Here is a 57671-nt window from a genome sequence, read left to right as displayed (position 1 = left end):
AATCGGGTAAAAATGTCGGCATTTACAATAATGAAGGCATGGTTGACAAAGAATTTCTTCGTGATTGCGAAAAAACGATTAACAGACAGATGAGACAAAATCTTATATGGGAAGCTCCGCAAAGTAAACAACAGATCGAATTAATTCACTTTTGGGGCAGGAACGTAAATATGGGGAATATCCAATTTGAAGATGCTTATAATCTAGAATGCCTCAGAAGGGGGCTAAGGTTCGATACATTTGCAAAAAAACAATCAACGCCTATTTTGCACTTTGAATAAATAAATGGAGAAAACTTTGTTTTTTCTTAATGGTTTCGGAACCCAGCCGTGAGCTAACATCTTCTTCCCGTGTTCTCATTCTCCCTTTATTAAAATATTAACTATGATCATCTCCCACCTCAATGTGTAGACTAGGTGGGATTTTTTAGATGGTGTAGACTCTCTATCTAATTCCAGCTGTTTTTGGCTTGCTGAAACGTACTTACTGAAATTGGTGGTATCGATTTGAATTAAATAGTCAACTAAGGGAAATGGTAAACAGAGAACAAATTAAACACGGGAGGAAGGAAAAAATGGAGGCAAAGCAAGGAACAATAAGTATGGTTGCGATCTCCCTTATCCCTTTAGTTATGGTACTAGGAAATTCAATGTTGGTACCTGTACTTCCAACCATGAAATCAAAATTGGACTTATCGCAATTTCAAGTCAGTCTTTTCATCACAATGTTTTCACTCGCGGCAGGCTTGATTATTCCTATAGTTGGTTATTTATCCGATCGTTTTGGACGTAAGTGGATTATTATTGTTTCATTAGTGATCTATGGGGTCGGAGGAATCATTTCAGGGTTAGCAGCTTGGTTAATGGAAAATTCTTATTTGATCATCATAATAGGAAGAGTCATACAAGGGATTGGAGCTGCAGGCACCTCTCCGATCGCGATGGCTTTAATCGGTGATATTTATTCAGGGGCAGAAGAGAGTAAGGCACTTGGGATTAATGAATCTTCGAATGGAATAGGCAAAATCATCTCGCCAATTGTTGGATCTATTATTGCTCTTATTACTTGGTATGCTGTGTTTTTTACCTTTCCAATTCTCTGCTTTGCAACAGCTGTTTTTATATGGTTCGGGGTAAAGGAAAAGAAAAAAATGGAAGGGAAGCCTCTGCCTGAATATCTCAGTGCCTTAAAGAAAATATTTAAACAGCAAGGGAAATGGCTGATTCCTTCGTTTTTTGTAGGAGCAGTCGGCTTATTTATCCTTTTTGGCATCTTATTTTATTTATCTAATGTTTTTGAAGAAACGTTTAAAATTGACGGGATTATTAAAGGGAGTATTCTAGCCATACCATTATTAGGGATGGTAGTTACAGCTTATATTACTGGTGCAAAAATTAAGCAAAACAAACCATTGATTCAAAGAATCATGGTTATCGGACTTGTCCTTTTAACAGTTGCCATGTTTACCGTCTCTTTCTTTCAAAAATTATACTTCTTGATTAGTCTTATAACGCTTGGCAGCATCGGAACAGGGCTATTGCTGCCGTGTTTGAATACATTAATTACAGGATCTGTTGAAAAAGCAGAAAGAGGCATGATTACTTCTTTATATGGCAGTGTTCGTTTTCTTGGTGTCGCATTTGGTCCGCCTCTTTTTAGCTGGTTGATGAAAATTTCTCATAAGACCGTTTTTTTCAGTATGGCTGGTTTAAGCTTGTTAACCTTACTGATTGCTATTTTTTTCATCAAACCGGGCAAACATAAAAAAGGAGAAACAGGAAGTCCGCAACAATTGGCTACTCTTTTTAAAAAAAGGACGAAAGTACCAACCACCTAACCTAGAAAATTTTTGATACTAAATAGATGATTTTCATAAGTAAAGCAGCGATTGCCGCTGCCATAAGAGGGCCGACTGGAATCCCGCGCAAAAAAACGATTCCGATAATGGAACCAACAACTAGGCCGATGATCATATGCGGCTCGACACGAAGCATTTCCAATCCTTTTCCATTCATATACGTAGCAAGTGCACCTCCTGCCAAGGCAACCGCTCCAGAAAGGGTTGTAAGGAGGAGTAAAAGATCTTTCCCGGTAATTTTTCCGCTGGCGAATGGAACTAAAACTGATATCGTTAAAAACAGAAGCCCAAGTTCCAAACCACGCCGTTCGATCATTGGAAATAAACGGTCCAATGAAGACAATTTCAACACTAATAAGAGGCTGGCAGCAGTAGCAATAATTGGAGAGCGACCGATCAAGCCGATTAAGATAAGAATGACGAGTGCGAATTCACTTGAAGAAATATTCAAAGATTTCAACCCCTGTCCCATTTCTACTATCAGTTTTATGTGTCTGAACAAGAAAGTATTCTATTTTCCTTTTCAATTGGGACAATTTGTAATAGATCGATTTGACTGCAATAGTCAATATCTTCTGTATACTGGTGTTTAACAAGCCGTTTTCCTGTAGTCGTCGTATAAAGAAGGTTAGGAAGTCGGTGCGCTAGTTGAAGATAGCAGGATTCCATTGCTTCTGAGAAATCACAGATCTCAATGGAGGGGGTTTGTTTCTTTGCTAAATGGACCATAAATCCTGCTGCAAGGCCGTCTTCTAAAGCAAATTCATTCCTAGTTCCTGCACAATAGATGGTTATATCTCGATGTTGTTTCATAGCTTGATTCATACAAGCTGAGGCGTTAAGAAAACAACCAATGAAGAGGCTGTCTGCTTTTCGTGCTTTTTCAATCGCTCTAGTCCCATTTGTGGTAGTTAAAATAAGGTGTTTGCCTGTATGATCTTTTTTTCGAATCGAAACAGGTGAATTATTGTACTCAAAACCTTCTCTTTTTTTGCAATGCCATTCTCCTGCTAGGACGTTATTGAATGAGTGTAAAGCAAATGCTTCATCAGCTGATTGAACTGGAATAACGGACGTAAAACCTGAAGCTAAGGCTGTTACAATTGTGCTTGAAGCTCTCAGCACATCAATAACGATAACTGTTTTATCGATTACTTGTTTAAGGCTAATCTCTTCAACTTTTGCGACCGTTTGAATATGCATTTTTTTCTCTCCTTTTAGCTATCCCAATTACGATAATGATATTCCATGAGTTGAGATTCATTCCTTTATCTGTATAGTTTTGAAAAAAGAATAGAAAAAAGTAAAATTCCGCATAGTCGAAGCAAGTTTTTTTCTTGACTAATCCAACTGTACATATTAAAATTACAGTAATCATCTTGAGGAGGAGCATGAAATTGAACAGTGATTTTACCATAGCCGTGCATAGTTTAGTCTATTTAGCTTATATTCCAGATCATATGGCAAGTAGTGAGATGATCGCAGCAAATGTTTCAACAAACCCTGCTAGAATTCGAAAGATGATGAGCTGCTTACGCAAGAAAGGTTTTGTAAAGACTAAAGAGGGAATCGGCGGAGGGTATATTCTTGACTGTAATCCTCAAGAGGTAACGCTAGCGCAAATTTATCGAGTGGTCTCACCTGGAAAGTTAAAGCCAAATTGGTGTACGGGAGATCCAGATCAAGCATGCCCGATTTCATCGAATACCCAAGTTGTTATGGATCAAATTTTTAATGAAGCTGAAGTGTATTTTGAACAATATTTAGAAAAAATTACCATTCATTCTGTTTTAGAAAAGATTAAGCAATGTACGTAAAGGTTTATTAATCTGCATTAAGTTATTGGCGAAAAAAAGGGTGAAAACGTCTACATTTAAGTTAAAAGCGCCTACATCGAAGAGTAATCTGTCCAAATTAATAGGAAAACAGTCCAGAACATAACAAAATCCGTCCATACACATGTTTTAATGTGGGTTTTGCTCGAAGATGAAGCTCATTTTCCTTATTGCAGATTAAATCAACATAGGTAAACTGTAACTTTTTTATAAACATTTAAAGGGGTGTGAAAAATGACAGAAAAATATGAATTGGTCACTGGTGATTGGATTAATGGAAGCTCTAATTACGGAGAATTGGTCTATGGTTATATTCAAGCAATCAATGAGGTGCACAGTAAATTTAGAGTTTACGTTGTGAAAAGTGATAACGAGAAAATTATTGGAAAATCAATTTGGATTGAAAGCAGAGGAGTGAAAAAGCTTCCAGTGTTAACAACCGTTAATGAGCAGCAGCTGTTAGCCTTAATTGATCTTGCACTGCTTACAAAGGATGAACAGTGGTTTTTAGAATTGTCTTCTGAATTAGCATCTATTCGTCAAAAATCAAAAGATCGTAAAAGTAAAATTGAAACTATATCTAATGAAAACGGAATTGGAAACTCTTTGAAATAAAAAAATAATGGAGGAATGTAAAATGGCTATTTCACATATAAGCGATCAAAATTTTCAATCAGAAACAAAAGAAGGATTAGTGCTAGCAGATTTTTGGGCACCATGGTGCGGTCCATGTAAAATGATTGCCCCTATTTTAGAGGAAATTGATCATGAAATGGGAGATCAAGTGAAAATCACTAAGCTGAATGTAGATGAAAACCCGCAAACAACAGGTGCATTTGGCGTGATGAGCATCCCGACTTTGATCATTTTTAAAGATGGAGAAGTAGTCGATAAAGTGATTGGCTACAAACCAAAAGAAGCATTAATTGAAACCATTTCAAAATATGCTTAATGCATGTGGAAATGTAGAAATTGGAATACAATAGTGGGTTGTGAAAATTCAAACTTCTTTACGTAAAAGAGTCTTGGAATTGGGGTGCAGTTCAAATACCAAGGCTCTTTTACTTTATATTTAAAAAAGTAGTTTTATTGATTTCAGTCGGAATCAGCTAAAAGTCTATCTATTTCAACTGCCGCATGGTCCAAACCATCCTTCACAGACATTTCCTCAGCAAAAATTTTATTCATGTACTCAGTGTACACTTCATCGATTTTAGTCCAGTTTTTCACAGGGGGTAACAGCAGGGTATTCTTTGAATCTTCTACATATGGGTAGAGGAATGAATCCCTCGGAACTTTAAAAGCCTTAACTGCCTCAATATTGGTTGGCATTAATCCGACACGTGCCATCGTAAGTTGTGATTCTTTTCTTGTCATCCATTTTATAAACGTCCAAGCCTCATCCTTCCTTTTGCTTCCATTCATAATGACCAGATTTTCGCCGCTTATAATTGAAGCTGGACGCGTGCTATGTGGAAATGATACTGGAATCGTTAACTTTAGGGCTTTTTTCTTTTCTGTCTCGCTTACTAAAGCGTAAAACCAAGGGCCATCATCCGTCATAAGAATATTTCCTGCTTTTACCCGATCCCAATTTTCTACGGCTCCTAGTTTATTGTCTGGGAGATCAAGAAGATTTTCCTTGTAAAGAGATGTCAATTGCTCAACAGCTTTAATGGTATTTTCACTGTTTAAGTATCCCGTAGCCCTTTTGTAACTTCTGTCGGTTAAAGCGCCGCCGAGACTGTATAGGTAAGGGATCGTCTCCCACGAACTTAACCCTCTGAGACCGATGGTAAAGCGATGCTGATGCGCAATCTTTAGTATTTCTTCTATTGTTTGCGGAGGCTTGGAATAACCTATGGATTTCAGAAGATCCTTGTTAAAGATTGCAGCATTCGAGTATGTGTTTAGAGGTAAGGAATAATAATTGTTGTTATAGAAGCCTACATTCATTAACTTAGGATTAAACCTGCTGCGGATTTCCTCAAAATCGTAGAACTTGTTTAAAGGTTCAAGTACTCCTTTCGTTGAAAACTCTGGAACCCAGGCGAGATTGAGCCGTACCACATCAGGACCTCGGTTAGAAGACGCTAGTGCTATTAAGTTGTTCTTTAATTCATTATTGAAAGATAAGTCTATAGATTCTACCTGAATGTGCGGGTTCTCCCGCTCAAAAGCTGGAATTAACACTTGCTCTAATAGCTCTGTTTCTTTGTCGTTGTATGTATTTAAATAAGTAATGACGATTTTATCCCGATTATGAAGTGATCGAACCTTACCTGGATCGGTAATCATGGAAGGACCTCTACATGCTGCCAACAAAACAAGAATCAATATAAAGGAAACCCATCGCCAACCCATGTTGTAAACCATTCCTTTCTTAAAAAATAGACATTCTTGTAGAATGATGTTTTTCTCTGTACTCATTAGGAGTTAAACCACTTATTTTCTTAAACACTTTGCTAAAATATTTTACGTCATTAAAGCCAGAAGCTGTGGCTACATCATAAATTCGGCTTTCGTCTTGTGTTAAAAGCCGCTTCGCTTCCCGAATACGTAGATCGATTAAATAATCAACAAAGTTTCGGCCAGTTTTCTTTTTAAAAAAGAGGCTGAAATAACTTTTACTTAGATGAACGATGTCTGCTACACATTGAAGCGTTAAATTTTCGGTATAATGAGCGGCTATAAAATCTAAAGCCTTCGTGATCAACTCCTCATCGTAATCATTTTCAGCCAGCTTCGGAGTAAAGGCTGTTCCGATTTCTTCTAATTGACTAGTTAGATGAGATGACATTTCTTCCATTGTCTCTGCGCGATACAGCAGATCCTGCCACTCAGGGGGCGGTGATCCTGTATCTATTTGTAAATGGTAAGCTTCTGTGAGTATGGTGCAAGCCTCTTGCTTTATTTGTTCTGGATTCAGGGATCCGTCATCCCAGCGAACAAGCGCAAATTCAATTGCGGATGAAACCGGATCTCCATTGCGGATCATTTCGTAGAAAGGAGCCCAATCATGATTTTCTTCTCTGTCCGATCGCTTTTTAATCATATTAGTTTCCGAACTTATGATGGAATAAAAGCCCCCCAGTCCTTCGAAAAAACGTCTTTGGCAAGCCGTATGGCTGTTGGCAAAACCCTTAAGAAGGTTGTCTATTCCATGTTCTGTCACAAATCCGGCTGAAGTGGAAATTCCCCATTGCTTTTCTAATAGATGCTTCCATTCAAGGAATCGTTGTTTCGCTTCCCCGTTGCAATCTGGCAAAATGATAAATAGGCCATTTTCGGCAACAATTAATGAGGTTCCTTCCTCCATCTGCACATAAAACATTTCCTGCCATTCTTCCAATAGAAGCTGTACATACAGATAGCCATGATTTTCTTTCCATTCCTCCGCTCCATCAAGCATAAGGTAGGCACAGGCATATTGATCTTCCAACCATGCTGGGGCCCAATTGGTTGCCCCTGGGATCTGCTTTTGTACGATTAATCTTTTTATTTTCTGTTCAACACGTTTTCGTTCAAGATAGACAGCCTCCTGTTGAAAGTGGTTCAGTTCGAAATCCCTTTTCCGTTCTTCCTCTAGCATGGCGATACATCGTCGAAGGACGGCGAGAAGGTCATCTTTTTTCAGCGTTAGTTTTAACAAGTAATCAACAGCACCTAACTTAAGCCCTTCTTTTACGAATTCAAAGTCATTGTAGTTGCTGACCAAGATAACCTTCAGCCATGGACAAATCTCTAGTGCTTGCTTCATAAGCTCAATGCCGCCCATCAAAGGCATTTTGATATCCGTAATGAGAATATCATAGGAACGCTCTTTAAGAGCAGCCAGTGCTTCTGCACCGTTGGCGTATTGATCTTCAACCATTACGCCTTCTTTTTCCCAATCAATAAAAGCAGTTATTCCTTTGCGAATGACAGGTTCGTCATCTACGATGAGAATTCTATACATGATCTTCCTCCTGATTCACTAGTTGTTATTGGAAAAGTTGACTATTTTTAATGAAAATTCGCACCGTGGTACCTTCCTCAACCTCACTTGAGATAGACCAATCCCAATTTTGAGCGTAATACAGTCGCAGTGTGTCAAAAATGTGGCGTAGACCAATCCCGATATTTCCATTTTTGATGGCAGCTTCTGGATTGTTCAATTCTTTCACTTGATTATTTGTAATGCCGAGTCCATCATTGTGTATGAGAAATACTAGATTGTCATCGCAAGAACATATCTTGATTGAGATTCTACCGTTTGTATTTTTAGGTACAATGCCATGGAATATGGCGTTTTCCACAATAGGCTGCAGGAGCATACGCGGAATGGGAATGTTTTCAGTACCCGGTTCAATGTCTAGTTCCAAATGGAATGTTTTTTCATAGCGAAGCTCCAAAATAACTAAATACTTCCGGATAATATCTAGTTCTTCTCCGACTGTTATTATGTTCCCGCTTTTCCCCATATTAGCTTCCAATAAATGGGTCAGTGCTGATAATACTTGAGATGCTTGGTTGTTCTGATTCGAATCAATAAGCCACCGAAGGGTACTAAGTGTGTTAAATAGAAAATGTGGTTGAATCCGATGAACAACAGCGCGAAGCTCCGCATGGTATTTTTCACTCTGTTCACTTTCCACCTGCTGCATCAAATTCTCGATTTCATGAACCATTTTATTAAATTGTTTGCTTAAAAAACCAATCTCATCTAAGGAACTAACAGATGTTCTTACTTTTAAGTCTCCTTTTTGAACGCGTATCATGCTCTGGGTTAGTTGTTTAACAGGCTTGGTAACCCGTCCGGCAAAGATAAGTCCGATCAAGATCGCAAGAAAGGAGAATAGGACAGATGAATAAAAGATCCAAGATTCCAGACGTTCTAACTGTCCACTGATTTCATGAATTGGGACGGTACCTACCAGTAACCAGCCATTACTCAGTGGTTGCTTAACACCGTAGTAAGGTATTCCTTTTTCAGTAAACTCAAATTCCTCTTTGTCTTCTCTTACAATATACGTGTACAAGTCAGGATTTACGACCTTCTTGTTAATCATGTCAAGATTAGAATGGATCATGATTCTTCCTTCTGGATCAACAACGAAAAACTTTCCAGTCTTCCCGAGCTTTAATTGCTCAATCGTGTTAAGAATAGATCGGCCATCTAAGTGAACCTGAACGAACCCAATATTGGCCATCGTGTCAAAATCTTTTAAGACCCTGCTCACTGGAAGCACTAGGTCAGTATTGATCCCTCCACCGTTAAAAACATCATAATGAATCCCTTGCCACAGTAATGCTCCGTCTTTTTGTTTGGCTTCTTTTACCCATTCTTGGTTAGAAAGCTGTACTTTTTTTAAGTTTATTTCCGCAAAGGTACCACTGCCCCAACCACTTCCCTCCTCTTTTAAAACATAAACAATCTTAACGAAGGAATTGGAATAAACTAAATTATTCAACAAGGTATTGATATATTGAGAGTTATTTCTCTGTTCAAACACTGGTGTGGTATTCAATTGTAATACAGCTCGTTGAATCGTGAGATCACTGCTAATAAAATCAGAGGTATCGACTCCAACTTCCAATATGTAGGAAAGTGATTCTGCCGTCTGCTTAGCAATCTGAACGGTAGACTCTCTTACGTTTTTTTTCAATATATTATTAGATTCCCAGTAGAAGGACAATGAAATTAAAAGAGTAGGGATTAAAATTAAAAGTAAAAAGGCTATCGTAATTTTGGATGAAAAATTTTTATGGAATAATATTTTTTGAACCATAACACCTTGCCTTCTTTGAATAGTATTTAAATCATTGTACAGTTTAAGGAGTGCTTTTTACCAATGTAGGTTTTGGAAATTCAATAGCTATCTAATCTTTAACATATTAGCTATTTCTTCTGCAATAGGAAAGGTGTTTTATTTTTAATGAAGAGCGTAAAATTTTACCCCTTAAAATTATTCATACAAAAGTATTGATAGATATCCATTATTTTCAATAAAATCGTTTAAAAGGAAATTAATGCTTTTTTTGGTGTTGTATTTTCATTGAAAAACGATAAAAAAAAGGTTGACAATATAATGAAGTGGTCAGTTAAGACCCAAAGTCCTTTAGTTCTCTAGGGCTATATTTTCCAAAATTTTTTCTATGTCCTAGATAAATCGGGGATGGATTCATCGTTGAAATGTGAATAGGAACTACGAGTTAAAATCAGTATCCACGCTAGTTTACCTCTACTACAAACTTAATTAATATGTACATTTTTAGCATATTTTGAAAACATATATAAATTTACATAGGAGATTTTCCCGATTGTTCTAACTACCTTGAATTGTTAAATTTTGAAATAAGCGAAGGAAAACCGGTTCCCTTTGGAAGAAAAGATCAGAAAGGAGAAGATGTCAACAAAAGATGAAGTCTTAAGTTTGGGACTTGCCAGTTTTTTAAAATTGGTTAAGAGAGAACCTATGAATTTCAAAAGTTCGACTGATAGTAAAAAGGATTATCAAAATTCAAATTCGTTGGAGGTATCTGCCTTGTCATTTTTAAAACCAAAAATTAAAGCTATCGTATCTGTTTTATTTGCTTTAATCATCGGGTTAACGACTGTACTATCACCAGCTTTCGCTGCACAGCCGGAGCCTGATACACCTTTAAATAAAGAAAACTTACAGAAGCTTTCTGTAAATAGTGCAGAAAAAATAAAGGACGGAGTAAAATTTGATCTAGGGAACTACGATGGCTATATTCACATGCTATCTGAAGATATGATCAAAGTTTCTATTCTTCCTGAAGGCACAGATGAAAAAGATTCTCCAGCCATTCATAAAAAAGAGTGGGATACTCCTAAGTTCGCAGCTGCAGAAAAGGACGGTTTATATACCCTAAAGTCAAGCAAAATCACAGTGGTTGTAAACGAAAAGCCTTTTGGCATTAAGGTCCTTGATGAAAAGGGACAAGTCATTAATGAAGACTACTTAAACAACGGTACAACATCCGGCTACGAAAACGGAAAGCCTTATATTTTCAAAAAAACATCTAAAGATGAAAACTTTTATGGATTTGGGGAGCAAACAGGCAGTACGTTTAATAAGCGTGGGAAGAGCTTGGGAATGTGGAACTCGGATTCATATGGTTATAACAATAGTACGAAGTATGTTTATACATCAATCCCATTCTTTATTGGCTTAAAAGAAGGTAAAGCTTACGGTATTTTGTTCGATAATTCTTACCGTTCTTACTACGAAATGGCAAGCGAATCTGATGATTACTACTATTTCTACGCAAATGGCGGTCCATTAACTTACTACTTTATGAACGGGCCTGACATTTCTCACGTATTAGATCAATACACAGAATTAACAGGTAAAATCAATCTTCCTCCGGAATGGTCTTTAGGTCTTCAGCAAAGTGCATGGGCTTATACACCTGAACAGCTTACTGACATTGCTAAAACATATCGTGAGAAAAAAATTCCGCTTGATACACTGAACTTTGACATTGATTATATGAATGGCTACAGAGTCTTTACATGGAGCGATCCGTACAAAAACGCTTTTGACCAAATAGAAAATATGGGTGGCTTTCACACTGTAGCGATCAATGACCCAGGTGTGAAACAAGATGATCAATATTCTATTTACAATGAAGGAACAGCTAAAGATTTTTGGGTTAAAAAAGCCGATGGCACACCTTATATTGGTCCTGTTTGGCCAGGAAATTCAGCATTTCCTAACTTTTTGAAAAGCGATACTCGAAACTGGTGGGCTGGACATATTGCTTCCTCTCTTCTAGACAAAGGTGTAGATGGAATTTGGAATGATATGAATGAACCTGCTGTATTCAATGATGGGGATGGATTCTTCCATACGTTGCCGCTTGATTCTTATGGTGAAGATGATCAAGGTAACAAAGTGCTTCATACGGAATTCCATAATTTATATGGACACTTGGAAAACGAAGCAACATATAATGCGTGGAAGCTTAGCAAGCCAAATGAAAGACCGTTTATCCTGACACGCGATATGTTTGCCGGAACTCAGCGCTATGCTGCTGTATGGACAGGGGATAGTTTAAGTACTTGGGAACATTTGCAAATGTCTCTGCCGATGAATATGAATCTTGGTCTTTCCGGAGCAGCATTTGTCGGAAATGATATTGGTGGGTTTGGAAACAAGGCGAACCCTGAACTATTCGCACGCTGGATTGAGCTTGGTTCATTCTTGCCATTTGCTCGTATTCACTACGATCAATGGAGTGATCGAAGCTATCATCAGGATCCATGGTCATTTGGTCCAGAAGTTGAAAAGATCAGCAAAAAGTATATTGAAATGCGCTATCAATTGTTACCTTATCTGTACAATGCCTTTAATGACGCTGCAAAGACTGGGAAACCTGTTCAACAGCCACTTGTTTATCAGTTCCAAAATGACAAAGGTACGTACAACATCGATGATCAGTTTATGTTTGGAGATTCACTGATGCTTGCTCCTGTTGTTACTGAGGGTAAAACGTCTCGTGATGTATATTTGCCTCAAGGTGAAACTTGGGTGAACTTCTGGGATCATAAAGAGTACGTCGGTGGACAAACAATCAACATCAACGCACCTTTAGATTACATGCCTATTTTTGTGAAAAAGAACTCGATTATTCCGACTCGTGAAGTGCAGCAGTACACTGGTGAGAACAAGTTAACAAATCTTACTCTAGACACTTATTTAGACAATGAAGCAACTTACAGCTTCTATGAAGACGATGGTAAAACGCTTGACAAAAATAACGGAGAGTTCAATGTGACTGACTTCTATGTAGCCAAGAAAGGAAATCACATCGAATTTAAACAAAACAAAAAGGTTCAAAATTACGATTCAGCACTTCAATCGTATACATTGAAACTATATCAAGCAGAAGAACCGAAGAAAGTTAAAACTGCTGGGCAGGACTATGCTAAAGCAGACAGCCTAGATTCACTAAATGAAAACAGCTACTATTTCGACCGTGACGCTTCTGTACTTTATGTGAAAATACCAGCTGATTTGGCAGGAAAACTACAAATTCAATAAGATTAGAGGAATAAGAATATGAGAAAACCGCTCTCTCTACTATTGACAGCGAGTTTATTATTCAGCGCTTCACCTGCTGTGCTGGCAAAAGATCAGCTATCTGCTGGTGCAAACGATAATCTTGGTGTCTATTATGAGGTATTTGTTAACTCTTTCTATGATTCAAACAAAGATAGCCATGGCGATTTGAATGGGATAACTCATAAGTTGGATTATTTGAACGATGGAAACAGTCACACAAACAAAGATTTAGGTGTTAACACTCTCTGGCTAATGCCTATCTATCCATCGCCAACTTACCATAAGTATGATACGACAGATTTCTACAATGTTGATCCGCAATATGGAACGCTTGAAGACTTCCGACGTATGACAGATGAAGCCCATCAACGCGGACTTAAGATCATTCTGGATTTTGCTCTAAATCATTCAAGTAATAAACACCCTTGGTTTCAGGCTGCGATGAAAGACAAGAATAGCCCATATCGAAATTATTATATTTGGGCGGACAATGATACGGATTTAAACGAAAAAGGACCTTGGGGCCAGAAGCTCTGGTATGAAAGCTATCCTGGTTCAGGCGACTATTATTATGCCGTATTTGATAAGGCAATGCCTGACCTAAACTACGATAATCCAAAAGTTCGTGAAGAAGCCATTAATATCGGTCAGTTTTGGCTGAAACAAGGTGCTGATGGTTTCCGTCTCGATGCAGCGATGCATATCTATACAGGCGAAACGGATAAGAACGTCGACTTATTAAAAGAATTCAGCCAAGGTTTAAAACAAGTGAAACCGGATGCGTACTTAGTCGGTGAAGTTTGGGACCGTCCGAATAACATCGCACCTTATTATCAGACACTGGACTCTAATTTCAATTTTGACCTAGCTGGAAAAATTGTAGATTCTGTTAAATCCGGCCAAGATAATGGACTGGTCTCTTTTGAAATGGACACACTTGATCTCTATCAAAGCTTTAGTACAACGGCGATTGATGCACCATTTTTAACTAACCATGACCAAGCACGGACTATGTCGGTGCTGAACGGAGACGTAGATAAAGCGAAAATGGCAGCTTCGATACTTCTGACGATGCCAGGTAATCCGTTCATTTACTATGGTGAAGAAATCGGTATGCTTGGTGAGGGACCGGATGAGTATAAACGCGAACCGTTCCGCTGGTATCAAGGAGATGGCGAAGGACAAACAACTTGGGAAGCTCCACGTTATAATGTAGGCACCTCTGCTGTTTCTGTTGATACACAAGATAAAGACAAGAATTCCTTACTAAATCATTACCGTGATCTGATTCATGTTCGCGAATCCTCCCCAGCTTTAATGAGAGGGGATCTTAACGAGGTGCAGACCGGCGATAGCAGGGTTTTAGGCTATACCCGAAATTATCAGGAAGACTCAGTGCTCATTCTGCACAATCTTTCGAAGGAAGCAGTTACAGTAACTTTGACCGAACAAGAAGCCAAACGCAACAAACAGTTATTTTCTAGCAGTAACGAAACGAAGATGAAGTATAGAGACGGGAATGTTCAAGTTACTCTCCCAGCTTCATCGACAATTATCGTACAGTAATTTTTTTAGATTTCTTCTACGATTCACAAGCTCCCTCGGCTGATAAGTAGAAATAAATTTAAATGATTTAATACGATATATGAAGAAGGGACTAGCTGAAATGTTAGTTCCTTTTTCATTTGGTTTAACTAGCCTTCAGAAGGGATATTGGACAGATATAGGCACGACATTCGGTACGTTACCACCGATGTTGTAAGTGTACTTTAACATATTTCTATTTTTTTGTAATTGGGAAGGTGTTTTATTTTGAATGAAGTGCGAAAAATTTTCCCCCTTAAAAGGATCTATACGAAAGTATTGATAGATTACCGTTATTTATAACTAATACCTTAATAAGGTAAAAATGATTTTTTAGGTGTCATATTTCAACTAATTAACGATAAATAGAAGGTTGACTATGTATGAAAGAATTCAGCAAAGAACAAAGTCCTTTAGTTCTCTAGGGCTAGATTTTCTAGAATTTTTTCATTATTCTAGCTAAAACTTAAAATGAGCAAGCATATGAAAAAAGACAAGTAATTAGAGTTTAACTTCAATAGCCATGCTATTTCACCTCTATTTCAGAATTTTTAAGTAAGCATTTTCAAGATTCGTTGAAAGCGCATCCGAAGATCCATAGGAATTTTTTCCGATTGTTCCAAGCATCTTAAGTTGTTAATTTGAAAATAAGCGAAGGAAAACCGGTTCCCTTTGAATGAAAAAAATATGAGCAAAAAATAAAAACTCAAATTTTTTTGTATTCTAAGTTTTAAATGCTTGCCAGTTTTTAATTCATAAACAGGAGTGAAACTATGAAATTAAAAAAGAAAAAACTAAAAAAGAAATATGCTTCAATGCTACTTGCAGCTACTGTAGTGGCTAGCGGAACTGTTACGCCTTTAATTCCTAAAGCTAGTGCGGCTGTCGAGTGGGTGCATGAGCCAGGGGCTCAAATGTGGGAAGGCAAAATGATTGATGAGAATGGCAATGTGCAGCATGTCCATCCGGAAAGACCTCTGGATAAAAACAATCTGCAAAAACCGATGTCAGTACAAGGAATCGAAAAGCTGGACAACGGCGTTAAATTAAACTTAGGGGAAATGGAAGCTTACATCCGTTTAATGTCTTCCGATCTTTCCAAAGTATCGATCCTTAAAAAAGGCGAGAAAGAATTTACTTCCGTGGGTATCGCAAAAGCTGATTGGGAAGCTCCTAAATTCCAGGTTATAGAAAACGATAAGAAAATTATCTTGAAATCCGACAGCTTGACTATAGATATCAACAAGAGCCCGTTCGGTATCAAATACTTGGATAGAGACGGCAACGTCATCAACGAAGATGCTGAGCAAGGCGTTGGATACGAGAATGGTAAGCCATACGTGTTCAAGAAAACGGATAAAAACGAGGATTTTTATGGATTCGGACAGAAAACAACTGGTTTGAACCATCGTGGTAAGGAAATCGGAGTTTGGAACCGCGAGAATCTTCCACAACCTGTTTCGAAATATACTTTCTCTTCCGTTCCGTTCTTTATCGGTTTAAAAGGAACAAATGCTTACGGTATTTTATTCGATAACACCTACCGTTCCTACTACAACATGGCAGCTGAAAGTGACGATTACTATTACTTCCACGCCGATGGCGGAAAACTTACGTATTATTTCATTAACGGACCACTAATCAAAGACGTTGTTGATCGTTATACCGACCTGACAGGCAAGATGCAAATGCCACCGGAATGGGCGATGGGTTTCCATCAAGCCGCTTGGGGTTACCATCAGAAGGATCTTGAGCAAGTATCCAAAACTTATCGTGAAAAGAAAATTCCTGCGGATGGTATGTTTTACGATATCGAATGGATGGATGACTATAAAACATTCTTCTTCGGTGATAAATTCCCTGATCCGGTCGGCTTGAACAAAATGCTCGAAGATCAGAATTTCCATACGGTTGCAATTGTCGATCCGGCAATGCGCGTACCGGACCCGGGTCAACCGGATTATCCGCTTTATACAGAAGGGACACAGAAAGATCTGTGGGCAAAAAATCCGGACGGTACCAACTATCTAGGTAAAGTTTGGCCTTGGGGCGTTCCATCCCTATCCGTGTTCCCGAACTTCTTGAAGCAAGAAACTCGCGATTGGTGGGCAGGTTGGCATAAAACGATGTTTGACAAAGGCATCGACGGCATTTGGAACGATATGAATGAACCGGCTAACTTTAGTACGAAAGACTACTGGTCTTTACCGCTCGATACTGTTTTTGAAACGGACGAAGGTGGAAAAATGTTGCATGAAGAAGCTCACAATATCTACGCTCACCTTGAGAACCAAGCGACAGATCAAGCATTCAAAACTCTGAAACCGAACGAGCGTCCGTTTATTTTGACGCGTGCTTCGTTTACAGGTACTCAGCGTTACGCAACTGCAACATGGACAGGCGATAACTGGAGCGAATGGGAAATGCTCAGAATCTCCCTTTCCCAAAATGCGAATGTCGGTTTGACAGGTTTCGCGATGGTCGGAAACGACATCGGGGGCTTTGCGAAAAAACCTTATGAAGGCGTTGTAGCTACACCGGAATTGTTTGCGCGTTGGGTTGAGGTCGGTGCTTTCTATCCGTTCTCCCGTGACCATTACAATAATGACGGCAAGAGCCCGATGGAGACTGACGCTGGCAAACTCCTAAAATGGGGCAGACAAGAACCATGGCAGTTCGGCAAGGAAGTCGAGGACATCAGCCGCAAGTATATTTCCTTGCGTTATGAATTGATGCCTTACCTGTACAACGCCTTTAAAGATACGACTGAAAACGGAAAGCTCATCCAGCAGCCGCTCGTGTACCAATTCCAAGAGGATGAGAAAACACATAATATCCAAGATCAATTTATGTTCGGCGATTCGCTTATGATGGCACCGATTGTTTATGAGGGTGAAACGTCCCGTGACGTATACTTGCCAGCAGGCGTAAAATGGGTAGACTACTGGACAGGCCAGGAGTTTGAAGGCGGACAAACGATTAAAAAAGAAGCCGATCTTGCAACTCTTCCGATCTACGTGAAGAAAGACTCGATTATTCCGCGCCGGGAAGTCCAGCAGCACACTGGTGAAAAACCTCTAACAAACTTGACGCTTGACACGTATCTTGAAAATGAAGCAACTTATAGCTTCTATGAGGACGATGCGAAAACAAAGGATTACACTAGAGGCGAATACAATGTAACAAATTTTGAGGTAGAACATAAACCAAACAAGATTACATTTAAACAAAAACAAGAAGTAAAGAACTACAAAGATTCTAAAATTGAGCAATATACTTTGAAATTAAATAATGCAGAAAAACCATCTAGAATTCAGGCTGGAAACAACAAGTATCAAGAAGTTGGCACACTTGCTGAAACAGAAGGAAAAACAAACACCTTCTTCTATGATGCGAATAAGAAAGTACTTTATGTAAGCATCCCAGCTGATGAAATGAAAGAAGTACAAATTCGTTAAGAATAAACTTGAAATAGGGTTAAGAAGGGACTAATCGCAATGTTAGTTCCTTCTTCATTGAATCTATAAAACAATTAGTCTGACGACAAAGGTTCATGAACTAAAAAGATAGGATTGAGGGAGTACTTTGAATAAAATCCATAAAATCACAGCAGGTTTATTTACAGCAGCATTGCTGGCCGTTCCATTTATACAGCCTGACCATGCAACTTTGGCTGCTCCATTAAAAATGGAACAAGCTGATAAAACAAAGCAACAAGTATCTCCGAAAAAATCAGCTTGGGATCGAAGCTCATTATCATTTATCGGTGCAAATCCAACGGATACAGGCATTTCCGCTACAATCAAAAACGGTCAGGATTCTCTTGCTATGCAGGGAGAAGTAACGTATGAGTTATTCTGGTCGGAGCAAGGAAACCCTAAAGATGGAAAGATCGTTGCCACTGGAGTTGTGAATGCTTTAACTCCTGGTGAAACTCAGGTATTAACATATTCATCAGACGATCTGCCAGCAGGAAATTATATGTTTAAAGCTTACCAGCGTCCAGATCATCCTGGAAAAGGCGAATTGTGGAGCGAGTCTATTACGCTAAAAGAAGAGATCAAATTAGACAATAATGTTGAACCTAAGCGTCCGTTCGACCAGTTTTTCAACTCAAGCTTAAACGGTGGGACAGCAACGTTTACTATACCTGAAGGTGTAGAGCCAGTCGAGATTAGCTTTACGAGCTATACATATCCTGATGGAATAGTCCCTCAAGACTTAAGCAATCCGTATGAGCTTCAGACTGTCTACGATAATGTCACCAATGTCTACGGTCCAGGCACCTACTCAATTGAAGTTGATTTACCGAATGGTTACTTTCAAACAGATCTTTATTTAGGACCTGTTATTGAAAAATTGACTGAAACTGGGCATCCAATTGATAAAATTATTGATGCAGATTCTGGTTTTAATCCAATAATTGATGTCATTTTAAATAATTGAAGTACATGCAGTACGTTACTAAAGGATAAATTCATCGTTAGCCACCGTCAACGAATGAATCGTCTCCTGAACCAAAAAAAGGCTCATTTCATTTTACATGAAATGAGCCGATCGCTATAAGGAGTTAGAGTTATATGTTTTTAAATAAGAAATCGAAATCCATCTTCTTATTTTCTATTTTGGGGCTGTTCTTACTTACAGCGGTTGTTATGAAGTCATTCTTTTTTGAAAAAAAACCATTCATAAAAAAAGAAACTCAAATTATTCAAAGCATAACCACTGATAAAGCTTCGTATCAACCCGATGAAACAATCCAATTTACGACTAAATTACCAAAAAAGTATACAGATGGAACATTAAGAATCACCTATTATCACTTAAATGATATCATTTCTTATCAAAAGGTGAAGGTAGCAAAAAATGAAGTACATTGGTCATGGAAGCCTTCTAAGGAAGATTTCAAAGGATATTTAGTACGTGTACATTATGAGTCTCAAACAGAAAAAGATCATCAAACAATCGCAGTTGATGTTTCGAGTGATTGGTCTAAATTTCCACGTTATGGATTTTTGTCAAACTTTCATGAAATGTCAAACGAAGAAATGGACTCAGTTATTTCGAAACTGAATCGTTATCATATTAACGGCTTGCAATTTTATGATTGGCATTTTAAACATCACCAACCGATTCAATTAGATCATAAAAAGCCAGCAGATCATTGGGAGGACATTGCCAATCGGTCGACTTCCTTAAAAACCATTCAAACATATATCGATTTAGCCCACGGACGAAACATGAAAACGATGGCGTATAATCTTTTATACGGCGCTTTTGCAGAGGCTGAGAAAGATGGTGTCAAAACAGAATGGCGCTTATTTAAAGATCAGCAAAAAAATGAACATGATTACCATCCCTTGCCTAAGGAATGGAAAAGTGATGTTTTTTTAGTTAATCCCGGCAACAGAGAATGGCAAACATATCTATTTAATCAACAACAAAAAGTGTACAAAGCGCTTCCTTTTGATGGCTGGCATATTGACCAGCTAGGTCCTAGAGGAAAGGTATTTGACTATAGCGGCAATTCTGTTGCATTAGACGAGTCTTTCCAAGGATTTTTAGAAAATGCAAAAAAAGAAATGCCGAAAAAAAGCTTAGTTATGAATGCCGTAAGCCAATATGGACAAAAACAAATTGGTCAATCGCCTGTTGATTTCTTATATACGGAAGTATGGGATCAAGACAAATATTATCGCGATTTAAAGAGGATAATTGATGAAAACGGACAATATTCACAAGGGAAAATGAATACAGTGTTAGCGGCCTATATGAACTATGAGTTTTCCAATCAACCAGGAACATTTAATACATCAGGAATTTTATTGGCAAATAGCGTCATCTTTGCATCAGGGGGTTCTCACTTAGAGCTGGGTGAACATATGCTGTCAAAAGAATATTTCCCGCATGAGAATTTAAAGATGAGTCAATCTTTGCAAACCAAGCTCTTACATTATTATGATTTTCTTGTTGCCTACGAAAACGTCCTTCGTGAAGACGTAAAAGAGGTGCCCATTTCGATTCAATCTGATTGGGTCCATTTTTCCTCTGAACCTAAGTTAGGGAAGATCTGGAGCTTTGCCAAACAAAAAGGAAATCAAAAAGTGATTCATTTTATTAACTTTTTCGATGCTAAAACGCTAGAATGGCGTGATACATATGCAATTCAACCTGAGCCAAAAAATCGCAAGCATTTACCCGTCCAGCTTGAAGAGGATCGACCGATTAAAAAAGTGTGGATGGCTTCGCCAGATAAGCAAAATGGTATTCCTATTTCAATTCCGTTCAAACAAGAAAATAATAAGGTTACATTTACACTTCCAAGCCTTAAGTATTGGGATATGGTTGTGATTGAGTTTGAAAAATAATCAATATTTTTTATACAGATGACCTGTAGGGTTGTTCTAATGAGAATATTTTTTAAAAATACAATTAGGAGTGTTTTTGATGAAAAAATGGATGATTCATCTTGGATTAGCAGCAGGAGTTTTTTCTCTTTCCGCATGTAGTGTAATGACTTCAGATACAATTGTTCAATCTAAGGCAGGAGAGATTACACAGGACGAATTTTACAATGAATTAAAGGCTCAAGCCGGCGATAAAATACTAAAACAAATGATCGAAACGATGCTTCTTGAAAAAGAATATAAAGTGACAGATCAGGAAATCGATTCAAAAATCAATGAATATAAAAAGCAATCCGGCGGTGAAGATGGGTTTAAGCAAGTTCTCCTGCAAAATGGGATTAATGGAGAAAGTGAGTTAAAAAAGCTTGTTAAGCATGATTTATTAGCTGAAAAAGCAGCCACTGACGGAGTAAAGGTTACTGAGGATGAAGTGAAAAAGGCATTCGAGGAAAAATATAAAGAAGAGGTAAAAGCAAGTCATATCCTTGTCAAAGATGAACAAACAGCAAATGAAGTAAAAGCTAGGCTGGATAAGGGAGAAGACTTTGCGTCTCTCGCAAACGAATATTCAATCGATCCAGGTTCGAAAGGAAAAGGAGGCGACCTTGGCTACTTTATGAAGGGTAACATGGTTCCTGAATTTGATCAGGCTGTATTTTCTATCGAAGTAAATAAAATCAGTGATCCAGTAAAATCACAATATGGATATCACATCATTAAAGTAGCCGATAAGAAAATAAACACATTAGAAGACAAGAAGGATGAAATTGAAAAAGAACTAAAATTTGCAAAAGCACAGCCAATTGACACAGTGATTGCCAAGCTTCAAAAAGAAGCAGACATTACTATTAAAGATAAAAAGTTGGAAGATATATTGAAGTAACAAAACGGAATCGAATGAAAGAAAATGGCATTGTAAATAGACTTGAAAAAAGAAGAGATGGCCAATGTGTTTTTTATTCTACGTTCAAGAAACTTTAACTTTAACTAAAAAATTGTTGATTTAAAATAAAGTTCGATAATCTATAAAGAAGTTTGATCAAAAATCCTGTTTGATAATGCAGGATTTTTTCTTATTTAGCAAACGGGACAAATAATGGAGTAACGCAGTTGGATAATTATGCTAAAATTAGGTTGGGGGATGTGAAGAAATGTTCTTAAACTTTAGGGGCAGAAGGTTGAACAAGAAAATAGGTGTGTTAGTTGATTTATAGGCATCTCAAAAGAGGTGCCTTTTTTTGGATACAGAACATTCCTGTGATTATTTCTAACTTATCACAGCAAGATTTGGAAAGTCTAACTAATCCTACTATGGTATCTTATTATCATCAAAATAACTTAACTAAATAGAAAGGAGTATACATGAGCGTGAGAATACTTTAAGGCAAAATTAAAAATTTGAATCAATAGGTAGTTTTTTGATAGGTGTATAGATGTGGTAGGCTGAATCAAGATTGTGAATGTTATCAAAAACTTGAATGAGTTCGATATGCGAATTCTCAGTTTCCTGCTTTGAGATTTTTAAAAATCTTGCAAAATCAGTTATGAAGATATCTCCTATGTCAAGTAAATCACCAAAATATTTGAATTTGGCACAAAAGAGTTGTGGTATATCAACGGTAAAATAATAGGGTTTATCTATCTGTATATCATGTGGAATCCCGAAAAGAACTTTGAAACGGGTTGAATTTGGTTGACAATCTGAATAGATGACATAACATGCACCATTTATTGTTTCATCAATGCTATTTAATAGCATTTTTGAATGAGAGCGGATCTTCGCCTTGTAATCATCAGTTGCAAGATCAACTTCAAAGGCTATGCCACTCACCTTAAATGTTTCGAGTTCCGTTAGGGTGAAATCGGTGACAATATCACCATTGATGTTTTTAATGGGTCTTTTAACCACTGAAGGTATTGGCACTTGAGATATGGTCTTATCTTTAACTCTAAGAGAGCTTGGTGCTAAGCCATATTGGCGTTTGAAAGCACGGGTGAATGATGATTGAGTTCCAAAGTTTAGATGATAAGCAATATCTGTTAGAGATAAGCTATTGTTTTGAATTAATTTTAGTGAAGCATTCAATCTTCTGGATAGTATGTAATTGTTTAATGAACAACCCATCATGGCAGAAAAAAGTCTATGAAAATAGTATTTTGACATGTTGAAGTTATTAGCAACAGACTCCAATGATAAAGGTTGTTGTATATTGTTTTCAATATATATCAAAGCATTCTCAATTACATAATAATGGTCCATAATAACTCCTTATATCAGTGTTTTTATGATATTCGCAACTAGTATAACATAGGTAATTAAATATGTAATTATTTCAAGGAGGTAAAGATAATGACACAAGATAGAATGAATGGGATTATACTAGGTATTTTATATATAGCAGCTGCTGTTACTTCAGTTTTAGCTGTTGTCTTTTATCAGCCGGTATTGTCTGAACAATGGTATATGTCCGTGGCAAATGGATTTCAAACGAAGGTTTTGATCGGTGTATTAAATGATTTTTTTCTTGTAGTGACAGCTATTGGGACAGCGGTAATGCTGTTTCCTTATATTCGTCGTTGGAATGAACATATTGCATTAGGGTATCTTTGCTTTCGATTTATGGAAGCTGTTTTTATTTCAATAGGTTTAGTAAGTATATTAGGTTTATTGCATCTTAGTATATATTATGAAGCTGACAGTTTAGCAAGTGAAGAAAATCTTCTCACTATAGGTTTAATGTTGCAAGCTTTTCATCGTTGGACTTCTATGTTAGGTCCAAATCTCATGTTAGGCTTAAATACAATCATGTATAGTTATTTACTTTTTAGAACAGGTTTAGTGCCCAAACCGTTAGCACTATTTGGCATGCTTACAGCTGTTTCGGTATTCATAGCCGGTTTGTTAGAAATGTTTGGTGTAGTAGAACCTTTCTCTACAGCAAAAGGACTCATTGCTCTACCTTTGGGCGTTTATGAGATGAGTTTGGCAGTCTGGGTAATTGTGAAGGGGTTTCATAAGCAAAAGCTTGATAAACTAAAAGCGAATTAGTGTTTTTAAACATTAATTCTAATGGAGGTTAATTTAAAGGGGACGTTTTTGTAAATTCTTAGAAGGACAGTTGTTTTAGAACGATCTTCAAGAATCGGGCGCAATCTTCAATAAGCATTGTGATCTTTTTTATGTTTAGGGCGCGTTACTTTAAGAACCAGTTGCCAAATTAGGCAGTTGTTTTTATTAAATTAACGGCGGTTATTTAAATAGGTAAAGGGGTTAGGATCATGTTACAATTGGTTTCATAGTAGTATTTAAGGTTATATAGAATTGAAACGGAGAAAAATAATAATAACAGGTGTAGCTTCTGGAATTGGAAAAGAAATTGTTAAACAGTGCTTAAGTGAAGGTGCTTCAGTAATTGCATGCGATATTAATGAGCATTCCTTAAATGATTTAAAATTTTACCCGAAGAAGAGACAATGGTGCATTTTGCCGATGAAATCGCCCAAGCTGACTACAGCGCTTCTTCACGCTTGTTCCGAATTCAATGGATTGAACCAGTTAATTACGAATTGCTAGAGAAGATAATTGAATTTAATATCAAGGATAAGGCTAAGAATTCGAATTTTTGGCGGCAATAGCATAATATCGAAGGAGGAAGACATGGAAGTCTTTGTAAAATATTTAGCGGGTATCGATAACCCCGACCACCGCGACCGAACAGAGGAAATTTTGGCGTGGGTTGCTAATAAATTCCCAAATTTGGAACCGCAAATCAAGTGGAATACGCCAATGTTTTCCGATCACGGCACATTTATCGTCGGCTTTTCCACAGCAAAGCATCATTTGAGCGTTTCACCCGAAGAAGTAGGCATTGCGCACTTTGCCGATGACATTGCACAAGCTGGCTACAGCGCTACCAAAGGCTTGTTTCGAATTCCGTGGAATGAGCCGGTAAATTACGAATTGCTTGAGAAAATGATTGAATTTAATATTCAGGATAAAGCAGAATATACGAATTTTTGGCGGAAATAATACATTACGCCTTATCAAAAAACGCATGACACGAAAAAATGTCATGCGTTTTTGCAACTCAATTAAGGCGCCAACAGCTCAATAGTAGCCGTATGCGAACGCCCGTCAAAATACTTCCCCAGCACAGGTCAATGGATGATGAAAGCTTTCTACATACATATCAATTAGATGTTAGCGAGTATGAAGAGGTTTCTAACTTTTTTTCATATATAGAGACAAAACATTTTGATGTTGATAGCTTAGTTAATAATGCTGGGATTTATTTGGCAAAAAATATAATGGAATATCAGGAAGCTGATATTGATAAAATTCTAGGAATAATGTTAAGGGATTCATTTTTTTCTCCCAAATGTTCGGCAAGAAACTCATCCAGGGACAACGTAGAGGAGTTATTGTTAATATGTCTTCAGTATCTGGCATAGAGAGCAGTTCAGATGCAATCTATGTACTATTAAAAGTGCTGTATTGGGTTTAACAAAAAGCTGTGCTATGATTTTTTCACCATATATCCGAGTTAATGCTGTAGCACCTACAATAGTAAGTACTCCGATGATGGATACTATACCTGATTGGAGAAAAGAGGAGTATTTAAGTCATCAATTCATTGACTCGCCTGTAATGCCTGAAGATGTTGCAGAAACTGTTATCTTTTTATTAACTGATAGGTTTGGAACAACGATACAAATTGTTATTCCCATCGTTTAGCAGGATACGCTGATTTTTAATTATGGCCATATTCTGGTGTAAGGCTAATTGAACTAACGGTTCAGGTTAGTTGCACAAGTTATAAATTGAATAGTTTAAAGTTATAGAGCATTTCCCTGTACAGAGGAATGCTTTTTATCTTGTCTCAAATTAAAAGGATAATTCTATAACAATAATAATATAATTAAAATCAATAATATTTTATTTTAAAACGATAAATTATGTGTTAAAGTCAAATTGACAATAAATAAGTGAGGTGCTTTTTATGAAACGGAAACAAGGTTCAACAATTTTCTTAAAAGTAGTTATTTTTCTTATTGGCATTGCAGTACTTGCTGTGTGTATATTTGGGTTGCCTGGGATAGCCAGTAGTGATGCAGCAGCACATCCCGAGACTGCTTTGCAATATCCTTTTTTAGTATATGCGTATGTACTGTGTATTCCATTTTATGTTGCCTTGTATCAAGCATTTAAACTTTTAACCTACATCGATAAGAACAAGGCTTTCTCGGAATTATCTGTTAGAGCTTTGAGGTATATAAAGTACTGTGCAATCACAATCAGTATCTTAATTGTAGTAGGAATAATAATATCCGTAGCTATATTTTATGGCAGTGAAGATATAACAGGTATTATAATGCTAGCACTAATAAGCATTTTTGCTTCAAGTGTAATTGCAACCTTTGCGGCTGTTCTTCAAAAGCTTTTAAAAGAAGCTATTGATATAAAATCAGAAAATGATTTAACGGTCTGAGGTGAATAACATGGCAATTATAATCAATATTGATGTGATGCTGGCTAAAAGGAAAATGAGCGTTACAGAACTTTCGGAGAGGGTTGGAATAACAATGGCTAATCTTTCTATATTGAAAAATGGAAAGGCAAAAGCGATTCGATTATCAACTTTAGAGGCGATTTGTAAGGCTTTAGAATGTCAGCCTGGAGATATTTTAGAATACCGAAGTGATGAAGACACCCAATAAGCAGGACTTACATTTATTCAGAAAAAACCTTTGGAGGCACAAATTATGGGAGTACTAAAACAACTCGTTCGTTTTGGTTGGGAGCAGGCCCTATCATGTTTGTTTCCTGTCGTTATTTTTGCCTCTTTGGCTTTTACACAAATCATGCCAATTCCCTTCCTGCCACGGTATGACTGGCTGCTTATCATCTGCCTTCTGATGCAGTGGCGGATGGTGCATTCTGGGCTTGAAACACTGGATGAACTAAAGGTTATCACACTGTTCCACCTTATTGGACTTGCTCTTGAACTTTTCAAGGTACATATGGGCTCCTGGTCTTATCCAGATGAAGGATATTTTAAAATATGTGGAGTGCCTTTGTATAGCGGATTCATGTACGCAAGTGTAGCGAGTTATCTTTGCCAGGCGTGGAGGAGGTTTAAGGTTGAACTGGTTAAGTGGCCGCCGTTTTTGGTAGTTGTACCTCTTGCAGCTGCGATTTATTTGAATTTTTTCACCCATCATTATTGGATTGACGTTCGTTGGTGGTTATCTGGACTTGTAATTATCGTCTTTTGGCAATCATGGGTCACATACGAGGTTGATGGAACTCGTTACCGTATGCCACTCGTACTTTCTTTTGTGCTCATCGGATTTTTTATATGGATAGCCGAAAATATCGCAACGTTCTTTGGAGCTTGGGAATATCCAAACCAAACCGATGTATGGAGCCTCGTTCATCTAGGAAAGGTGAGTTCATGGCTCTTATTAGTGATTGTTAGCTTTCTTATAGTAGCGACGTTAAAGCAGGTTAAGGGAAAAATTCCACTAGGATAGATACTAGTTAATTTTTATAACTGTTAAGAACCCTCTTTTTAAAAAGTCGGATCCTTAGCATAGTAAATCCCAATTTCTCATGTATATCACTGAGAGATTGGGATTTTTATTACTGGAATATCTTTAATATTTGAAATCCGCGTTTTGCTGGCGGTACCCCATATAGCGATATTCCATAAGACTTTTCAAAATAGAGACTTCCTTTAATAATTCCTCTCCAACATTCGTTTCTAAAACTTTTTTTCTCTCTAGCTCTTTATCAACCAATCTTTTTACTGATAAAACATCAGTTCCATTTAGCAGAACATCTTCTTTTGAATTAAAATGTTTATGCGCGACAAGCTGCATACCGTAGGAATTATATAATAAAGTGTATCCAGCAATCCCTGTTGTTGATTGATAAGCCTTGGAAAAGCCTCCATCAATGACAATCATCTTTCCATTTGCTTTAATTGGATTTTCTCCGTCAATTTCTTTAACTGGTGTATGGCCATTTATTACATGACCTTGATCAGGATTAAGATCAAATTCTGTTAGAATTTTGCGGCAGGTTTCCTCATTTTCACGTAAATGGTAGTATGGGTTCTTTCTCTCTTTATGGGTTGCCTTATCCTTTATGAAATACCTTTCAAAGGTTGTCATTTCTCTTTTTCCAAAAAGTGATGAATATTCTCCTGTCCATAAATACCAGACCATATCTGTTGCAAGATCATCCGTCTCTTCAGGATGTGCAAATGCATGTCGTAAATAATGTTCAAAAATATCTAGTAAATCACGACCTGCATAGGTTTTATTTTCAATCACCATTTTTTCCATATTTCCTTTTTCATCTAAAGGAATACAGCCATGTATTAATAAATTCCCGTTATATCTCAAATAAAGACTGCCTTTATTCATAAGAAAATTCATATGTCGTGCTAACTTTTCTGAATGCTGGACAGAAAATAACAACCTGTCCAGCACTTCCTCTTCTTCCTCTAATAGTTGATCAGGCTGCTCTGGATTTACCGTTGCAAAGCAAGTATTTTCTAGTGGGTACGTTTTCCTATCAATCGTTATTTCGTTTTTGTCATAATCAATTTTCTCAAGCAAAAGCCTTTCTGACATATTAAAGTCCGGGCGTCTATTTATGATAGGGATTTCAAGTTTGAACTGAATCATGGCAATGGCTTGATGAATTTTCGTAATTTGTAATAGTTCATGATCAGATAGTTTTTTATCTGAATGTCTCTTTGGTTTAAAGGCTGGATTGTCCTCATAGTATTTCTCTGCAAGATTAAGAAGTGGTCTAAGATTTATTCCATACACATCTTCAATAATATCCAAATTGTCGTACCTGGCACAGATACGAATAATATTAGCGAGACAAACCTTTGAACCAGCAAAGGCGCCTATCCATAATACATCATGATTTCCCCACTGAATATCAACGGAATGATAATTGATTAGAGTATCCATAATTTTATCAGGCTCGGGTCCGCGATCATAAATATCTCCCACTACATGAAGTTGATCAACAACCAACCTCTGAGTAGTATAAGCAATACCTATAATAAGCTTATCAGCCTGTCCGAGGGAAATAATTTGCTGGACAATTTTTGTGTAATACTGTTCCTTATTTGTGGAGTCAACTGTTTTGTAAAGCAGCTCTTCTATAATATAAGCAAACTGATTAGGTAATGCTTTACGTAATTTTGAGCGTGTATATTTGGAGGAGGCATAAGAAATAAGCTTAATCATCTGATCAATGATTTCTGTATACCATTGGTTTAATTCTTGTTCATTTTCAAAATTATTCTTAATTATCTGTAATTTATCTTCAGGATAATAAACTAATGTCGCCAATTCATGAATTTCTTTTTCAGATAATCCATCTTTAAAAAGGTCTCTTATTTTCTCTTTTACTCTCCCCGAACCATTTCTTAACACATGTTGAAAGGCTTGATATTCCCCGTGTAAATCACTGACAAAATGTTCTGTTCCCTTTGGTAGATTAAGAATGGCTTCAAGATTAATAATTTCAGTTACCACTTTTTCTTCACTATCATATTTTTGGGCGAGTAAATCTAGGTGATTTTTGTTCAAAATCATGTTATCCCCTTTCAATACCATCTTTATTTTACACTAAAAGATTCCAATTAAATACTTACTATTAAAGAAAAATAAAATTGAAATTATAACTATATTATATTTATATTGTCTTTGTTTGCAATTGTAAAGGATTTCATTTTTCAAAAAAACTCAAACTTCGCAAACTGAAATCGACAAATAATCCTTGATATAATTAGGCAGACCGTCAATCCATTGCTGAAATTAACTTTTGAATAATTTTTGAAATTTTTATTTCACTTTTTTAGGGTATCTTCAAGAAGCTCGATTAATTTCTGTAAAGCTACAGCCCAATCAAGTTCGTTTATTTCATCGCAAAGTTTATAGAAGATTCAACCTAATGTTCGTTGATCCGTATTGCAGCGATTCTGCCACGAGGCTTTTAACAATGTTAAAACCAGGTATAGTAAATATGGCTGACCCTGAGTATAAAGTGGAACTTAGAGACGAATCATATTGTCTTTGGGTAAGTGAAGAATATGAAACTATAATGAATTTAAATGATACAAATACTACCTATACTCTTTCAAAAAGTTTAACGAAAACTATTAACGAGTTATTAAACTAAAGGGCCAGATTGTTGAACAACGCAGTTGGCCAATTATGATAAAATTAGGAAGAGATTGTGAAGGAATGTACTTAAATTAAAGAAGCAGTTTAGCGTGATAAGGATAATAGGTTAAATGGTAATCTAAGAAATAACATTGAGAGGAAAAAATAATGGAAATTACATTGGAAAAATTACAGCCAGTTGATGCTAAAAAGCTATATGAATTTGAAATTGAAAACAGAGATTATTTTGAAAAAATGGTACCAAGTCGTGGAGAAGATTATTATAATTTTGAAACCTTTAAAATAAGGCACGAAGCCTTACTGGATGAACAAACTAAAGGGCAATCGTATTATTATTTAATTAAGAATGAAAATGGTTTAATCCTTGGACGAATGAACTTAGTAGACATCGATAAATCCCGTAATTTAGGCTATATCGGTTATTGAGTAGGTGGAGCGTATACTGGAAAAGGAATTGCTAATAGAGCATTGAAGCTATTAATAGAAACTCTTAACTGGCAAGGTATTAAACAGGTTTTAGCGAAGACAACAACAAACAATATAGCGTCACAAAAAGTCTTGGAAAAAAACGGATTTAAACATATATCAACTAGTGATGAAGAATTTGTAATGAATGGAAACAGTTTAAAGTTTGTTTATTATCAGTGGACTATTTAAGACTTTTATCTTCAACTATCGGGTGCAAGAATTGAACATTAATAGGCTATATTAGCAGTCCATTTTTCTCTATCTTTATTTTGTTAAAGGGCATGTTAGTGAAAGAAGGAACAAATTAAGGGATGTTGAATTTATAGAAAAAACAAAAGTGGTTAATTGAAAGAAGTGATGGATTTGGAAATTAAACAAAGAGAATTTTCCGAGAAGGCACTTAAACATTTGTTTATTGGAAGTCAATTGGATGGAGTCAAATTTGGTGTTGGACCAGGTTCAATTCTTATTCGATTTATGCATTATACGACAAAACAACCCGATGATTTGTGGATTAATATTGAGTCAAAATGGACTGTTTTCCCTTCGGAAAATATCGATTATCCTAACTCTGAGGATGATATGGAGGATTTAACTGAAGAGGAGGAATACAATTTAGTCTTTAAATTACGAAGGGATAAAGTTGTAGACATTAAATTAGGTGAAACTGTACCACACCTTATAATTGTTTTTCAATCTGGTCTAACGATGTTTGTAAACGGTCACCACGATATGTATGAATGCTGGCAAGCTGGAGATGGTACTGGATATACTGGTGAACAATGGATGATAGTTGCTACTCCTGGGGACGATATTGCTACATGGTTACCTACCGACTATTAATGAAGGTTTATTTCATATCATTTATGGTTTTCAACTAAAGGGTGCTTATCTTCAATAAGACAACATAAATGATCTTCCACAAACGGGCGCCATTCTTGAGGATCGGCGCTCATTTTGCATTTTAGAGCCATTTAATTGAGTAAAGTGTTTTGGGCTAACAACGATTTCTTTAAATAAGTCACCCTGAATCTAAGTACATTCCCTAACAAAGTGCATAGTATAATTTTATAAATCTGTGAAGGAATGAGAAAAATGTACTATGTTCCTTATATGTATCCATATCCTTATTATGTTAACGTACCAATGTATAACTATGGAAGACAGCCTGTTTACTGGATTATTCCTAATGAGATAGGGCGGCATGCTAAACGATTGGGTTTTTTACAATCATCAAAGGGAAGAGATAAAATTGAGTTAAAAGATTATGGACCAGTACCGTTTGTAGTTAATATCAATGAGGCTACGAAGCAAAACAATACGTATCGTACCGTTTTATGGACAGGAAATCATTTGCAAGTTACATTGATGAGTCTCAATGTTGGCAAAGATATCGGTTTGGAAATTCACCCTAACGTTGATCAATTCTTCCGTATTGAACAAGGACAAGGGATTGTTCAAATGGGCAAGAGTAAAGATAATTTAAACTTTAAAAGAAAAGTCTATGATGACACTGCTATTATGATACCTGCTGGAACATGGCACAATGTAACCAATACAGGTAATATCCCGCTAAAACTTTACTCGATATATGCACCTCCACAACATCCACATGGTACTGTACATGTAACAAAAGCCGATGCCATGGCAGCTGAATAAAACTACTGTGAGTAATAAAAAGAAGAACGTGGTTGCAAAAATATATTATTAGAATTGTTCTTACGAAATTAGAGAACTATTTTGTATTTATTTTATATGTTTGTTATTCAACGGGCGCTTTTCCAGAACAAGGAAAGCGTCTTTGGTAATGAAATAAAGGATTGAGCTAGATTACAAATTTTGAAATAATTGTTATTAATCATAGGGCAGCATTGTTGAGGAGTATTGTCAATAAAAAGGGGGATAAACATGCATTAGGAAACATTTCCTTCTTTGGTTTGGGCAATATATTACTTATTTTTGTTGTTACTTTAGGGGCAAGTATCTATAGCCTTTTAAAAAAACAAAACAGGGTTTTGTCAGCGCTTGCTATTATTTTTGTAGTATCTATAATGTTATTAGGCTTGAGAAATAGCATTGGAAGAGAAGTTGGGCATAACGAGGTTGAACATCTATTCTTTAATTTACAACAGGGTTCTGTGTGGGCTTTTTATGTGGTAATTGGGTACTTTTATATACTTATATGGTGGTTAGTGTTTTTAAAAAGTAATTACAATAGGAAAAAATCTTTATTAAATTAAAGGGTGCTTTTCATGAATATCTGTTTAACCTATACCATACATAACGATCTTCCGGAAAAGGGCGCCATCAAACAAGGAATTGGGCCTATTTTTTATCATAATGAATAGGGTATTACCTTTTTGACGGATACTATACAACAAAAAATATGATGAAGGATCAGCAGATGTATTTCAGCAACTCAAAGCGGACAAAAAGTGAATCTAAGAGCATATTCCGACGATTGTTTTAAAAAAATAAGTCAGAATGCATCTATGCCTCCTGACTTGCCAAATTAATTCTTATTAATTGAGAGCCGTTTCACCAATCTCCTTATATTCTTTCTTTTCTCTTTCGACAAACAAAGCCAATTCGCCAACTTTTGCTTCGGTAGTATCCGCTGCCACAACATCAGAAAACTCTTGAGAATTGGTTACGATAATCATAACAGTATGATCCAACCCGGCTCCTTTAATTGCTTCGATATCAAAGGTGCCTAGTAAATCGCCTTTTTTGACTGTTTGCCCAGCCGTTACCTTTGTTGAAAAGCCTTTTCCTTCTAAAGAAACTGTATCAATTCCAATATGAAGTAGAACTTCAGCACCTTTTTCTGTTTTAAGTCCATAAGCATGACCTGTGTCAGCGACTACACTTAGTTTTCCATCTGCTGGAGAGTAGATATTTCCTTCAATTGGAATGACAGCTGTTCCTTTACCCATCATTCCTGAGGAGAAGACAGGGTCGACAACATCAGCAAGCTCAATTACTTTTCCGCTTACCGGGAAAGAAAGATTTTCATCTTCAACCGTTTCCCGTTTTTTAACTAAGATTTCTTCTACGTCATTTTCGTCTTTCTTTAGAATTTCTTTTGGAATGGCGAATAAAGAAGTTAATACAAAGCAAAGGACGAATGAAATCACCGAAATGATCGCGTAAAAAATTAATTGATGGCTTGAGTAAATATACATCAAGTATGATGGGATAACCGCTAAGCCATAGCTATTTGAACGAATGTGAAAGATTGACAATAATGCGGCTCCAAAACCGGAGCTTAACAGTACTATTATTAACGGGCGCAGATTATAGCGAATTAATACCCCGAACAATACTGGTTCCGATACCCCAAATGATTGAGACATCATTGCCCCGATTGCTGTTGATTTCGCTTTTTCAGATTTTGCACGGAGGGTAAATGCCAGACAGCTGCCCATGTTTGCAAAACCGTACATGGCACAAAGCGTAATCAGTGCGTTAAATCCTGTATTAGCTAGCAGAGAAGTTTCAATCATAACAAGTGTATGGTGAATGCCGATTAATACCATTAGCGGATAAGTTGCACCAATGATAAAACCACCGATACCAAGAGGTAAATCAATCAACGCTTTAATTCCACCAACCATACCTAACTCAACCCAGTGTAAGACTGGACCTACACCTAAAATAATGATTAAGAAAGTTGTTAGCATCGTCATAAATGGTGTAAGGATTTGATCTAAGACATTCGGCATCATCTTACGGAAGAAATGCTCTAACTTCGCGCCAATGATCCCAGCGACGATTGCCGAAAGGACTGAACCTTGACTACCCACAATAGGGATAAAACCAAATGCTTTAAGTGCTTCGACCCCACTTTTTGGATCAGCAACAGCATATGCGTTTGGTAGGATTGGAGAAACCATCATTAAACCAATAACAATCCCAATGACCGGAGTGCCGTGGAATACTCGGAAAGTTGACCAAACAATTAATGCAGGCAGGAAAGCAAACGCGGTATCCGTTAATACAGATATTACTTGTTGTAAAGCTAAAGGAATATCTGTGCTCTTTGCACCAAACAAAGCAAGAACGTTGTCGTTAAATAACGCACCTTTCACCCCGAGAAATAAACCGGTTGCCGCAATTACCGGTACGATTGGAATAAAAATTTCAGATAAAATGCGCATCACTTTCTTTAAACCGGTTTCATTTTCTTTGATAAACGCTTTCTGTTCTTCTTTGGATACGGATTTGATGCCGATTTTTTCTATTTCTTTATATACTTCATGAACCAAACCTGTTCCGATAATAACTTGATATTGACCGCCGTTAAAGAAGACACCTTTAACTAAGTTGACGTTTTCGAGTTTTTTGTCATCAATTTTTTCACGGTCTTTTACGACAAAGCGTAAACGTGTTTGACAATGAGTTGCGGAAATGATGTTGTCATCTCCAACAAGTGCGACGATTTGTTTAGCAACGGCTTCAAAATTCTGGTTGTCTTTTGCCATTTGTCTTCTCCCCTTTACGATTTCACTAAAATTCCTGTATTTGCAGGTAACTGGATTTGTCCGTTTTCTAGTTTTGTTCCCTTAGCTGTCTCAAAAATAATTTCTTTTGCTCTAGAGTTCGATAGGTTCAAAGTCTCATTACCAAAATTAAAGTACGCATAAATAGTCTCTGTTTGCCCCATCCGTTTATAAGCGATCATTTCATCACTTTCTAAAGGCAAGCGCGCGATATCTCCGTATACAAGCGTCTCTGAATACTTACCGTTTTGCCGGAAATCAATCATTTCTTTGTAAAATTCATAGATTGAACCATCCACGCCGACTTGAGCAGCAGCGTTAATTTCATTGTAGCTTTCAGTCACTTTTAACCACGGCGGCGCAGTCGAGAATCCTGCATTTTCTTCTGCCGACCATGGAAATGGTGTGCGAGAATTGTCACGAGAACGGAGGTTAACAATGTGCAACGATTCTTCCGGTGTTAAGCCCTCATTGATTGAACGTTGATACTGATCGATGCTTGAGAGATCATTGAAATCCGAAGCTTTTTCACGCGTGAAATTAATCATGCCAAGTTCTTGGCCTTGATAGATGAATGGAGTTCCCTTCAAGAAGAAGTACATCGCACCAAGTGTCTTTACAGCATCAATATTGCGCGCTTTTTTTTGTAAATATTTTGTCGTTGAACGGGGTTGATCATGATTTTCAATGAAGTTTGCCCCCCAACCATACCGTTGTATCGCTTCTTGTGAGTCCATGATTTTGTCGTTTAATTCACGGAAGGTCCAAGGTAATCGAACAAACCATTCACTGCCGCTTTTCACATCCAAATCGGCATACGTAAAGTCGAAAATCATATCAAAGAATCCATCGTCCCCAATAAACTGCTTCAATTCGTTATAACCAACACCGGGTGCTTCAGCAATCGTCACACATTGATGTTTGGCAAAGGTCTCACGTTGTAATTCTTTAAGAAACACGTCGATCCCCGGCATGTTTCGTCCTGATTTTGTTACCTTAGATAACCCATCCACACCATCAGCAGGCAGGTTCGTCCAAGTTAAATCCTTCTTGATGAATGTAATCGCATCAATACGGAAACCAGAAATCCCTTTATCTAACCACCAGTTCACCATGTTGTATATTTCTTGCTTTAATTCAGGATTCTCCCAATTTAAATCCGGCTGCTTCTTGCCAAATGAATGGAAGTAATATTCATCTCGTTCAGGAAGTTTCTCCCAAACACTCCCACCGAAGACACTGCGCCAGTTTGTTGGTTCAGTCTTTCCTTCCTTAATTACATAGTAGTCTTTATATTTGCTATTCGGGTTTGCTAAGACATCTTTAAACCATTCATGTTCATCACTTGTATGATTGACAACAAGATCTAAGATGATTTTGATGCCGCTTTTTGTCGCTTCTTCAATCAATTCTTCTAAATCTTGAAGTGTACCAAATTCAGGAGCTACTCCAAAATAATCAGAAATATCATATCCATTGTCATCCATTGGAGAGGGATAAATGGGACAAATCCAAAGCATTGTAATACCTAAATCTTTTAAGTAATCAAGCTTTGAAGTAATCCCTTTTAAATCTCCAATTCCGTCATTATTACTGTCTGAAAAACTTTTTGGGTAGATTTGATAAACGACTTCACCCTGCCACCAAATTTTTTCCATGATAACCTCCGTTGATTTTGAATGCGCTTTCTTTATTGTAATATCTATTATACTGACCTTTCAAAAATTGTCAAACGTTTATCAAAATATTTATTAAAATAAAAACAAATTTTATTTAAATAGCTATTTATAGACGTTTTAAATTGATATTCGATTGTCATTATGTATTGACGATTGAAGGGTAATACTACAACGTCCACAAAAACAAACATAAATTGTCAAACGCTTATCTTTTCGGTAAAATATAGAAGGAGACGAAAGAAGGTATAAAAATGGTTGTTACACTGAAAGATGTTGCAGAAAGAGCCGGAGTTTCTATTACGACAGTTTCTAGAGTCATTAATAATTACGGTTCGTTATCCGAAAAAACAATCAATAAAGTACACGAGGCGATGAAGGAGCTAAATTATCAGCCGAACAGTTTGGCACGCAGTTTGCAAGGGAAGCCATCTAAAATAATCGGCGTCATTTTTCCGGATGTCAGTAATATCTTCGCAGGTGAGCTTGTTAAATATATCGAATGGGATTTATTCAAAGCCGGTTACAAAATGATTTTATGTAGCAGTGCTGATGATATTGAAAAAGAGCGCGATTATTTACGAATGTTGCAAGCTCATCAAGTAGCCGGCGTCATTTCAGCAGCTATTCATCCAGAACTAGAAGAATATAAATTACTTAACGCGCCAATTGTTTCCTTCGATCGCTATTTAGCTCAGGAAATTCCAATTGTTGGGAGTGACAATTACTCTGGAGGAAAAATTGCTACCGAGGCGCTAATCCACTCAGGGGCAAAAAGAATAGGAATGATTACCGGACTAAATCGCTCTAACTCACCTACCAAGAAGCGAATGACGAGTTTTATCGACACAATGGAAGTAAGTGGATTAACTCCATACGTATTAAAACTTGAACCTCATACAAGTGAATTGCTAAAAAGAATGGAAATAAAAAACTTCTTACTAAACAATCAATTAGAAGGTATTTTTACAGATGACTTGACTGCTTTAGAAGTCATGAATTTAGCCGAGAAATTGGCAATCACTATTCCAAAAGAATTGAAAATTGTTGGTTACGATGGAACAACCTTTATCCGCAAGTATTTTCCAAAGTTAACAACAGTCAAAGTTCCGCTTAAGGAAAGTGTGGAACTATTAGTTAAAATACTTATTAAAAGAATTGAGCATCCGGACCATTTATTTGAAAATAATTACACGCTTCCTGTCTCATTGCATCGAGGAGAAACCTGTTAATAGAGTCAACGAATACAAGCCAGAGCGAAATGTTGCTCTGGCTTGTTACTTTTAATCTTACGTTATCCTATTTTTACATTAAATTTTTCGAATAAATGTTAAACGTTTAATAAAAATTTATTCTTCCAACCAATAAAACATTGTATTATAAGTGAAATTGAAAAGAAAACGTTTTACATTTTTTTGTAAGTGTTTTGTAAAATGAGGTCAAAAAAAGGTGAGATGGATATATTATGACGCAATGGGCTTTAGAATTAAGGTATAAACCTTACGCTGGATGGTCTGACCAATATATATCTGTATTAAAAAGAAAGGTTGACCAATCGATCTGGCGAATGATCTATCATATTCAACCGACCATTGGACTATTAAATGATCCTAATGGAGAACTGTTGAAAGAGCGATGAGAACTGCTGAATGAGTAGACAGAACTTCTGAACAAAGAGAGAGAAGATCGTTTCTAACACGTTTGAGCTCGCCTCCAATGTGTGTTTATCCACTCTTAATCAATAATTTTTGTTCTTTCCTCTTACTTCACACTCCAACCATATTATGTAGTAGCATATTTAAGAATCGGGCGCCTGTAGTAAGGATTGCGTTCTTTTTGCTTTTAAGGACCATTTAATGGAATAAGACTTCCAAACAATACTGGATATTTATGTTATTATTGGTGTAATTCTGAAGAATAGTACTTAAGCTAACAAGGTTAGTGGTAAAAGGTTTCAAATGTTCAGGGGAGGTTTTTTAATTGAAAAAATCTAGACAAGCCATTATTTGGGCTGTAATTGCTATTGTTCTATTTGTAATTTGGCTATTTACAAAATAAGGATCCTGTTTAATGTAACGTTTTCTTATCCGTAATAAGGTAAGCTCCTTTTTTGGAGAAAAAAGATTGAGTGGATCACTCGGATTTGAAATAATTGGTATTAAGCGTTAGGTCAGGTTAGTGCAAAAAGGGTAGCAGGAAAATAAGTATATTCAAACAAATTTCAATTTATAACGATTCAAGTAAGAAGGTACATTATGATGAATATTTTAACTCTCATTCAAGTTATTTAATTGGTTCAATCTTATTTGCTTTGGTTATCGGTAAAAAATTCTATAAAACCAATATTCGTGGATATGGTAGGTTAAATGATATCAATCAAAAAGAATTCATTTTGAAATCAACTTCTACCTAAATCCTATGATAGAAGCATATATACAAGGGTTATTTACCTTGCATTACAAGACTAATAGCATTATACTAATTGTATATCATGTAATGCAAGATATTGTTTTCATTATAACCCTTGTATTGCAAGTTATTGAAAGAGGTGAAAGGGACTTGTCGACAACACAGATGCTAAAAGGAATCCTTGATGGCTGTTTGCTAGCGATTATCAAGAATAGAGAAGTTTATGGATACGAGCTAGCTGAGAAGCTAGAGGGATATGGTTTTCAGGCTTTTAGTGAGGGTACTATATATCCATTGTTAATGCGGATGCAAAAGGAAAAATTAGTTACTTCAACATTGAAGAAATCTACAGCGGGACCAAGAAGGAAATACTATTCACTTACACAAAAGGGAGAGAAGGAATTGGAATTGTTTATGGAGCGCTGGAATTATTTGCAGTCCAATGTCAACAGAGTTTTACACGATGTATCGGATACAGAGCAAGCAAAAGGAGATGATAAAATTGAGTAAAGAGTTAAGTCTTTCCGAAAAAAGCAAGGAATTTTTGGGAAATTTAAGACTGTATTTATTTTCTAGCGGGAAAAATTCGGATGAAATCGAAGAAATTGTAGAGGAACTGGAAGTCCATTTATACGAAGCGGAAAAAAGCGGCAAGCAGATTGAAAAAATTATCGGGAAATCACCGAAGGAATATATGGAGATAGTTTCTAATGAAATGTCGATTGACTATCGAACATGGATAAAATATATTTCCCTTATAATCTTTGGGTCATTTTCGTTTACAATTTTCCGAGATTTATTAGAAGGAAGCCTTTCTTACTCGGTTTTAGAAATCGTAGGACATATTATTATTGGGGTAATCTTTATTGTTTCTATATTTACTGGATTTAAATATATTTCTACAGCGAACCAATCTATCAAAAAACAAGGATTGGTATTATATGCTGTAATGTTACTTCCAATTGCTTTATTTGTTAGTTTAATCTACTTAAATAGAGTTATAGAAACTCCTATCATATATTTTGGCAATACTGGTAGCTTAATTATCGGAGTTATTACAGCACTATTTATTATAGGGATTTCTTTTTGGGCAAAAACATGGATCTTAATCATAATAGTAGTATTGTTAACATTGCCAGATTACTTATTAAACCTGACACCATTGAAATACAAAACACAACTGATCATAAGTCCTTGGATTACCTTAGGTGGACTTGCCATTTACCTCTGGATATCGTATAAACTAGAAAAGAAAAAAGCGGAGACTGTCTCCTAATACAATCGGCGCGATTATAGAACAAGGAGTAAAAGGGCGATACATATTATACACGTCTAATATGTATCGCCCTTTATTTTATATGACTTTTTACGAATTAGGTCTTGGTAAATTTCAAAGCAGCAAAAATAGCTGCTGGATAAAATCTATCTTGGGGTAGGTACAAACGAAAAGAGAATGTATAGTTTGCGTCCGTTTTATTTTACAGTTCGTATCACCATTTCAAATATACAATCTCTATTTTCTAACTCAGTCAAATGTAATGGAAAGTTCACTTAACGATCTAAATCCCATCAAATTTCTCCATAACAGGCCAGGAGCCGCTAATTGAAGGTTATCTTTTTGAATTAGGAGGGATTGGATCGCAATTTGTGCTTCTATACGTGCCAATGCAGCACCTAAACAAAAATGAGTGCCATATCCAAATGCAAGATGAGGATTAGGATTCCTCGTTATGTCAAGTAAGTGAGCATGATGGAATTTATTCGGGTCTCGATTGGCAGCTCCCAAAAGAATATAGACCTGATCTCCTTTTTTAATCGTTGTTTGATGGATCTTGATATCCTCCGATGCAGTCCGAGCGGTCATCTGTGTAGGGCTTTCATAGCGTAAAAACTCTTCAACTGCCCCTCCAATAAGTGAGGGGTTTTCCTTTAGCTTCATCAGTTGATGAGGATGTTTTAATAAGGCAAGGATCGAATTACTGATAAGATTGACTGTTGTCTCATGACCAGCAATAACAAGTAAAATGCAGGTTGCTAGTATCTCATCTTCTGTTAATCTGTCACCTTGCTGTTCCTCTTTAATTAACAGGCTGATAAGGTCGTCTTCAGGGGAGTGTGTCTTTTTTTTAATGAGCTCTTTAAAATAATCACGTAAGGTTATCGTAATGGTATTCCCATTGTTTAACGTCTTTCTCGAACGGGTAAAATCAATCGTTTGAATTAAGCTTACAGCCCATTCTCTAAATTGATATCGCTCTTCTTGAGGTACTCCCAACATTTTCGCGATAATGAGGCTCGCTAAAGGAAATGCAAAATCAGAAACCACATCCATTGTTTTCTTTGTTTGAACCTGTTGCAGTAAATCGTTTACCGTTTCTTGGATATAAGGACGAAGCTGTTCTACCATTCTTGGAGTAAATACGTTACTAACCAGGAAACGCAGCCGCTTATGGTCTGGTTGATTTTTATACAGCATCATGTCATTTTGTGTCTTTTTTAGCTGCTCATATTTTTTCGATGCTGCAGGCAGCGGGATGCGATTTATGAATCGAGTATCCTTAAGAATGGCAACAGCTTCTTTATAACCTGTCACATACCATCCCGGATTCTTTAACACATTTCCCCAATAGAGGGGATTCATGGATCGAAGCTCTTCATAAAACGGATAAGGATTTTGAAAAAACTCAGGAGTATTAAATGAAAGTGGTAACGTTGGATTTATATTCGTTTTCATGTCAGCCCCCTAATAGATAATCACCATTGTTTTACAGAGATGCATGAGACACATCTCTGTAAAATTTTAAAAAAGAATCCAGTAGCTAAAATCGATTTTGACTCATTCAAAAACCAACCAATTTAATATAGCTTTATGATTTTGCTACTAAGCTCGCTTTCATTTCTTCTACAGATTCAATCTCAAACCCTAAGTCACGCAGCATCTTATAATCTTCATTTTTTTCTTGCCCAGCTGTTGTTAAATAATCGCCAACGAATATGGAGTTCGCTGCATATAGCCCTAATGGCTGCAAGGAACGAAGGTTGACTTCGCGTCCGCCCGAGATTCGAATTTCCTTAGTTGGATTGATAAAGCGGAATAATGCCAGCACTTTTAAACAATAAAGTGGAGTTAATTCTTTTACTCCTTGCAGGGGAGTACCATCAATAGCATGTAAGAAATTAACTGGAATAGAATCCGCATCAAGAGCTTTTAAGCTATTAGCCATGTCAACTACATCCTGCTTCGTTTCCCTCATGCCGACAATGACACCTGAACATGGTGACATTCCAGATCCTTTTACCGTCTCAACTGTATTGACGCGATCATCGTATGTATGTGAAGTGGTAATGTTTGCATGGTTGCTCGCGGATGTATTGATATTATGGTTGTAACGGTCTACCCCGGATTCTTTTAAGCGCTTCGCTTGTTCTGGCTTCAATAGCCCTAAACAAGCACAGATTTTTAATCCATATGATTCTTTTATTTCTTTTACAGCATCCACGACGTGATCAATTTCTTTATTTGACGGCCCTCTGCCGCTTGCCACAATACAGTATGTCCCTACATTTAAATCATGGGCACGTTTTGCACCTTTAAGGATTGAATCCTTATCTAATATTCTGTAAGTTTTAATGGGTGCAGTAGAAATAGAAGATTGAGAGCAATAGCCGCAGTTTTCCGGGCATAGTCCAGATTTTACATTCATGATCATATTAAGCTTTACTTTTTTTCCGTAATATTTCTTTCTAATTTGAAAAGTCGCATGCATAAGCAATAGGACATCATCATCCGGACATTCTAAGATTGAAAGAGCCTCCTCATTTGTTAATTCCTTTCCCTCTAAAACCTTATCTGCAAGTTCCGTCCATTTATTCATCGTATTCGCTCCATTCCGTTAATTAGTAATGTTACATCTATGTGTTCTTTTACCATGTTTTTAATGTTTTCATTTGTGATTTCTTTCAGCTTTGGAGTTATCCCTAATATAGGTACACCGCATAAATCTTCAATTAATTTTGGGTTTGTTTTTTCAGCAAGATCTGGATGATCACTTATTCCGTTGATCACGATCCCGGCAATTGAAAGACCTAGACTTTTTGCGTATTGAACCGTTAGATAAATATGATTGACCGTCCCAAGATTCGGCCGGGCGACAATTACAATTGGAAGCTGTAATGCCTTGATTAAATCACTAACTAAGAAGTGTTCACCGAGTGGGACTGAAATACCGCCAGCACCTTCTACAATGAAAAATTCGTGTTTTCCTTTGATCTTTTCCCAGTAGCTTAATACCTCTTCAATTGTTACCATTTTTCCTTCCAGCTTTCCTGCAACATACGGAGCAAGTGGTTCTTTAAATTCAAAAGGGGTAATTTCTTCATATGATAAAGACGTTTGCGACAGTTGTTTAAGAAAGCTAGTATCGCTGGCTGGATCTTCACGAGAAATCCCGCTTAACAATGGCTTAAACACGCCAACATCTATCTCTTTTTCTTTTAAAACCGCTGCTAGCCCGCTGGAAATAATCGTTTTTCCAACATCAGTATCGGTTCCTGTTACAAAAAAGCCGTTCATATCAACTTCAACTCTTTTCCGATGAAATGAAAGCACTCCAACAAGTAATCTATTTCTTTAGAACCATGGTCGGAGGTAACGGTCAGCCGGATGCGACTTTCCCCATCTGGTACAGTTGGCGGACGGATGGCAGGTGCGTATATTCCGTTTTCCTGTAGTTTTTCCGCAAAAATGACCGCTGTTTTCGGATCTCCAATGATCACAGGAATAATAGGAGTAAGGTCTCCCTTCACGATATAACCCATTTCTTCTAACCTAATTTTCATTTTTTTTACATTGGAAAATAATAGCTGGCGGATATCTTTACTTTCTTCAATGATTTCCAATGCGGCACATGATGCAGCACAGATTGCCGGCGGCAGAGCTGTTTGAAAAATAAAGGTTCTTGCATGGTTTAGCAGGAAGTCTATTAAAACCTTCGAACCTGCAACAAAACCACCTTCTGTTCCAATGGCTTTACTTAAGGTTCCAATAACCACATCAGGATGAACACCGAAATATTCACTAGTTCCTCTGCCATTTTCTCCTAAAACACCTGTTGCGTGTGCATCATCCACAATTACGTAGGCATGATATCGTTTTGCAAGAGGGATCATTTGATCAAGAGGGGCAATGGTCCCATCCATACTAAAAACTCCATCTGTTACAATAAACCGCCGCTGATAGGAAGCTGCTGCTTTCAATTTTTCTTCAAGATCAAACATATCGATATGGTTATAAACGCCTTTTTCTGCTTTTGAGAGACGGCATCCATCGATAATACTTGCATGGTTTAACTGGTCGCTTAAAATAAGATCTCCTTTTTCAGGCAATGATGATAGGACGCCGATATTGGCTAAATAACCGCTTGAAAAAAGGAGAGATGCTTCTGTTTGCTTAAAACGGGCGATTTTTTCTTCAAGCTTTTGATGCCAATCTGTATGGCCCGTCGTTAATCTTGATCCACTGCTTCCTACACCAAATTCGTGCAGGGTCGTTTCTGCGGCATAAACTAAGCGCCGGTCATTTGCCAGTCCTAAATAATTATTCGATGAAAAAACAATCTGTCTCTGACCATCCACCAACATTTCAGGAAGAGGAGCCGTATTCATTGTTCGAACTTTTCGATACAAACCTGCGGCTTTTGTTTTGTTTATTCGCCTGCTTAACCATTCATTAAGCTCCAACCTTCGTTACCCCGTTTGTAACTTCTGTAATGGCTTCTTTCATAATCGCAACCATTTCCTTCAGTTCTTCCAGAGTGCTTACGTGAGGAGGCATAAAAACGATAACATCGCCTAATGGCCTTGTTAGCATACCGAGCTCTCTCATTTTCAATGTAACTTGATATCCGATTCGATTTTCAGCAGGGAAAGGCTTCTTCGTATCCTTAGAGTTAACTAGCTCAATTCCACACATAAAACCAAGCTGTCTAATGTCACCAACGTGTGGAAGGGATTTTAATTCCTCAAGCAGCAATTGGAGATACTCTGCCTTTTTAGCAACCTCAGCTACAAGGTTTTCCGATTCAAATAAACGCAAGTTTTCAATCGCCACGGCACATCCAAGCTGGTTTCCGGTATAAGAATGACCATGGAATAACGTTTTTCGTTTGTCATAGTCATCATAGAATGCATTGTAAATGGCCTCTGTTGTTAATGTTGCAGCTATTGGCAAATAGCCTCCTGTAATGCCTTTCCCAACTGCCATTAAATCAGGCTGAACATCTTCATGTTCACAGGCAAACATTTTTCCCGTTCGTCCAAAACCTGTCGCAACTTCATCTACAATCATTAAGACATCATATTTTGTACAAAGCGCACGTACACCTGACAAAAATCCTTCTGGCATCACTATCATACCGCCAGCCCCCTGAACCATTGATTCGATCGTTAGCGCAGCGATTTCTTGATGATTTTTAATCAGAAGCTGTTCAAGTATATGTAAACATTCATCTCTGCACTGTACAGGGTCACCGCTTTTAGAGTGATAGACATATGGAATGGGAGCTTTATAACTTTTAAACATTAAAGGGCCGTACACTTGATGGAAAAGGTCGATGGAACCTACACTAACTGCACCTATCGTATCGCCATGATAGCCATTTTGCATCGCAATAAATTTATGCTTCTCGGGCCTGCCGATATTCATCCAATATTGAAACGCCATCTTAAGAGCAATTTCCATCGCTTCTGCACCACTATCTGAATAAAAGACGCGTGTCAGCTTTTCGGGACTTATTTCAATTAGTTTTTCAGCAAGTTCTGTTGCCGGTACATTTGTCATTCCAAGTAATGTAGAGTGGGCAATTTTATCAAGCTGGTTCTTAATCGCTTGATCTAATTCTTTTTTTCTATGGCCATGGACATTCAGCCAAAGTGCAGAAAATCCATCATAATATTCCTTTCCATCAATGTCTTTTACTTTTATGCCATCGCCGCTTTCGATGATAAAAGGATTTTCATCATAATCTTTCATTTGCGTGAAAGGCAGCCAAAGATATTTTTTACTTTTTTCTATTAAATCGTGTGGCAATTTTCTTCCTCCCATTCAATGAATATTGGCTGTTTTTCTAAGTAGTCTATATATGAGTGAAGATCGCTTAATCCATCCACAAAGAAGATTCGACAGCCGCGTTCATCACCATATTCTTTTAGCTTCGTAATCCGCTGATAACCCAGCTTTTTACTTGCCACATAACCTGTTACATATTCTGGATCATCTGACCAGCATAATTCTGCGATAGTAGCTGGATGAGCACTCACCTTCGTTGCAAGAACAAGCGCTTCTTTAAACCTTTGACTCTGAGTCATACTGTAGTAGTCCGCCCATTTTTCAAAATTAGTGGTTAACCAGTCCATTCTAGAAACCCGAATGCCTTTTTCGTTTCGATCATCGATTCGTACACCAGAGCGAATATCAAACAAAATAGCTCCTCTAAGATTCGGGTATTCACTTATTTGCTGGTACGCTTTTTCAATGATCTCTCTCGAAATCCCAGCTTTCTCTAAAAGGCTCCGGGCGATTGATTGTCCTTCCTCTACCGATTCCGCTTCATTAATCCCAATATGTAATGGCTTCAATGTTGTAATAGGTTCATGAATTAATTCAAACTGAATCTGCATAAAATCAGGATTGCCTCGTGAATGAGTTAACGCTTTTTCTAGCAGAACATTCACCGTATTTTTCAAGTTGTGGTAGGTTGAAATTTGTTCACCGCCAGATATATGCTTTCCGCCATGTTCATGGGCTCCATTCTTGGAAGCTCTCATTCTCACACTAAAAAAGTTTTCCTCGATCAATGATTTTAACCTCCCAACCTTGGTATTTGTAATAGCATCCATATGAGCTATAATTTGGGTGAGTCCTTTTAAAGGCTAATTTGATTAATATGTTAACTTAAAATTTAAATTGGTTAACAATAAGAATATTAAAATTCTTCACCTGTTCTGTCAATATTTTTTATTCATGTTAATACGGTTTGTCTAAACTCCTTTCAAATTAGCATACATATTCAAGTAAAGTGGTCAGAGGATTAGATATATCTTTTGATGAAGCCTTATCGGTGGTTTTTTCTTTTTGAATTATTTACTCTTGATAATAAGCCTGAAAATAGAATAAATGATTATTATAGGTTGGTAGAAAAGGTAATGGGTAGAAGCTTAAATTCACATTTTTTATTGGGAGGGTTTAATTTTGAGATTAAAAGATAAAGTAGCTATCGTAACTGGAGGAAGTCAAGGGATTGGAGAAGGGATTGCTCAAACATTCGGGAGAAACGGTGCAAGAATTGTGATAGCTGATATAAATGAGGAAGCAGGTGCAAAGGTTGTAGACAAGCTAGCATCAGAAGGAATAGACTCTATTTTTGTGAAAACGGATATAAGTGATGAAGAGCAGGTAAAAGCAATGGTTGAGGCGGGTGTCGATCATTTTGGAGGAATAGATATCCTAATTAATAATGCCGCTGTGAATATCCGTAAATCCGTTGTTGATACTACTTTTGATGAATGGCAGAAGGTCATTGGAGTGAATTTAACTGGTACTTTTTTGTGCTCAAAATATACAATCCCTAAAATGGAACAACGCGGTGGGGGAGCCATTGTGAATATCGCGTCCTGGCATGCGGAAAAAACGATTACTCGTTTAGCTGCTTATGCTGCATCAAAAGGTGGAATCACAGCATTAACAAGACAAATGTCTTTGGATTGTGGCCCACTGAACATTCGTGTTAATGCTGTTTGTCCAAGTTCTGTTGACACTCCACTATTCCGTCAAACCTTCGCAAGCCTCCCTGATCCAGAAGAAGCCTTAAAGCAAACACTTGACTTCCAGCCATTTGGTCGAATTGGAACAGTTGATGATATCGCGAATGCTTGTTTATTTATGGTTTCAGATGAAGCCACATATGTTAGTGGTCAAACGCTTATGGTCGATGGGGCAGCCATTAATAAAATAGCACGTCCTTTAATGTTTGACTAAATATAAAAGAATTCATGATTCCGTGACTAAATTAAGATTGGAACAGAAGGGTATTTTAATGCTTAATGATCGGTGGACTTTACAGTTACATATGTAAAGTCTTTTTCTTTATGAAAATAAACGATTAAATTTTTTGATTGAGATTGTTATCTAGTTTTTGTACTAAGATAATTATCCTTTTTGTAATAGAGGTAAGATCTAGAACGACCAAATTTCTTGACAAGAATTTGCAATAGATTTTATAATATGTTTAAACATTTCAACGTAAGGGGTACTTACATGGGTTCTAAAGCAACTATTGAAAATTTCAGGAATTGTATACCGCTTTTTCAAGCATTAAGCGATGAATATAGGCAAGATATTATCTTACTGTTAGCTGAAAAAGAACGCTTAACAGTTAATGAGATTGCGGAGCATTCGAAGCTTTCGAGACCAGCTATTTCTCATCATTTGAAAATTCTCAAACAGAATAACCTTGTCTCTGTAGACCAACAAGGGACGAAGCGATACTATTCCCTAGCGTTAGATACTGCCATAGAGCAGCTTAAAAAGCTTATTCAAACGGTCGAGGAAGATTGTGTTTAATAGGAAGGACGAAGAAATTCTTCTTCAACATATTCTAAAAACTTGCATTTTATTCGTTTAAGTGTTTAAACGCTTTATATTAAGTGAGAAGAGTTCCATATAAAAAAGAGAACTTTTTAGTAGTAGACTTCATAGGCTCATTGGTTAATTTTTCAAAAAGAAAGAGGGAATGAGAAGATGAAAACGACAGCTTTAGTAACTGGCGGCACAGGATATGTAGCGTCATGGATTGTTAAAGGTCTATTGGAAGAAGGACATGATGTTAGGATTACGGTTAGAGATAAAAACAAAAAGGAAAAATACGAGCACCTTCTTCAAATCGAAAAAGTGACGCCCGGGAAATTATTCGTTTACGAGGCAGATTTATTAATAGAAGGAAGTTTTGATCAAGCAGTCGAAGGGTCTGAAGTTGTCTTTCATACGGCTTCTCCATTTTTCATCAACGGGATTAAGGATGCCTATAGTCAATTAGTAAAGCCTGCACAAGAGGGAACGCGGAACCTATTACAATCGGTCAATAAAGTTAGTTCAGTAAAAAGGGTAGTTTTAACAAGCAGTGTTGCTGCTGTTCATGGTGATAATCATGATATGGAAGGGAAACAAGAATTTACAGAAGAGGATTGGAATAAAACCAGTTCCTTGGAGCACCAGCCATACAATTATTCGAAAACAGTCGCAGAAAAAGAAGCATGGAAAATGGCGGGCGAGCAAAATAGGTGGGACCTTGTAACAATCAATCCAGGTTTCGTGCTAGGTCCATCTTTAGCAAAACGGACGGATTCTACAAGCATTTCTACCATGCTTGACATCCTTAAAGGTACGTATAAAACTGGTGTGCCCAACTTATCTTTCGGAATCGTCGACGTACGAGATGTGGCAAAAGCTCAACTGTTAGCGGCCTTTACAGAAACGGCTTCAGGTCGATATATCATATCCAACAAAGAAGCTACTCTATTGGATATGGCAAAGATCATTGAAAATAATTTCCCTGGTCAATTTCCACTGCCAAAGCGGGAGGTGCCAAAACCATTGATGTGGCTTATTGCTCCAATGCTAGGGCTTACAAGACAATACGTATCTAAAAACGTTGGTCATAACCTTAAGCTTCTCAACAATAAAAGCAAGAAAGAACTAGGGATGATCTATCGCAGCATTGAATCCACTTTAATTGATCAAAAGAATCAGTTGGAAAGTGATGGGATGATTTAGGAGAGAGTATGTTAGTGGATCATCAATGTATCGATTATTCTCTGAAAGGATAGTCAAAAAGATTCTTAAGACGCACGGTAAACAAATTAAAAAGCACCATCATCTGAATAATCATCTCTTTTATTGTTACCTGCCCTCCATATTCCTTGAGGGTGGGTTTTTCTTTATGTATTAAAGATTAGCGATTCTCTTTTTTAGGAAGTTTATAATCTGGATAAAATTTACAGGCATATTAGTTATTTGCAGCATAGGATAAAGTACTAAAAAAGAGAGAAGGGGGATGATTCAAATAGCAGGTTATATGTTCTATGCGCTTTGGGCTGTTTTTGGTTTTATGTTACTTGATTTTCTTGTTGGTCTTTTTCGTTCGTTAGTGACTTGGACGCTCAATCCAAAAATAATAACAAATTATTTAAAGGATATTATTTTCTACGTTTACCCATTAATCGTTATTGCAAATATATTGCCGATTGACCCCACAGGATGGATCCTAATCATTTTTTACTACATCGGTGCTGTTGGGATTATATGGTACTATATTACGGGATTAATAAACAAATGGAGAGCTTGATGCTCTCCACTTTTTATCTTGCATTAACGGAAGTAAGGCACAATGTTGTTATGGTAATGCTTCGTCCCATGTAATAAGTTGCTTTATTTTGATTTTGAGTACGATTTCCTTTAAATACGGTTATAATCAGCTCTCCAACTTTGGATCATTTTCTTAATCTCATTCGGTTTTAAATTTTCCTCTGCAGCTTTTTTACTTAGTGCAGGTAATTCCTTGTTATCAGCAAACCGTAAAGCGATTACTTGCCCCATATCTAGTTTTACATCTAATAATTCTCCTGTTAAAACATAATGACGAAGGTTTTCTTCTGCCCGAATAGCTCGATCTTGAGCTTTTAAAGAATATGATCTTACTAAGACAACCATAATGGCCATTATGATTGAAATGTGCAGAAAAATGACTGATGAAAAAATATTAGAACCGTCAATTATTGAAAATATCAAATGTACAATACTAATAATGAAGGTTACTAATACCAATGGCGTTAAAATAAAATGATAAAGTGGGTGATAACGTACATGTGATTGATAGTCTTGATTATTCATTTTCTCCTCCTAAGTGTCCATTTTTATATCTATATAAGAAATATTATTACCTATTCCCATTTGAAGGTAAAGCTGGCAACAATAAATGCGACGATAAGCCAACAGCCTAGTACGAGGGCTTCTGTCCCTAAGCTTATAAACGAAGCGCCAACATTCATTGTTTCTCGCAGGGCATGACTTAAATGGGCGATCGGTAAAGCTTGAACAATTGGCTGAAGATATTCTGGCATATCTTTAATTGGGAAAAAGACTCCTCCTAAAAAAAGCAAAGGGAATGAGAGAAAACCCGCAATTGGTGAGGCACTCTCAGGAGTTTTCGCAATCCCAGCAATAATAAAGCCAATTGCCATAAATGCGAGTGTTCCTAAAATCACAAAGGTGATTAACGTGAACCAAGATCCACGTACTTCAACACCAAAAATAAGATGGGCAACACCTAATACAATAAGTGCTTGCATCCCATTTAGGAAAAGACGTGCGGTAATTTGAGCCGCGATAAACGTCGAAGCTTTTAAAGTGGTACCTTGCATTCTCCTTAAAATTCCTCTTTCTCTCCATGCCGCAATTTGTCCTGCAACACCATTCATGTTATTACTCATTATCATCATTGCGACAATACCAGGTACTAAGAAATCAATATACTTCAAGTTTAACGATTCTATTCCCTGTGTTTCTGTCATAACAACTGGAACATAATCTACCATCTTTTTACTAATAGCATCTACTGCACCATTGACTAACTGAATCCCTATTTGAGAAACAGCAAAATTGGTTTCATTATAATAAACAGGAAGAGTAAATGGCTTCAAGTTTGTAGGTGTGCTGCTAAAATGGGATTCGTATCCTTTTGGAATAATGACAACTACATGTAAATCCCCTTTTTTTAACAACTTTATTGCTCCATCTTTATTTTTTTCTTTTTGCAGCTGAATCGCTTCGTTTTTCTTTAATATGTTCATTAATTGTTTAGATTGTAAGGATTGGTCCTGATCTACCACGCCAATCGATACAGACATCCCATTTCCATTTCCTAAAAAGGATCCAAGCATGATCATAAGAAAAATCGGAAACGCCAATGTCCAAAATAAAACCTGGCGATTACGAAGGAAAATACGTAATTGAGTTAATGTTAATTGCCAATATGCTTTCATCCTTCTCGTAAACTCCTTCCAGTCATGTGTATAAACACATCTTCTAAAGTGGCTGTTCGGGTTTGCAAATCGGATATTTTTAATTGTTTTTCCGAAGCCGTTTCAATTAAGCCCGTTAACGTTAATTGTAAATCATCCGTATATAGAACATACATATCATTTTGATTGCTAACTTGTTTAACCCCTTGAATAGCATGTAATTCCACTTCATGATCTTCGCCAAGAAAACGAAACTCTACCGCACTATCTGACTGAAGGTTTTTAACAAGAAGAGAGGGGGTGTCTAATGCTATAAGCTTTCCTTGATCCATAATGGCAATACGATCACATAATACATGCGCTTCATCCATATAATGAGTCGTTAAAACAATCGTTTTTCCCTTTTCCTTTAAGCGAAGAATAATATCCCAAAGCGTTCTTCTAGCTTGAGGATCAAGACCTGTTGTCGGCTCATCTAAGAAAATAATCCACGGATCATGAACAAGCGCCAAGGCTATAGCTAACCGCTGCTTTTGGCCGCCTGACAAACTTTTGATTCGTTTTTTAGTTTTGTCTGTTAAAAGCATATCCTCAATTAATTCTGGAATCGACACATGTTTAGGATAAAAACTGGCGTATAGGTGCAATATTTCTTCTACAGTAAGCAGTTCAAAAAGCGTCGTTGATTGAAGCTGAACACCTATTACTTCTTTTACTTTTTTTAAATCATGCTTGATATCGAATCCTCCAACGATGGCTGTTCCTTCATCTGGTTTTCGCAAGCCAACTAACATTTCTAGCGTCGTGGTTTTTCCAGCTCCATTCGGCCCAAGTAAACCAAATACTTCTCCTCTTTGTACTTCAAACTCGATCCCCTTTACCGCTGTAAAATCACGATATTTTTTCACTAAATTCTGAACTTTAATGATTTCTTCAGGAGAATTCATCGCTCACACTCCATACTTCAGTCTTTACAAGCTAATTCAATTATAAAATATTCGATTAATAAAAAGAAAGAATGAGGTAAAATTCACCCAATTTAAGTTATATTTCAATTAACAGATACTCGTGAAAATGGGAAAAGGATAGATGGGATGTTCGATTTTTGAATAGCAATTTGGCATTAGATATAACAAATCCAAGTACAATTTTTATATGGATTTTTCAAAAATAGAGCAGATTACTATAAAAAATGATGTAAAGAAATATATAAAGCAACGATTATTAATATTAAGTAAACATAAATTTACATGGTGTACAGCAATGAATTACATTAACTTTCTCTCTAAATTTTTGAAATTCATTTCTTCCATTGAACCTACTACTTTATAGGAATTGAAGTGAAAACATATTGAACAGTTTATTAAGTGGTTTCATCAATATGCGAGGTCTCATCTTAAACAAAAATGCTCACCCTGAAAGTTTAGTTTATAGAGAGAATGGTGCCTCCTTCCCTGTTTATTCAACAAACGGGCCAATAATTGAATAACACTTGGTAGTTAATGTGGATATTTATTTAAAAAAATAGAGATTGTGAAGGAATGTACTTAAAGTAACGGAGCAGGTTAGTTAATTACATTAACATCAAACATTTGTTTATGTTTCAAACTTTACATAGGGGAATCTTTATGGTAAGTTACTTAATACTAATATTGACAAGAAAGGGGTGAAAGCAATGATAACTGTTTTTAGAATTTTGTTTGGTAAAAATGCAAAAGTTGGTAATCGTTTTGCATACAAAGGGAGTAGTCTGTCCTTTTTTAAGCCAAATAACCATACAAAAACAGTTATCGGAGCTTTTCCTCTACGGCAAATAAACTCTAATTCAATGACATAATGTCCTTGTTTATTTGTGCATGATTTTATTAAAGCGTAACACCGATAATTGTGTCGGTGTTTTTTTGTGCCTAATTTTTATAAAAAAGGTTAGATGATAACTCCCTTCTATTTACTCAAACAAACCAGAGTTTTATGGAAGGATGAGAAAACATGCAACAAAAAAACAAGTATATAAGAATTCAAGAGTTCTTAAAGCAGAATAAATTTCCTAATTTTAGAATGAAACAAATCACAAATGCTATATTCCAAGGCAGAACAAATAATTTCAATGAAATAACGGTTCTTCCTAAATCACTAAGAGATATGTTAATTAAGGAGTTTGGAGAATCGATAATAAATATTACTCCTTTAAAGGCACAACATTCTGAACAAGTTACAAAAGTCTTATTTGGAATTTCAGGAGACGAAAAAATAGAAACGGTAAATATGAAATATAAAGCTGGTTGGGAGTCATTTTGTATATCGTCGCAATGTGGTTGTAATTTTGGTTGTAAATTTTGTGCAACAGGAGATATAGGTTTAAAACGCAACTTAACGTCAGATGAAATTACTGACCAAATTTTGTACTTTCACTTAAAAGGACATTCAATTGATAGTATTTCTTTTATGGGGATGGGAGAAGCATTTGCTAATGTACAAGTTTTTGATGCTTTAAATGTACTTACAAATCCGGAGTTGTTTGCTTTAAGTCCTCGTAGGTTATCTATTTCTACTATAGGAATTATTCCGGGCATTAAAAAAATGACTCAAAACTATCCGCAGGTCAACCTGACGTTTTCATTACATTCTCCTTTTAATGAACAGCGAAGCAAGTTAATGCCAATTAATGAACGATACCCATTATTGGATGTAATGGACACATTAGATGAACATATACGTGTGACCTCAAGAAAAGTTTATATTGCTTATATTATGTTGCCTGGAGTTAATGATTCTATTGAACATGCGAAAGAAGTAGTAAACCTTTTAAGAGATAGATATAAGAGAGGGAAATTGTTCCATGTAAACATCATTAGATATAACCCAACTGTTAGTTCACCTATGAGGTTTGAAGAAGTAAATGAGAATCATGTTTTAAACTTCTATAAAGAATTAAAGTCAGCAGGAATTAACGTTACCATTAGAAGTCAATTTGGCATTGATATAGATGCTGCTTGCGGGCAATTGTATGGAAACTATCAAAATAACAATAACCAATAAGTTAAGGTGAGAGTAATGTTGAGAACGTGGGAAGTACCCTAATAGCTTATTTACTAAGTAAATAAAATTATTAGGAGGATATTTATGATAAAAGGAATCTTAGGAAGAAAAATAGGCATGTCTCAAGTGTTTAGTGATAGTGGAAATCCCATAGTTGTGACCATTGTTGAAGTGGAAGAGAATGTTGTGTTACAAAAGAAAACGTTTGAAAGTGAAGGATACGATGCAATCCAAATTGGATTTTTTGATAAAAAAAATCCAAACAAAGCGGAAATTGGAAGAAGTCAAAAGGCAAATACCCATCCTAAAAGATATGTTAAAGAAATTCGTGGAGCATCATTAGATGTTGGAAAACGTATTAGTGCAGATATATTCCAAAAAGGCGACATAGTAGATGTTACTGGTATTTCTAAAGGAAAAGGATTTCAAGGTGTCATTAAAAGACATGGATTTAGTGGAGGTCCTGCATCTCACGGTTCAAGATTCCATCGAGCTCCTGGTTCCATCGGAGTAATCGCCAAAAATGATGGTATGAAAGTGGACAAAGGAAAAAAAATGCCTGGACGTATGGGTGGAAAACAGACCACCATTCAAAATCTTACTATCATAAAGGTTGATAGCGAACGTAACTTGTTGTTAATTAAAGGAAATATTCCCGGAGCTAAAAAGTCGTTTGTAAAGATAGTATCCGCAATTAAATAATTGAATGAAAAATGGTGATGATTAGTGTTAAACAAAATGAATAATTCCAGTCAAAGTATTAATAGAGATAATGTAGCCATTACGGATTTTTTGATGTTGACTGATAATGATAAAATTCAACTACCGTCCATCGTGGCAAGAGTTAACGATTATGAAATAACTTTAAATGATTTAAATATTGGGCTGATTAACGAAATGAAGTTGGGTATCATACCTTCTGAAATGTCTTCATCAGACCTTCTTGAGAGTTATTCTTGTGCTCTTGAATCAGTCATTGAACATGAGCTTGTTGAACAAAAAATGAATGAGGATAGAAGCATTTCTAGATGGGAACCTGATAAAGAACAAATTACTGATTGTATGCAAGAATTATTTGACGAGTTTGGAATTAATATTTCAGAAGATTACTCTAAACAGGAGATTGAAAAATTAGTGTTGCGAGAATTACGAATGCAGCGATTTATTGATAATCAGTTGGGAGACAATAGTGTAACCAAGGAAGAGATTGAATACGAATACCAAAAATCACCTGAAAACGGGGATATGCAAAAGGAATACATTCGTGTTATCCTTGAATATGAAAAGCGAGAAGAGAAATATAAAGCCTTTGTTCTCGAATTGAAAAAAACAGCATCAATTGAAACTTATTTATAATTTCGCTTTTCTAAAAGGCCGTAGGGCATATTTTAATAAACAAAATTGAAAGGACTGAACTTACAATAATGATTCACTAATTCATTACCTATTTAAATAAATATTTTCAAACTTTTTAGGGTATAGGATTAGTCTGATCATTTTTTTAAGTCAGTTGGACACCTAATGTGCCAAATCGTATTGGTATATTAGGTGCTTTTAAATATGAGATTCTATTAATCCTTCCAAAGAATTTGGAAGGATTTTTATTTTCTTCTATAAAAGAATATATTTCCTACACCTTTAACTGTATTCTAATGAAAAGCCCAGTGGTAATATGTCAAGCACAAAAAAATGATGAATTGGAAATTAATTTGTGACTAACGAAGAAATACCCTAAAAAAGGGTGACCTAATAAACCTCGCATATATTTACATTTTATACCAATTCATTTTATGCGAAGCTGGGGTTTGGAGTCAAAACCAATCTGGTGAATACAAAGCTTTTTACACAAAAAAGTATAACGAAGTTCCAAAGCATAAACACAAATGCGCACTCGTCTTAACCGCAAGAAAATTGGTACGGTTGGTGTATTCGCTACTACGCACCAATCAATTGTACACACCACCCGAGAGAGAGATTAGGTTTACTCAAGAACTCGACGAGTTCTTCTAAACTCATTTCGGCAATCGTTTCGGGCTCCAGTTCTTCCATAACAGCCAGACTAGTTGCACCGAATGTATTAGAAAAGGGATTATCTTGCCTTAGTCCACTAAACTTTAAAAAGAGTTGATGCTAGACTAAAAAGTAGACACAGATTGTTATAATAAAAATACAAACTATTAACGAGGTGTGTCTAATTGGCTAAAGGAAACGGAAACCGTTACGATGAAACATTTAAAAAAGAAACAGTAAAGTATATCGTCGAGAATAATAAACCTATAGCACAAGTAGCAAGAGAAACAGGCGTAAATACTAATACATTGCATGGTTGGATCAAGAAGTATGGTCAACAACCTGAAGTAAAAGAAGCTCAAACATTTTCTGATGCTGAAATGAGAGCATTAAAAAAACAATTACGTGATCTTGAAGAGGAAAATGAAATTTTAAAAAAGGCGATGCACTACTTCGCGAAAAGCCCTCGGTGAAGTTTGAATTCATATACAAAAATCGCTCCCGATACCGAGTGGAGAA

General features: G+C 36.6%; 51 protein-coding genes and 6 pseudogenes (1 of these 57 running past the window's edge). 38 read left to right on the top strand and 19 right to left on the bottom strand.

Annotation, left to right across the window (positions count from 1 at the left end):
• Positions 1–281, top strand: partial view of a phosphosulfolactate synthase gene (gene comA, locus FDO66_RS11095; protein ID WP_181444538.1) — the 3' end only. The gene continues 544 nt to the left of window position 1, outside the view; only the last 281 of its 825 coding nucleotides appear in the window; the start codon falls outside the window, past its left edge; the stop codon is at positions 279–281.
• Between the two features lie 293 nt (positions 282–574).
• Positions 575–1837 carry an MFS transporter gene (locus FDO66_RS11090; RefSeq protein WP_141432715.1) on the top strand — a complete coding sequence of 421 codons (1263 nt, stop codon included), beginning with the start codon at positions 575–577 and terminating at the stop codon, positions 1835–1837.
• A 1-nt stretch (position 1838) separates the two neighbouring features.
• On the opposite strand, the gene FDO66_RS11085 is transcribed toward FDO66_RS11090, so the two are convergent.
• A complete protein-coding gene (locus FDO66_RS11085) occupies positions 1839–2309 on the bottom strand; it encodes a DUF441 domain-containing protein (RefSeq protein ID WP_258535702.1) in 471 nt (156 codons plus the stop codon).
• Between the two features lie 35 nt (positions 2310–2344).
• Positions 2345–3061 carry a 2-phosphosulfolactate phosphatase gene (locus tag FDO66_RS11080; RefSeq protein WP_141432714.1) on the bottom strand — a complete coding sequence of 239 codons (717 nt, stop codon included), beginning with the start codon at positions 3059–3061 and terminating at the stop codon, positions 2345–2347.
• Between the two features lie 194 nt (positions 3062–3255).
• Between FDO66_RS11080 and FDO66_RS11075 the strand changes: the two genes are divergently transcribed.
• From FDO66_RS11075 to trxA, 3 genes are all read left to right on the top strand, one after another.
• Positions 3256–3675: an RrF2 family transcriptional regulator gene (locus FDO66_RS11075; protein WP_141432713.1), complete on the top strand. Its 420-nt coding sequence runs from the start codon at positions 3256–3258 to the stop codon at positions 3673–3675.
• Positions 3676–3927: 252 nt separating this feature from the next.
• Complete coding sequence (locus FDO66_RS11070) at positions 3928–4308, top strand: IDEAL domain-containing protein (RefSeq protein WP_141432712.1); 381 nt, start codon at positions 3928–3930, stop codon at positions 4306–4308.
• A gap of 22 nt (positions 4309–4330) precedes the next feature.
• Positions 4331–4645 carry a thioredoxin gene (trxA, locus tag FDO66_RS11065; RefSeq protein WP_141432711.1) on the top strand — a complete coding sequence of 105 codons (315 nt, stop codon included), beginning with the start codon at positions 4331–4333 and terminating at the stop codon, positions 4643–4645.
• Positions 4646–4788: 143 nt separating this feature from the next.
• Here trxA and FDO66_RS11060 read toward each other — a convergent pair whose 3' ends face one another.
• The 3 genes from FDO66_RS11060 to FDO66_RS11050 are packed head-to-tail and all read right to left on the bottom strand — an operon-like array spanning position 4789 to position 9341.
• Positions 4789–6057, bottom strand: coding sequence for an extracellular solute-binding protein (locus FDO66_RS11060; RefSeq protein ID WP_181444537.1), 1269 nt, complete (start codon positions 6055–6057; stop codon positions 4789–4791).
• A 19-nt stretch (positions 6058–6076) separates the two neighbouring features.
• A complete protein-coding gene (locus tag FDO66_RS11055) occupies positions 6077–7651 on the bottom strand; it encodes a response regulator transcription factor (protein ID WP_141432709.1) in 1575 nt (524 codons plus the stop codon).
• 25 nt (positions 7652–7676) lie between these two features.
• Positions 7677–9341, bottom strand: a complete 1665-nt coding sequence (locus tag FDO66_RS11050; RefSeq protein WP_181444536.1) for a cache domain-containing sensor histidine kinase — start codon at positions 9339–9341, stop codon at positions 7677–7679.
• An 879-nt stretch (positions 9342–10220) separates the two neighbouring features.
• Between FDO66_RS11050 and FDO66_RS11045 the strand changes: the two genes are divergently transcribed.
• From FDO66_RS11045 to FDO66_RS11020, 6 genes are all read left to right on the top strand, one after another.
• Complete coding sequence (locus FDO66_RS11045; protein ID WP_258535701.1) at positions 10221–12746, top strand: glycoside hydrolase family 31 protein; 2526 nt, start codon at positions 10221–10223, stop codon at positions 12744–12746.
• Positions 12747–12764: 18 nt separating this feature from the next.
• Positions 12765–14333 (top strand): alpha-amylase family glycosyl hydrolase, encoded by a 1569-nt coding sequence (locus FDO66_RS11040; protein WP_141432706.1) that lies wholly within the window; start codon positions 12765–12767, stop codon positions 14331–14333.
• 791 nt (positions 14334–15124) lie between these two features.
• A complete protein-coding gene (locus FDO66_RS11035; RefSeq protein WP_220095170.1) occupies positions 15125–17809 on the top strand; it encodes a glycoside hydrolase family 31 protein in 2685 nt (894 codons plus the stop codon).
• 127 nt (positions 17810–17936) lie between these two features.
• Complete coding sequence (locus FDO66_RS11030) at positions 17937–18797, top strand: hypothetical protein (RefSeq protein ID WP_141432705.1); 861 nt, start codon at positions 17937–17939, stop codon at positions 18795–18797.
• A 134-nt stretch (positions 18798–18931) separates the two neighbouring features.
• The gene (locus FDO66_RS11025; RefSeq protein ID WP_141432704.1) at positions 18932–20719 is read left to right on the top strand and encodes a glycoside hydrolase family 66 protein; all 1788 of its coding nucleotides are present in this window, start codon (positions 18932–18934) and stop codon (positions 20717–20719) included.
• 79 nt (positions 20720–20798) lie between these two features.
• Positions 20799–21641: a peptidylprolyl isomerase gene (locus FDO66_RS11020; protein ID WP_141432703.1), complete on the top strand. Its 843-nt coding sequence runs from the start codon at positions 20799–20801 to the stop codon at positions 21639–21641.
• A gap of 507 nt (positions 21642–22148) precedes the next feature.
• On the opposite strand, the gene FDO66_RS11015 is transcribed toward FDO66_RS11020, so the two are convergent.
• On the bottom strand, positions 22149–23018 hold the full coding sequence (locus tag FDO66_RS11015; RefSeq protein WP_141432702.1) for a helix-turn-helix domain-containing protein: 870 nt from the start codon (positions 23016–23018) through the stop codon (positions 22149–22151).
• 90 nt (positions 23019–23108) lie between these two features.
• Between FDO66_RS11015 and FDO66_RS11010 the strand changes: the two genes are divergently transcribed.
• The 8 genes and pseudogenes from FDO66_RS11010 to FDO66_RS10980 all read left to right on the top strand — a co-directional run bounded on the left by FDO66_RS11010 (position 23109) and on the right by FDO66_RS10980 (position 27292).
• Positions 23109–23807 carry a DUF4386 domain-containing protein gene (locus tag FDO66_RS11010; protein WP_141432701.1) on the top strand — a complete coding sequence of 233 codons (699 nt, stop codon included), beginning with the start codon at positions 23109–23111 and terminating at the stop codon, positions 23805–23807.
• Positions 23808–24080: 273 nt separating this feature from the next.
• Positions 24081–24209 (top strand): annotated as a pseudogene (locus tag FDO66_RS21565) (SDR family NAD(P)-dependent oxidoreductase); the annotation flags it as partial.
• A 2-nt stretch (positions 24210–24211) separates the two neighbouring features.
• A pseudogene (locus FDO66_RS21420) lies at positions 24212–24394 on the top strand (iron chaperone); the annotation flags it as partial.
• Between the two features lie 22 nt (positions 24395–24416).
• Positions 24417–24788, top strand: coding sequence for an iron chaperone (locus tag FDO66_RS11000; protein WP_141432700.1), 372 nt, complete (start codon positions 24417–24419; stop codon positions 24786–24788).
• Positions 24789–24931: 143 nt separating this feature from the next.
• Positions 24932–25493, top strand: a pseudogene (locus FDO66_RS21475) (SDR family oxidoreductase); the annotation flags it as partial.
• A gap of 265 nt (positions 25494–25758) precedes the next feature.
• Positions 25759–26247: a DUF2975 domain-containing protein gene (locus tag FDO66_RS10990; protein ID WP_141432699.1), complete on the top strand. Its 489-nt coding sequence runs from the start codon at positions 25759–25761 to the stop codon at positions 26245–26247.
• A 10-nt stretch (positions 26248–26257) separates the two neighbouring features.
• Positions 26258–26476: a helix-turn-helix domain-containing protein gene (locus FDO66_RS10985; RefSeq protein ID WP_141432698.1), complete on the top strand. Its 219-nt coding sequence runs from the start codon at positions 26258–26260 to the stop codon at positions 26474–26476.
• A 45-nt stretch (positions 26477–26521) separates the two neighbouring features.
• Positions 26522–27292, top strand: coding sequence for a DUF817 domain-containing protein (locus tag FDO66_RS10980; protein ID WP_141432697.1), 771 nt, complete (start codon positions 26522–26524; stop codon positions 27290–27292).
• Positions 27293–27415: 123 nt separating this feature from the next.
• On the opposite strand, the gene fbp is transcribed toward FDO66_RS10980, so the two are convergent.
• Entirely contained in the window at positions 27416–29377 is a 1962-nt protein-coding gene (gene fbp / locus FDO66_RS10975) for a fructose-1,6-bisphosphatase (protein WP_141432696.1), read from the bottom strand.
• 412 nt (positions 29378–29789) lie between these two features.
• Between fbp and FDO66_RS10965 the strand changes: the two genes are divergently transcribed.
• The 5 genes and pseudogenes from FDO66_RS10965 (at position 29790) to FDO66_RS10945 (ending at position 32682) form a co-directional block, all read left to right on the top strand.
• Positions 29790–29969, top strand: a complete 180-nt coding sequence (locus tag FDO66_RS10965; protein ID WP_141432695.1) for a YhfM domain-containing protein — start codon at positions 29790–29792, stop codon at positions 29967–29969.
• Between the two features lie 152 nt (positions 29970–30121).
• Positions 30122–30631 (top strand): annotated as a pseudogene (locus tag FDO66_RS10960) (GNAT family N-acetyltransferase).
• A gap of 156 nt (positions 30632–30787) precedes the next feature.
• A complete protein-coding gene (locus tag FDO66_RS10955; RefSeq protein WP_395939770.1) occupies positions 30788–31285 on the top strand; it encodes a hypothetical protein in 498 nt (165 codons plus the stop codon).
• Positions 31286–31537: 252 nt separating this feature from the next.
• A complete protein-coding gene (locus FDO66_RS10950) occupies positions 31538–32101 on the top strand; it encodes a cupin domain-containing protein (protein WP_141432693.1) in 564 nt (187 codons plus the stop codon).
• A gap of 215 nt (positions 32102–32316) precedes the next feature.
• Positions 32317–32682, top strand: a complete 366-nt coding sequence (locus FDO66_RS10945; protein WP_258535700.1) for a hypothetical protein — start codon at positions 32317–32319, stop codon at positions 32680–32682.
• A gap of 282 nt (positions 32683–32964) precedes the next feature.
• Here FDO66_RS10945 and FDO66_RS10940 read toward each other — a convergent pair whose 3' ends face one another.
• Positions 32965–34926, bottom strand: a complete 1962-nt coding sequence (locus FDO66_RS10940) for a sucrose-specific PTS transporter subunit IIBC (protein ID WP_141432692.1) — start codon at positions 34924–34926, stop codon at positions 32965–32967.
• Positions 34927–34940: 14 nt separating this feature from the next.
• Entirely contained in the window at positions 34941–36602 is a 1662-nt protein-coding gene (locus FDO66_RS10935; RefSeq protein ID WP_141432691.1) for an alpha-glucosidase, read from the bottom strand.
• A 272-nt stretch (positions 36603–36874) separates the two neighbouring features.
• Here FDO66_RS10935 and FDO66_RS10930 point away from each other — a divergent pair, with 272 nt between their 5' ends.
• From FDO66_RS10930 to FDO66_RS10915, 4 genes are all read left to right on the top strand, one after another.
• Positions 36875–37852 (top strand): LacI family DNA-binding transcriptional regulator, encoded by a 978-nt coding sequence (locus FDO66_RS10930; RefSeq protein WP_141432690.1) that lies wholly within the window; start codon positions 36875–36877, stop codon positions 37850–37852.
• Between the two features lie 233 nt (positions 37853–38085).
• Positions 38086–38259, top strand: a complete 174-nt coding sequence (locus FDO66_RS20860; RefSeq protein ID WP_181444535.1) for a hypothetical protein — start codon at positions 38086–38088, stop codon at positions 38257–38259.
• A gap of 935 nt (positions 38260–39194) precedes the next feature.
• Positions 39195–39539: a PadR family transcriptional regulator gene (locus tag FDO66_RS10920; protein WP_141432835.1), complete on the top strand. Its 345-nt coding sequence runs from the start codon at positions 39195–39197 to the stop codon at positions 39537–39539.
• On the top strand, positions 39532–40305 hold the full coding sequence (locus FDO66_RS10915) for an HAAS domain-containing protein (RefSeq protein ID WP_141432689.1): 774 nt from the start codon (positions 39532–39534) through the stop codon (positions 40303–40305). Before FDO66_RS10920 ends, FDO66_RS10915 begins: the two co-directional genes overlap by 8 nt.
• 249 nt (positions 40306–40554) lie before the next feature.
• Here the strand turns inward: FDO66_RS10915 and FDO66_RS10910 are convergent, their stop codons facing one another.
• The 6 genes from FDO66_RS10910 to bioW all read right to left on the bottom strand — a co-directional run bounded on the left by FDO66_RS10910 (position 40555) and on the right by bioW (position 46883).
• The gene (locus FDO66_RS10910) at positions 40555–41763 is read right to left on the bottom strand and encodes a cytochrome P450 (protein WP_141432688.1); all 1209 of its coding nucleotides are present in this window, start codon (positions 41761–41763) and stop codon (positions 40555–40557) included.
• A 133-nt stretch (positions 41764–41896) separates the two neighbouring features.
• Positions 41897–42904 carry a biotin synthase BioB gene (bioB, locus tag FDO66_RS10905; RefSeq protein ID WP_141432687.1) on the bottom strand — a complete coding sequence of 336 codons (1008 nt, stop codon included), beginning with the start codon at positions 42902–42904 and terminating at the stop codon, positions 41897–41899.
• Positions 42901–43602, bottom strand: a complete 702-nt coding sequence (bioD, locus tag FDO66_RS10900; protein ID WP_141432686.1) for a dethiobiotin synthase — start codon at positions 43600–43602, stop codon at positions 42901–42903. The genes bioB and bioD overlap by 4 nt, the downstream gene beginning before the upstream one ends.
• Complete coding sequence (gene bioF / locus FDO66_RS10895) at positions 43599–44768, bottom strand: 8-amino-7-oxononanoate synthase (protein WP_141432685.1); 1170 nt, start codon at positions 44766–44768, stop codon at positions 43599–43601. Before bioF ends, bioD begins: the two co-directional genes overlap by 4 nt.
• A complete protein-coding gene (gene bioA, locus FDO66_RS10890) occupies positions 44758–46116 on the bottom strand; it encodes an adenosylmethionine--8-amino-7-oxononanoate transaminase (RefSeq protein WP_141432684.1) in 1359 nt (452 codons plus the stop codon). Before bioA ends, bioF begins: the two co-directional genes overlap by 11 nt.
• On the bottom strand, positions 46101–46883 hold the full coding sequence (gene bioW / locus FDO66_RS10885; protein ID WP_141432683.1) for a 6-carboxyhexanoate--CoA ligase: 783 nt from the start codon (positions 46881–46883) through the stop codon (positions 46101–46103). Before bioW ends, bioA begins: the two co-directional genes overlap by 16 nt.
• Before the next feature lie 249 nt (positions 46884–47132).
• Here bioW and FDO66_RS21405 point away from each other — a divergent pair, with 249 nt between their 5' ends.
• The 5 genes from FDO66_RS21405 (at position 47133) to FDO66_RS10865 (ending at position 50428) form a co-directional block, all read left to right on the top strand.
• Entirely contained in the window at positions 47133–47294 is a 162-nt protein-coding gene (locus tag FDO66_RS21405; protein WP_309475273.1) for a DUF6688 domain-containing protein, read from the top strand.
• Complete coding sequence (locus FDO66_RS10880) at positions 47278–48063, top strand: SDR family NAD(P)-dependent oxidoreductase (protein ID WP_141432682.1); 786 nt, start codon at positions 47278–47280, stop codon at positions 48061–48063. Before FDO66_RS21405 ends, FDO66_RS10880 begins: the two co-directional genes overlap by 17 nt.
• A 279-nt stretch (positions 48064–48342) precedes the next feature.
• On the top strand, positions 48343–48648 hold the full coding sequence (locus FDO66_RS10875; RefSeq protein WP_141432681.1) for an ArsR/SmtB family transcription factor: 306 nt from the start codon (positions 48343–48345) through the stop codon (positions 48646–48648).
• Between the two features lie 177 nt (positions 48649–48825).
• On the top strand, positions 48826–49857 hold the full coding sequence (locus tag FDO66_RS10870; protein ID WP_141432680.1) for an NAD-dependent epimerase/dehydratase family protein: 1032 nt from the start codon (positions 48826–48828) through the stop codon (positions 49855–49857).
• Positions 49858–50137: 280 nt separating this feature from the next.
• Positions 50138–50428: a hypothetical protein gene (locus FDO66_RS10865; protein WP_141432679.1), complete on the top strand. Its 291-nt coding sequence runs from the start codon at positions 50138–50140 to the stop codon at positions 50426–50428.
• A 110-nt stretch (positions 50429–50538) separates the two neighbouring features.
• Here the strand turns inward: FDO66_RS10865 and FDO66_RS10860 are convergent, their stop codons facing one another.
• From FDO66_RS10860 to FDO66_RS10850, 3 genes are read right to left on the bottom strand one after another with little or no spacing between them, the layout of a single operon-like run.
• Positions 50539–50973 carry a DUF6526 family protein gene (locus tag FDO66_RS10860; RefSeq protein WP_141432678.1) on the bottom strand — a complete coding sequence of 145 codons (435 nt, stop codon included), beginning with the start codon at positions 50971–50973 and terminating at the stop codon, positions 50539–50541.
• A gap of 50 nt (positions 50974–51023) precedes the next feature.
• The gene (locus FDO66_RS10855; RefSeq protein WP_141432677.1) at positions 51024–52124 is read right to left on the bottom strand and encodes an ABC transporter permease; all 1101 of its coding nucleotides are present in this window, start codon (positions 52122–52124) and stop codon (positions 51024–51026) included.
• The gene (locus FDO66_RS10850; protein WP_141432676.1) at positions 52121–53050 is read right to left on the bottom strand and encodes an ABC transporter ATP-binding protein; all 930 of its coding nucleotides are present in this window, start codon (positions 53048–53050) and stop codon (positions 52121–52123) included. The genes FDO66_RS10855 and FDO66_RS10850 overlap by 4 nt, the downstream gene beginning before the upstream one ends.
• 1042 nt (positions 53051–54092) lie before the next feature.
• Here FDO66_RS10850 and FDO66_RS10845 point away from each other — a divergent pair.
• The 4 genes and pseudogenes from FDO66_RS10845 to FDO66_RS10830 form a co-directional block, all read left to right on the top strand.
• A complete protein-coding gene (locus FDO66_RS10845) occupies positions 54093–55142 on the top strand; it encodes a Cfr family 23S rRNA (adenine(2503)-C(8))-methyltransferase (protein WP_141432675.1) in 1050 nt (349 codons plus the stop codon).
• 84 nt (positions 55143–55226) lie between these two features.
• Positions 55227–55844, top strand: a complete 618-nt coding sequence (gene rplC / locus FDO66_RS10840) for a 50S ribosomal protein L3 (RefSeq protein WP_141432674.1) — start codon at positions 55227–55229, stop codon at positions 55842–55844.
• A 36-nt stretch (positions 55845–55880) separates the two neighbouring features.
• On the top strand, positions 55881–56498 hold the full coding sequence (locus tag FDO66_RS10835; protein WP_141432673.1) for a hypothetical protein: 618 nt from the start codon (positions 55881–55883) through the stop codon (positions 56496–56498).
• 468 nt (positions 56499–56966) lie between these two features.
• Positions 56967–57152 (top strand): annotated as a pseudogene (locus FDO66_RS10830) (hypothetical protein); the annotation flags it as partial.
• On the opposite strand, the pseudogene FDO66_RS21560 reads toward FDO66_RS10830, so the two are convergent.
• Positions 57129–57272: pseudogene (locus FDO66_RS21560) on the bottom strand (IS110 family RNA-guided transposase); the annotation flags it as partial. The pseudogenes FDO66_RS10830 and FDO66_RS21560 overlap by 24 nt on opposite strands.
• Positions 57273–57337: 65 nt before the next feature.
• On the opposite strand from FDO66_RS21560, the gene FDO66_RS10820 reads away from it, so the two are divergent.
• Positions 57338–57625 (top strand): transposase, encoded by a 288-nt coding sequence (locus FDO66_RS10820; RefSeq protein ID WP_141432672.1) that lies wholly within the window; start codon positions 57338–57340, stop codon positions 57623–57625.
• Positions 57626–57671 lie beyond the last annotated feature (46 nt).

It is taken from the genome of Bacillus sp. 03113, assembly GCF_006546985.1.
Lineage (GTDB): Bacteria > Bacillota > Bacilli > Bacillales > Cytobacillaceae > VATK01.
This window is presented reverse-complemented; position numbering and strand designations above follow the sequence as displayed.

Bases quoted from the DNA above. Each gene is read 5' to 3' on its own strand.
- FDO66_RS20860 (WP_181444535.1), top strand. From the start codon at position 38,086: ATGACGCAATGGGCTTTAGAATTAAGGTATAAACCTTACGCTGGATGG.
- FDO66_RS11015 (WP_141432702.1), bottom strand. From the start codon at position 23,018: ATGGACCATTATTATGTAATTGAGAATGCTTTGATATATATTGAAAAC.
- FDO66_RS21405 (WP_309475273.1), top strand. From the start codon at position 47,133: ATGAAGCCTTATCGGTGGTTTTTTCTTTTTGAATTATTTACTCTTGAT.
- FDO66_RS10860 (WP_141432678.1), bottom strand. From the start codon at position 50,973: ATGAATAATCAAGACTATCAATCACATGTACGTTATCACCCACTTTAT.
- FDO66_RS10835 (WP_141432673.1), top strand. From the start codon at position 55,881: ATGAATAATTCCAGTCAAAGTATTAATAGAGATAATGTAGCCATTACG.
- FDO66_RS10990 (WP_141432699.1), top strand. From the start codon at position 25,759: ATGAAACGGAAACAAGGTTCAACAATTTTCTTAAAAGTAGTTATTTTT.
- FDO66_RS11070 (WP_141432712.1), top strand. From the start codon at position 3,928: ATGACAGAAAAATATGAATTGGTCACTGGTGATTGGATTAATGGAAGC.
- FDO66_RS11060 (WP_181444537.1), bottom strand. From the start codon at position 6,057: ATGGGTTGGCGATGGGTTTCCTTTATATTGATTCTTGTTTTGTTGGCA.
- FDO66_RS11040 (WP_141432706.1), top strand. From the start codon at position 12,765: ATGAGAAAACCGCTCTCTCTACTATTGACAGCGAGTTTATTATTCAGC.
- FDO66_RS10845 (WP_141432675.1), top strand. From the start codon at position 54,093: ATGCAACAAAAAAACAAGTATATAAGAATTCAAGAGTTCTTAAAGCAG.
- rplC (WP_141432674.1), top strand. From the start codon at position 55,227: ATGATAAAAGGAATCTTAGGAAGAAAAATAGGCATGTCTCAAGTGTTT.
- FDO66_RS11080 (WP_141432714.1), bottom strand. From the start codon at position 3,061: ATGCATATTCAAACGGTCGCAAAAGTTGAAGAGATTAGCCTTAAACAA.
- bioD (WP_141432686.1), bottom strand. From the start codon at position 43,602: ATGAACGGCTTTTTTGTAACAGGAACCGATACTGATGTTGGAAAAACG.
- FDO66_RS10950 (WP_141432693.1), top strand. From the start codon at position 31,538: ATGTACTATGTTCCTTATATGTATCCATATCCTTATTATGTTAACGTA.
- trxA (WP_141432711.1), top strand. From the start codon at position 4,331: ATGGCTATTTCACATATAAGCGATCAAAATTTTCAATCAGAAACAAAA.
- FDO66_RS10985 (WP_141432698.1), top strand. From the start codon at position 26,258: ATGGCAATTATAATCAATATTGATGTGATGCTGGCTAAAAGGAAAATG.
- FDO66_RS10855 (WP_141432677.1), bottom strand. From the start codon at position 52,124: ATGAAAGCATATTGGCAATTAACATTAACTCAATTACGTATTTTCCTT.
- FDO66_RS10850 (WP_141432676.1), bottom strand. From the start codon at position 53,050: ATGAATTCTCCTGAAGAAATCATTAAAGTTCAGAATTTAGTGAAAAAA.
- FDO66_RS11025 (WP_141432704.1), top strand. From the start codon at position 18,932: ATGTTTTTAAATAAGAAATCGAAATCCATCTTCTTATTTTCTATTTTG.
- FDO66_RS11035 (WP_220095170.1), top strand. From the start codon at position 15,125: ATGAAATTAAAAAAGAAAAAACTAAAAAAGAAATATGCTTCAATGCTA.
- FDO66_RS10875 (WP_141432681.1), top strand. From the start codon at position 48,343: ATGGGTTCTAAAGCAACTATTGAAAATTTCAGGAATTGTATACCGCTT.
- FDO66_RS11000 (WP_141432700.1), top strand. From the start codon at position 24,417: ATGGAAGTCTTTGTAAAATATTTAGCGGGTATCGATAACCCCGACCAC.
- FDO66_RS10940 (WP_141432692.1), bottom strand. From the start codon at position 34,926: ATGGCAAAAGACAACCAGAATTTTGAAGCCGTTGCTAAACAAATCGTC.
- FDO66_RS11010 (WP_141432701.1), top strand. From the start codon at position 23,109: ATGACACAAGATAGAATGAATGGGATTATACTAGGTATTTTATATATA.
- FDO66_RS10870 (WP_141432680.1), top strand. From the start codon at position 48,826: ATGAAAACGACAGCTTTAGTAACTGGCGGCACAGGATATGTAGCGTCA.
- FDO66_RS10930 (WP_141432690.1), top strand. From the start codon at position 36,875: ATGGTTGTTACACTGAAAGATGTTGCAGAAAGAGCCGGAGTTTCTATT.
- FDO66_RS11020 (WP_141432703.1), top strand. From the start codon at position 20,799: ATGAAAAAATGGATGATTCATCTTGGATTAGCAGCAGGAGTTTTTTCT.
- FDO66_RS10865 (WP_141432679.1), top strand. From the start codon at position 50,138: ATGATTCAAATAGCAGGTTATATGTTCTATGCGCTTTGGGCTGTTTTT.
- FDO66_RS10910 (WP_141432688.1), bottom strand. From the start codon at position 41,763: ATGAAAACGAATATAAATCCAACGTTACCACTTTCATTTAATACTCCT.
- FDO66_RS10980 (WP_141432697.1), top strand. From the start codon at position 26,522: ATGGGAGTACTAAAACAACTCGTTCGTTTTGGTTGGGAGCAGGCCCTA.
- FDO66_RS11090 (WP_141432715.1), top strand. From the start codon at position 575: ATGGAGGCAAAGCAAGGAACAATAAGTATGGTTGCGATCTCCCTTATC.
- FDO66_RS11055 (WP_141432709.1), bottom strand. From the start codon at position 7,651: ATGTATAGAATTCTCATCGTAGATGACGAACCTGTCATTCGCAAAGGA.
- FDO66_RS10935 (WP_141432691.1), bottom strand. From the start codon at position 36,602: ATGGAAAAAATTTGGTGGCAGGGTGAAGTCGTTTATCAAATCTACCCA.
- bioB (WP_141432687.1), bottom strand. From the start codon at position 42,904: ATGAATAAATGGACGGAACTTGCAGATAAGGTTTTAGAGGGAAAGGAA.
- FDO66_RS10920 (WP_141432835.1), top strand. From the start codon at position 39,195: ATGCTAAAAGGAATCCTTGATGGCTGTTTGCTAGCGATTATCAAGAAT.
- FDO66_RS10965 (WP_141432695.1), top strand. From the start codon at position 29,790: ATGTTAAAACCAGGTATAGTAAATATGGCTGACCCTGAGTATAAAGTG.